Source organism: Kouleothrix sp., assembly GCF_046328425.1.
In the GTDB taxonomy this organism is placed as follows: Bacteria; Chloroflexota; Chloroflexia; order Chloroflexales; family Roseiflexaceae; genus Kouleothrix.
Window position 1 is genome coordinate 1 of record NZ_JAXLWP010000035.1, and the last position, 57671, is coordinate 57671.

The 57671-nt window shown below is 69.1% G+C and carries 46 protein-coding genes (1 of these 46 running past the window's edge); 23 read left to right on the forward strand and 23 right to left on the reverse strand.

Annotated features, from left to right (window positions below):
- On the forward strand, positions 1-3125 hold a 3125-nt coding region (locus tag U0177_RS25160; protein WP_409573425.1), incomplete at its 5' end, for a PAS domain S-box protein.
- 241 nt (positions 3126-3366) lie between these two features.
- Here the strand turns inward: U0177_RS25160 and U0177_RS25165 are convergent.
- The gene (locus tag U0177_RS25165; protein ID WP_409573426.1) at positions 3367-3882 is read right to left on the reverse strand and encodes a GNAT family N-acetyltransferase; all 516 of its coding nucleotides are present in this window, start codon (positions 3880-3882) and stop codon (positions 3367-3369) included.
- A 2-nt stretch (positions 3883-3884) separates the two neighbouring features.
- Positions 3885-4832, reverse strand: coding sequence for a glutathione S-transferase family protein (locus tag U0177_RS25170; protein ID WP_409573427.1), 948 nt, complete (start codon positions 4830-4832; stop codon positions 3885-3887).
- A 194-nt stretch (positions 4833-5026) separates the two neighbouring features.
- Here U0177_RS25170 and U0177_RS25175 point away from each other — a divergent pair, with 194 nt between their 5' ends.
- Positions 5027-5413: a cupredoxin domain-containing protein gene (locus U0177_RS25175; RefSeq protein WP_409573428.1), complete on the forward strand. Its 387-nt coding sequence runs from the start codon at positions 5027-5029 to the stop codon at positions 5411-5413.
- Between the two features lie 91 nt (positions 5414-5504).
- Here U0177_RS25175 and U0177_RS25180 read toward each other — a convergent pair whose 3' ends face one another.
- Positions 5505-5897: a MerR family transcriptional regulator gene (locus U0177_RS25180; protein ID WP_409573429.1), complete on the reverse strand. Its 393-nt coding sequence runs from the start codon at positions 5895-5897 to the stop codon at positions 5505-5507.
- A gap of 274 nt (positions 5898-6171) precedes the next feature.
- Here U0177_RS25180 and trxA point away from each other — a divergent pair, with 274 nt between their 5' ends.
- The 6 genes from trxA to U0177_RS25210 all read left to right on the forward strand — a co-directional run bounded on the left by trxA (position 6172) and on the right by U0177_RS25210 (position 12114).
- Entirely contained in the window at positions 6172-6516 is a 345-nt protein-coding gene (trxA, locus tag U0177_RS25185; RefSeq protein WP_409573430.1) for a thioredoxin, read from the forward strand.
- A gap of 319 nt (positions 6517-6835) precedes the next feature.
- Entirely contained in the window at positions 6836-7876 is a 1041-nt protein-coding gene (locus tag U0177_RS25190) for an alpha/beta fold hydrolase (RefSeq protein WP_409573431.1), read from the forward strand.
- A 168-nt stretch (positions 7877-8044) separates the two neighbouring features.
- Complete coding sequence (locus U0177_RS25195; RefSeq protein WP_409573432.1) at positions 8045-9163, forward strand: sensor histidine kinase; 1119 nt, start codon at positions 8045-8047, stop codon at positions 9161-9163.
- Positions 9160-9807 (forward strand): response regulator, encoded by a 648-nt coding sequence (locus tag U0177_RS25200; RefSeq protein WP_409573433.1) that lies wholly within the window; start codon positions 9160-9162, stop codon positions 9805-9807. Before U0177_RS25195 ends, U0177_RS25200 begins: the two co-directional genes overlap by 4 nt.
- A 314-nt stretch (positions 9808-10121) precedes the next feature.
- Positions 10122-10625: a hypothetical protein gene (locus U0177_RS25205; protein WP_409573434.1), complete on the forward strand. Its 504-nt coding sequence runs from the start codon at positions 10122-10124 to the stop codon at positions 10623-10625.
- 55 nt (positions 10626-10680) lie between these two features.
- Positions 10681-12114 carry a DJ-1/PfpI family protein gene (locus U0177_RS25210; RefSeq protein WP_409573435.1) on the forward strand — a complete coding sequence of 478 codons (1434 nt, stop codon included), beginning with the start codon at positions 10681-10683 and terminating at the stop codon, positions 12112-12114.
- A 57-nt stretch (positions 12115-12171) separates the two neighbouring features.
- Here U0177_RS25210 and U0177_RS25215 read toward each other — a convergent pair whose 3' ends face one another.
- Positions 12172-13296 (reverse strand): Gfo/Idh/MocA family protein, encoded by a 1125-nt coding sequence (locus U0177_RS25215; RefSeq protein WP_409573436.1) that lies wholly within the window; start codon positions 13294-13296, stop codon positions 12172-12174.
- 490 nt (positions 13297-13786) lie between these two features.
- Between U0177_RS25215 and U0177_RS25220 the strand changes: the two genes are divergently transcribed.
- A complete protein-coding gene (locus U0177_RS25220; RefSeq protein ID WP_409573437.1) occupies positions 13787-14176 on the forward strand; it encodes a response regulator in 390 nt (129 codons plus the stop codon).
- Between the two features lie 17 nt (positions 14177-14193).
- On the opposite strand, the gene U0177_RS25225 is transcribed toward U0177_RS25220, so the two are convergent.
- The 7 genes from U0177_RS25225 to U0177_RS25255 form a co-directional block, all read right to left on the reverse strand.
- A complete protein-coding gene (locus U0177_RS25225; protein WP_409573438.1) occupies positions 14194-14619 on the reverse strand; it encodes a hypothetical protein in 426 nt (141 codons plus the stop codon).
- Between the two features lie 76 nt (positions 14620-14695).
- Positions 14696-15679 (reverse strand): ATP-binding cassette domain-containing protein, encoded by a 984-nt coding sequence (locus U0177_RS25230; RefSeq protein ID WP_409573439.1) that lies wholly within the window; start codon positions 15677-15679, stop codon positions 14696-14698.
- The gene (locus U0177_RS25235) at positions 15676-16674 is read right to left on the reverse strand and encodes an ABC transporter ATP-binding protein (protein ID WP_409573440.1); all 999 of its coding nucleotides are present in this window, start codon (positions 16672-16674) and stop codon (positions 15676-15678) included. The genes U0177_RS25230 and U0177_RS25235 overlap by 4 nt, the downstream gene beginning before the upstream one ends.
- A gap of 33 nt (positions 16675-16707) precedes the next feature.
- The gene (locus tag U0177_RS25240; RefSeq protein WP_409573441.1) at positions 16708-17838 is read right to left on the reverse strand and encodes an ABC transporter permease; all 1131 of its coding nucleotides are present in this window, start codon (positions 17836-17838) and stop codon (positions 16708-16710) included.
- A gap of 13 nt (positions 17839-17851) precedes the next feature.
- Positions 17852-18952, reverse strand: coding sequence for an ABC transporter permease (locus tag U0177_RS25245; protein WP_409573442.1), 1101 nt, complete (start codon positions 18950-18952; stop codon positions 17852-17854).
- Between the two features lie 9 nt (positions 18953-18961).
- Positions 18962-20572 (reverse strand): efflux RND transporter periplasmic adaptor subunit, encoded by a 1611-nt coding sequence (locus tag U0177_RS25250; RefSeq protein WP_409573443.1) that lies wholly within the window; start codon positions 20570-20572, stop codon positions 18962-18964.
- 166 nt (positions 20573-20738) lie between these two features.
- Complete coding sequence (locus U0177_RS25255) at positions 20739-24587, reverse strand: LuxR C-terminal-related transcriptional regulator (protein ID WP_409573444.1); 3849 nt, start codon at positions 24585-24587, stop codon at positions 20739-20741.
- Between the two features lie 214 nt (positions 24588-24801).
- Between U0177_RS25255 and U0177_RS25260 the strand changes: the two genes are divergently transcribed.
- On the forward strand, positions 24802-26196 hold the full coding sequence (locus U0177_RS25260; RefSeq protein ID WP_409573445.1) for an MBL fold metallo-hydrolase: 1395 nt from the start codon (positions 24802-24804) through the stop codon (positions 26194-26196).
- A gap of 36 nt (positions 26197-26232) precedes the next feature.
- On the opposite strand, the gene U0177_RS25265 is transcribed toward U0177_RS25260, so the two are convergent.
- Entirely contained in the window at positions 26233-29580 is a 3348-nt protein-coding gene (locus U0177_RS25265) for a tetratricopeptide repeat protein (RefSeq protein ID WP_409573446.1), read from the reverse strand.
- 85 nt (positions 29581-29665) lie between these two features.
- Complete coding sequence (uxaC, locus tag U0177_RS25270) at positions 29666-31117, reverse strand: glucuronate isomerase (RefSeq protein ID WP_409573447.1); 1452 nt, start codon at positions 31115-31117, stop codon at positions 29666-29668.
- A 194-nt stretch (positions 31118-31311) separates the two neighbouring features.
- On the opposite strand from uxaC, the gene U0177_RS25275 reads away from it, so the two are divergent.
- Together U0177_RS25275 and U0177_RS25280 are read left to right on the forward strand one after the other, a co-directional pair.
- A complete protein-coding gene (locus U0177_RS25275; protein ID WP_409573448.1) occupies positions 31312-32025 on the forward strand; it encodes a PIG-L deacetylase family protein in 714 nt (237 codons plus the stop codon).
- Positions 32026-32466: 441 nt separating this feature from the next.
- The gene (locus U0177_RS25280; RefSeq protein WP_409573449.1) at positions 32467-33894 is read left to right on the forward strand and encodes an aspartate aminotransferase family protein; all 1428 of its coding nucleotides are present in this window, start codon (positions 32467-32469) and stop codon (positions 33892-33894) included.
- 109 nt (positions 33895-34003) lie between these two features.
- Here U0177_RS25280 and U0177_RS25285 read toward each other — a convergent pair whose 3' ends face one another.
- Entirely contained in the window at positions 34004-35263 is a 1260-nt protein-coding gene (locus U0177_RS25285; protein ID WP_409573450.1) for a hypothetical protein, read from the reverse strand.
- 257 nt (positions 35264-35520) lie between these two features.
- On the opposite strand from U0177_RS25285, the gene U0177_RS25290 reads away from it, so the two are divergent.
- Together U0177_RS25290 and U0177_RS25295 are read left to right on the forward strand one after the other, a co-directional pair.
- Positions 35521-36843, forward strand: a complete 1323-nt coding sequence (locus U0177_RS25290; protein WP_409573451.1) for an MFS transporter — start codon at positions 35521-35523, stop codon at positions 36841-36843.
- A 99-nt stretch (positions 36844-36942) separates the two neighbouring features.
- A complete protein-coding gene (locus U0177_RS25295) occupies positions 36943-37599 on the forward strand; it encodes a Crp/Fnr family transcriptional regulator (RefSeq protein WP_409573452.1) in 657 nt (218 codons plus the stop codon).
- Positions 37600-37711: 112 nt separating this feature from the next.
- On the opposite strand, the gene U0177_RS25300 is transcribed toward U0177_RS25295, so the two are convergent.
- Positions 37712-38116: a hypothetical protein gene (locus U0177_RS25300; protein ID WP_409573453.1), complete on the reverse strand. Its 405-nt coding sequence runs from the start codon at positions 38114-38116 to the stop codon at positions 37712-37714.
- 296 nt (positions 38117-38412) lie between these two features.
- On the opposite strand from U0177_RS25300, the gene selD reads away from it, so the two are divergent.
- Entirely contained in the window at positions 38413-39465 is a 1053-nt protein-coding gene (selD, locus tag U0177_RS25305; RefSeq protein ID WP_409573454.1) for a selenide, water dikinase SelD, read from the forward strand.
- A 63-nt stretch (positions 39466-39528) separates the two neighbouring features.
- On the opposite strand, the gene U0177_RS25310 is transcribed toward selD, so the two are convergent.
- From U0177_RS25310 to U0177_RS25325, 4 genes are all read right to left on the reverse strand, one after another.
- A complete protein-coding gene (locus tag U0177_RS25310) occupies positions 39529-39891 on the reverse strand; it encodes an STAS domain-containing protein (RefSeq protein WP_409573455.1) in 363 nt (120 codons plus the stop codon).
- A 12-nt stretch (positions 39892-39903) separates the two neighbouring features.
- A complete protein-coding gene (locus tag U0177_RS25315) occupies positions 39904-40356 on the reverse strand; it encodes an ATP-binding protein (RefSeq protein ID WP_409573456.1) in 453 nt (150 codons plus the stop codon).
- Positions 40357-40367: 11 nt separating this feature from the next.
- The gene (locus U0177_RS25320; RefSeq protein WP_409573457.1) at positions 40368-40826 is read right to left on the reverse strand and encodes an ATP-binding protein; all 459 of its coding nucleotides are present in this window, start codon (positions 40824-40826) and stop codon (positions 40368-40370) included.
- A 466-nt stretch (positions 40827-41292) separates the two neighbouring features.
- Positions 41293-42843, reverse strand: coding sequence for an acyl-CoA carboxylase subunit beta (locus U0177_RS25325; protein ID WP_409573458.1), 1551 nt, complete (start codon positions 42841-42843; stop codon positions 41293-41295).
- Between the two features lie 198 nt (positions 42844-43041).
- Here U0177_RS25325 and U0177_RS25330 point away from each other — a divergent pair, with 198 nt between their 5' ends.
- Complete coding sequence (locus U0177_RS25330; protein ID WP_409573459.1) at positions 43042-44133, forward strand: hypothetical protein; 1092 nt, start codon at positions 43042-43044, stop codon at positions 44131-44133.
- Here the strand turns inward: U0177_RS25330 and U0177_RS25335 are convergent.
- Together U0177_RS25335 and U0177_RS25340 are read right to left on the reverse strand one after the other, a co-directional pair.
- Positions 44102-45304: a class I SAM-dependent methyltransferase gene (locus tag U0177_RS25335; RefSeq protein ID WP_409573460.1), complete on the reverse strand. Its 1203-nt coding sequence runs from the start codon at positions 45302-45304 to the stop codon at positions 44102-44104. The genes U0177_RS25330 and U0177_RS25335 overlap by 32 nt on opposite strands.
- A gap of 294 nt (positions 45305-45598) precedes the next feature.
- A complete protein-coding gene (locus tag U0177_RS25340) occupies positions 45599-46966 on the reverse strand; it encodes a CCA tRNA nucleotidyltransferase (protein ID WP_409573461.1) in 1368 nt (455 codons plus the stop codon).
- Positions 46967-47204: 238 nt separating this feature from the next.
- On the opposite strand from U0177_RS25340, the gene U0177_RS25345 reads away from it, so the two are divergent.
- The 7 genes from U0177_RS25345 to U0177_RS25375 all read left to right on the forward strand — a co-directional run bounded on the left by U0177_RS25345 (position 47205) and on the right by U0177_RS25375 (position 56342).
- Positions 47205-47396, forward strand: a complete 192-nt coding sequence (locus tag U0177_RS25345) for a hypothetical protein (protein WP_409573462.1) — start codon at positions 47205-47207, stop codon at positions 47394-47396.
- 395 nt (positions 47397-47791) lie between these two features.
- On the forward strand, positions 47792-48022 hold the full coding sequence (locus tag U0177_RS25350; RefSeq protein WP_409573463.1) for a DUF2630 family protein: 231 nt from the start codon (positions 47792-47794) through the stop codon (positions 48020-48022).
- The gene (locus U0177_RS25355; protein ID WP_409573464.1) at positions 48019-49704 is read left to right on the forward strand and encodes an ABC transporter ATP-binding protein; all 1686 of its coding nucleotides are present in this window, start codon (positions 48019-48021) and stop codon (positions 49702-49704) included. Before U0177_RS25350 ends, U0177_RS25355 begins: the two co-directional genes overlap by 4 nt.
- Positions 49705-49772: 68 nt before the next feature.
- Positions 49773-51029, forward strand: a complete 1257-nt coding sequence (locus tag U0177_RS25360) for a cysteine desulfurase-like protein (RefSeq protein WP_409573465.1) — start codon at positions 49773-49775, stop codon at positions 51027-51029.
- A gap of 283 nt (positions 51030-51312) precedes the next feature.
- The gene (locus U0177_RS25365; RefSeq protein WP_409573466.1) at positions 51313-52878 is read left to right on the forward strand and encodes an alpha/beta fold hydrolase; all 1566 of its coding nucleotides are present in this window, start codon (positions 51313-51315) and stop codon (positions 52876-52878) included.
- A gap of 73 nt (positions 52879-52951) precedes the next feature.
- A complete protein-coding gene (locus U0177_RS25370) occupies positions 52952-55213 on the forward strand; it encodes a GMC family oxidoreductase (protein WP_409573467.1) in 2262 nt (753 codons plus the stop codon).
- Between the two features lie 46 nt (positions 55214-55259).
- Complete coding sequence (locus tag U0177_RS25375; protein WP_409573468.1) at positions 55260-56342, forward strand: mandelate racemase/muconate lactonizing enzyme family protein; 1083 nt, start codon at positions 55260-55262, stop codon at positions 56340-56342.
- A 192-nt stretch (positions 56343-56534) separates the two neighbouring features.
- Here U0177_RS25375 and U0177_RS25380 read toward each other — a convergent pair whose 3' ends face one another.
- Both U0177_RS25380 and U0177_RS25385 read right to left on the reverse strand, forming a co-directional pair.
- A complete protein-coding gene (locus U0177_RS25380) occupies positions 56535-57125 on the reverse strand; it encodes a hypothetical protein (protein ID WP_409573469.1) in 591 nt (196 codons plus the stop codon).
- Between the two features lie 14 nt (positions 57126-57139).
- A protein-coding gene (locus tag U0177_RS25385; RefSeq protein ID WP_409573470.1) for an NAD-dependent epimerase/dehydratase family protein crosses the window boundary here: on the reverse strand, positions 57140-57671 show its 3' portion. The gene runs 464 nt beyond the window's last position; 532 of the gene's 996 nt are visible here — the last part of the coding sequence; its start codon lies beyond the right edge, outside the window — the gene reads right to left on this strand; it ends in the stop codon at positions 57140-57142.

Below are 57671 nucleotides of genomic sequence, written 5' to 3' on the forward strand. Positions count from 1 at the left end.
ACGGGCTGGTGTACACCAACGCCAATCCGCCCCCCGGCGCATCGCAGGCGGCTGTGCTGGCAGGCACGCACTACACCGCCAGCTTCGACATCGGCGGCCACGAGTGGCAGCTGGTGGTGCGGCCAGCGCCGGCCTACGCCGGCACCAGGCGCACCTGGCTGCCGTGGATCGCGCTGATCGCCGGGCTGGGGCTCACCGCACTGGGCACGATCTCCCTGGCGGAGCGCCAGCAGTCCAGCATGGCGCTCGAGCGCAGCGAGCAGCGCTTTCGCGCGCTGATCGAAAAGAGCGCCAATGTGATCGCGCTGCTCAGCGCCGACGGGCACATCATCTACAACAGCCCGAACTACGAGCAGGCGCTGGGCTACCCACCAGGCTCGCGCCTGAACAGCAACGGCTTCGAGCTGGTTCACCCCGAGGATCTCGCGGGCACCATGGCGCTGTTCAGCGACGTAGCCCGGCAGCCAGGCGCCACGCGCAGCATCGAGCTGCGCGCGCTCCACAAAGACGGCTCGTGGCAATGGCTGGCCTGCAGCGCCACAAACCTGCTCGACGAACCGGCCGTCGGCGCGATCATCGCGAACTTCAACAATATCACCAAGCGCAAGCAGACTGAGCTGGCCCTGGCCGCCAGCGAGGCCAGGTTCCGATCGTACATCGAGCACGCCCCGATCGCCATATTCGTGGCCGATCGCAACGGGCGCTACACCGAGAGCAACCACGCCGCCGAGCTGCTGCTCGGCTACGGTGCCGAGGAGCTGCGGCAGATCGGCATCGCCGACGTGCTCCCCGACGAGGGCCGCGCCGCCGGCCTGCAGGCCTTCGCCACCGTCGTGGCGCGCGGCGCCGCCGAGGGCGAGTTCCAGTTCAAGCACCGCAACGGGCGGCTGGTGTGGGTGTCGCTGCGGGCGATCAAAATCGATAGCGACCACCTGCTGGCGTTCTGCCTCGATATCTCCGAGCACAAGCTGATCGAGCAGACGCTGCAGGAGAAGCTCGAGCTCGAAGAGCAGATCGCCAAGATCGCCGTCACCGCCCCCGGCGGCCTGTGCGCGCTGCGCCAGCGCCCCGACGGCACGATGTACATGTCGTATGCCAGCCCGGTCTGGGAGGCGATCTACGGCCTGCGATTCGAGGAGGTGAGCTCGGATGGATCGCGCATGTTCGAGGTGATCCACCCCGAAGATCGCGCGCACGTCCAGCACACGCTCGCCGAGTCGGCGCGCACCCTCGAGCCCTGGAGCGTCGAGTTCCGGCTGCAGCATCCCCAGCGCGGCGAAGTTTGGGTCGAGGGCAAATCCAACCCGCTGCGCGAGGCCGACGGCAGCACCCTCTGGCATGGCTTTATCACCGACACCACCGCCCACAAGCAGGCCCAGGCGCGCGACGCCGCGCACCGCGCCATGCTCGAGAAGGTGATCCAGCTCAGCAAGATCATCACGCCGATGGCCGGCCTCCAGCGCTGCCTGCTCCAGATCTACAGCAGCATCAGGCAGGGCCTGGGCTTCGACCGCGTCGGGCTGTTCTTGCACGACAAAGACACCGGCCAGGTGCTCGGCACGATCGGCACCACGCGCGAGGGCGCGCTCGAAGATATCAGCTGGATCGTGCAGCCCGACACCGCCAAGCCCTGGCAGCAGGTGCTCAACGGCCCGCAGGGCCTGTGCGTCTCCGAGGACTACACGCAGGACTACCAGCTGCCGCCCGAGCACCGGATGTATGGCGTAAAGCACCACCTGGTGCTAGCCGGCTGGGTTGGCAATCGCCCGGTGGCGCTGATCGCCGTCGACAACCTGATCAGCGGGCGGCCGATCAGCACCGAGAATGTCGAGGCGCTGATGCTGCTGGCCGGCTACGCCGCGCTGGCGATCGAGAACGCCCGCTGGAACGCCCAGCTCGAGCAGCTGGTGGCCGAGCGCACCACCGACCTCAGCCGCGCCAACCTGCAGCTCACCAAAGCGCTCAGCGCGAAAGACGAGTTTCTAGCGACCATGAGCCACGAGCTGCGCACGCCGCTCAACAGCATTCTGGCGCTGTCCGAGCTGCTGGGCGAGCAGGTACGCGGCGCGCTCAACGAGCGCCAGCTGAGCTGGGTGCACGCGATCGAGTCGAGCGGCAGGCACCTGCTCGCGCTGATCAACGATATCCTCGACCTTTCGAAGATCGAGGCGGGCCGGCTGGATATGCAGTTCGAGACGGTGCTGCTCGACGATATATGCCAGTCGAGCCTGCTGTTCATCAAGGAGCTGGCCTCGAAGAAGAACCTGCGCGTCGCCTTCAGCTGCAACGATACATCGGCCCAGCTCGAGGCCGACCCGCGCCGGCTCAAGCAGATCCTGGTGAACCTGCTCTCGAATGCGGTGAAGTTCACGGCGCCGGGCGGCTCGGTCGAGCTGCGCGTCAGCGCCGACGCCGAGGCGCAGGTGATCCGCTTCGCGGTGATGGACACCGGCATTGGCATCGCGCCCGCCGATATCGGCAGGCTGTTTCTGCCCTTCACCCAGCTCGACAGCGGGCTGGCGCGCCAGTTTGAGGGCACCGGGCTGGGCCTGGCGCTGGTGCACCGCCTGAGCGAGCGCCACGGCGGCAGCGTGAACGTGGCTAGCGCCGGCGTGCCGGGCCAGGGCAGCACCTTCACCGTGGCGATTCCTTGGCGCCGGCCGGCCGGCGGCGAGGCGCCGGCCAGCAGCGCAGGTGCCCCGCACGCCGACGACCCGGCGGCCGCGCTGCCGCACGCCTCGCGCGAGCTCGCGGCGCGAACCGTGCTGCTGGCCGAAGACAACGAGATCAGCGTCACGGCGCTGGGCGACTATATCGAGTTCCTGGGCTACCGGCTGCTGACGGCGCGCAATGGCGCCGAGGCGCTGCAGCGCGCGAGCGAGGCCCGGCCGGACGTGATTCTGATGGATATTCAGATGCCGGTGCTCGACGGCCTCGAGGCCATCCGCCGGCTGCGCGCGCAGCCACAGTTCGCGGCAACGCCGATCGTCGCGCTCACCGCGCTGGTGATGCCCGGCGACCGCGAGCGCTGCCTCGAGGCTGGGGCGAGCGCGTATATCAGCAAGCCGGTGAGCCTGAAGGAGCTTGGGGCCACCCTGAAGCAGCTGCTCGGCACGCAGCCCTAGCCGCAATCTCTTTCAAATACAGGGCTTACGCGGTCGCCTGCGATATCGGCTGGTTCTGCCTGCGGCAGTGCTGAGATGTTGGCGGCAAAGCGCCAACATCTCAGCACCATCCATGAACAAGTACCGCTCTGCCAGCAGTGGCCGCAGCTGGCCAAAAGGGAAGTTTTCGGGGGCGGAAAAGCCGCCCCCGAACCCCACCACGTAGCTCGTGTCAAATGTGGCTACCTGAAAAGCAGCGCTGCTAGGCGTACGGCCGGTAGTACGCCTTCACCAGCTCGGCGCCGCTCGGCTGGAAATCGTACTCCGGCGCGCGCCGAAAGCCCTTCTGCTCGTACAGCCGCATCGCCACGCGCATGCTATCCGAGGTATACAGCCCCAGCGCCGCCGCGCCGGATTGCTGCGCGCGCAGCAGGCAGGCATCCACCAGCGCGCCGCCAATGCCCCGGCCGCGCGCCGAGGGCGCAACCGCCAGCAGCCGAAGCTCGGGCCAGCGCATGCGCCCGCCCGACCGATCGGCCGTGTCGCCAGCCGGCGGAAACAGCAGCACGCTGCCCAGCAGCTCCCCATCCTGCTCGGCCACAATGCGCTCGGCCGGGCCGCCAGCATCCAGCGCCGCCGCCAGCGCCTGCCGCAGCGGCTCCCACGCCCCAGCCGGCATCGCCGTGGCATACTGGCCATACGCCGCGAACGTCAGCGCGCGGATCGCGTCGCGCTCGCTCGGCAGGGCGTCGCGAACCTGAAAAAGAGGCATCGCCATATCTACGCCTGTGTGTCGCGCCCGTGCGGCGCATCCCAGTCGGCCAGCGGCCCCTTCGGGACAATCCGCGACGGGTTAAGCTTCTCGTGGGTCATGTAGTAGTGCCGCTTGATGTGGTCGAAGTTCACCGTGTCGCCGAAGCCGGGGCGCGCATACAGGTCGCGCGCGTAGCCCCACAGGTTCGGGTAATCGACCAGCCGGCGCAGGTTGCACTTGAAGTGGCCGTAGTACACCGCGTCGAAGCGCACCAGCGTCGGGAACAATCGGATATCGGCTTCGGTGAGCTGATCGCCCACCAGGAAGCGCTGCCGCGCCAGCCGCTCCTCCAGCCAGTCGAGCCTGGCGAACAGCGCATCGACCGCGCGCTCGTAGGCGGCCTGGCTGGTGGCAAAGCCGGCTTTGTACACACCGTTGTTCACGTCGTCGTAGATCAGCGCGCTGACCGCGTCGATCTCGGCGCGCAGCGGCGCAGGGTAGAGCTCGGGCGCGCCGGCGCGCTGGAATGCGCCAAACTGCGTCTCGAGATCGATCGTGATGTCGGGGAAGTTGTTCGTCACCAGGCGTCCGCGCACGCGATCCCAGACGCACGGCACGGTGTAGCGGCCGGTGTAGTGCGGGTCGGTGATCAGGTATGCCTCGGAGAGAAACGCAAAGCCGTTGACCGAGTCGCGGCTGTGGCCATCGCCATCGCGAAACGCCCAGCCACGCTCGTCGCGGATCGGGTCGACGACCGAGAGCGAGATTGTGTCTTCGAGGCCGAGCAGCCGCCGGACAATGATCGTGCGGTGCGCCCACGGGCAGGCCAGCGAGACGTACAGGTGGTAGCGGCCCGGCTCGGCCCGAAAGCCCGTCGATCCGTCGGCGCTGATGCGATCGCGGATGGTGTAGGCCTGGCGCACAAACGCGCCATCGGCGCTGGTTTCGGCCGGAAGCTGCGCGGTAACGGTCATTCGGTGCTCCTCGGAAGTAGCGCGCAGCGGCTGCCGGCGCGTGCCAGTGTCGGCACGCATTCTATATGCAGTTCGCGCACATGTCAAAGAAACACGATTTACTTTTTGAAGATTGGCTGGCCGAGATGCGCGGCGTGCCCGCACGACGTATATACGGCAGACAACGCCGGATCGGAGCTACCGAGGAGAGAATCATGCGCTTACGAAACGCCGCCGCCCTGTTCGCCGCGCTCGCGCTCGCGGGGTATCTGCTGGGGGTTGCGCTGGCCGTACCAGCGACCGCGATCGACATTGTGGATTTCGCGTTTCAGCCGGCCACGGCCAGCGGGGCCACCGGCGCGCAGGTCAGCTGGACAAACCAGGGCTCGGTTGCACACACCGTCACGTTCGACACGCTCAGCATCAGCTCGGGGACGATCGCGCCCGGCAAAAGCTTCAGCACAGCGCTGGCGCAGGCCGGCACATACACCTATCACTGCTCGTTCCACCCGGCGATGACCGGAACAATCACTATCACGGACGCTTCGCCAACCCTCACGCCGCGCTTGTGGCTCCCGCTGAGCCTGTACAGCCCGGCCTAAGAGCCTGATTGAAAGGGGTGCGCGCGGGCATAGCCCTTCGCACTTCCCTTTTCAGACAGCTTCGAAGCCCGAGGTACACGCGCGTTGGGCGTTAGGCACAGTGCTTCAGTACGCAGTTGATGCACGCGTCGAGGGTTGGGCAATCGCAGCGCAGCCCGCCGAGCAGCGCATGCCGAACTTGGTGGGCGTGGCGAATCAGGCGATCGACGTCGGCGAGCTTCTCGCGCGCCAGCGCCTGCCAGCGATCCGCGAGCGGCGCCTCGCTGTCGCGCTGCCCGAACAGCAGCGCGATCTCGCTCAGCGTGAACCCCAGGCGCTGCGCAACCTGAATAAACGCCAGCCGATCGAGGATGCCGATGTCATAGCGGCGGCGCCCGTTGGCGCGGCGCGGCGCTGGCAGCAGGCTGATGCTCTCGTAGTAGCGGATGGTCGTGGCGCGCACCCCCGCGCGCCGCGCGACCTCGCTGATTGTCAGCTCTTCCATCGAAATTCCCGCTTGACTTCCAGTCGACTTGAACATGTAGAGTATATCAGGCTTCATTGGAAATAGGTGAGCCAGAGGGGCAAATGCGTTTGTCCTACTTCTACCTAGGGCTTTCGCTTGCGTGCATTTTGCCTGCGGCAGCATCGTGCTCTTGACTGTTATGTGCGGTTTTCCGCGCGGAAAAACCGCGCACAGCTGAAGATAGAGTGCCGCTCTGCCGAAGGCTCAGGATGGGAATAGCAAAAGCCCTACTACCAAAGAAAGGTTTCGCACAATGAGCACCGAAACAGCCGTGGGCACGCCGATCGCCGTGACGGATGCCAGCTTCGCCGCCGACGTGCTGGCCTCTGCCCTGCCGGTAGCAGTCGACTTCTGGGCCGATTGGTGCCCGCCCTGCCGGGCGATCGAGCCGATCCTGAAGCAGCTGGCGGCCGAGTACGCCGGCAGAATAACGATCGCCAAGCTGAACGTCGACGAGCAGCCGCGCACCATGGTTCAGTTTGGCGTGCAGGGCGCGCCGACGCTGATCATCTTCAAGAACGGCCACGAGGTCGGGCGGCTGGTCGGCGCACGCACGAAGCGCGCCTACCAGGAGCACTTCGACAGGCTGCTGGGCTGAAGTGGCAAGCTGGCATCCCGTTCGATACTTTTTGATCATCGTGTCCAATTTCCGCGCTCCGCGCGGAAATTGGACACATCCACAAGGAAAGCACCGCGCTGCCGAAGGCAGAGCACGCCAACTGCGCAAGTCCTATGTGTGATGCCATGCCTGGACTCGCCGGCCAAGGCTTCACACCAAGAAAGCGCTCAAACCGAGCTGGTATCACCCGGGCGCGGGCCGCGTATCACCCTGGCGGGGTGATGGCGGCGTGGCGCGCCTCTGCTACCCTGGGCTCAACGGCCACGAACGGACACGGCCGAAGCAAAGGAGTAGCGAGATGGCGACCAGTATGACGGAAAGCGTACCTGCGGCGCGGCGCACGCGCGTATGGCGGCACGGGGCGCGCAAGATACTGCTGTGGATTGCCGCAGGCGCGCTGGCGCTCACAAGCACGCTGCTGGTGGCTGGCGCGGCGGCCAAGAGCCGCATCCGGGCCCAATACCCACCGACCGGCCAGCTCGTAGACATCGGCGGCTACCGGCTGCACCTGAGCTGCCAGGGCAGCGGTGGCCCGACCGTGATCCTCGAAGCCGGCGGCGGCTCGATCGGCCTCGACTGGTCGCTGGTGCAGCCGGCGATCGCGCAGCAGGCGCGCGTGTGCGTCTACGATCGCGCCGGCCTGGGCTGGAGCGACGCTAGCCCGCAGCCGCGCACTGCGGCGGCCATGGCTGGCGAGCTGCACAGCCTGCTCGAGCGCGCCGGCGTCGCCGGGCCATATGTGCTGGTCGGCCACTCGCTCGGCGGGCCGATCATCCGGCAGTACGCCCTGGCGCACCCCAGCGACGTCGCCGGCATGGTGCTGGTGGACTCGGCCACCGAGCAGCAGAGCGCGCGCTTTCCCACGCCGATCAACGCCGCGATGGCGGGCGCGCCGCGCCTGCTGCGCCTGATGAGCCTGGCCGGCGATGCCGGGCTGCTGGCGCTGCTCCCGGCGATCGTTCCGGTGTCGGGGCAGCTGCCCGCCGACGCAGCGGCGGCGGCCCACGCGCTCACCATAGCTAGCGGCAAAACGTTCCGCACGTTTCTTGCTGAAATGCAGGCCAGCGACGCCGACCCAACCGCGCGGACGGACAGCCTGGGCGACATCCCGCTGGTGGTCGTGCGCCATGGCCGTGCGGTTGCGCCGATCAAGGGCGACGTAACGCCCGAAGTAGCGCGCGAATATGAGCAGGTCTGGGCGCAGATGCAGGCCGAGCTGGCCGCGCTCTCGCCGCGCGGGCGCGTGGTTGTGGCCGCCGAGAGCGGGCACGCCATCCATGCCGACCAGCCCGACGTGGTGATCGCGGCGATCCGCGAAGTGCTGGCCGCAGCCCGCTGAGCGCGCGTCGCTCCCGCGTACCAGCGCCGCGGTGCGACGCGTGTCGCACGGCGGCGCTGCACTGGCCGAATGCGAGCAGGCCGTGCGTTGACAGCTGCTCGGCATTGATACTACCATGGGGCTGCGTTTGCGCGCTTTGGCGCCCGATCTTGCTGCAAGGCCAGGCTTATGGATAGCGAACCAGCACACTCGCCGCCGAGCCAGGCGGATAACGCCAACCGCCTCTTCGCCGGGCTCTTCGCCGGCAGCTACGCGCTGGTGCTCGCCGACCTGGCGATCGCCGGCCGCCTGAGCCAGGGCTGGGCGACCATAGCGCTCGGCGGGCTGGTGGTGCTGCTCGGCACGCTGGCCTTCCCGGCAGTCGAGCGCGGCCGCCGCAGCTGGCTGAGCTGGGGCTACTTCGCGGTGCAGATCGCGCTTGGCGCTGCGGTATTCAGCGGCAGCATAGTCGGCGGCACCTTTCTGCTGCTGGTGATCGTCGGCCAGAGCGTGCGCGCGCTGCCGGCCTGGGGCACGCTGCTGATCGGCGCGCCGCTGCCGCTGCTGCATCTGGGCATGGCCTGGCCGGATGTGCTGCGCGAAAGCGCCACCTTTCTCGTCGCCATGCTCTTTATAATCAGGGCCGAGCGCGCCCGCGCCGCGCTTGGGCGCGCCAACCAGGCGCTGCGCGCCTACGCCTCACAGCGCGAGGAGCTAGCCACGGCGCACGAGCGTAACCGCATCGCGCGCGAGATCCACGATGGGCTCGGCCACTACCTCACCACCATCCACATGCAGATCCAGGCCGCGCGCGGCGTTTCGGCCACCGACAGCGCGCGCGCCGATCAGATCCTTGCGAAGGCGCAGCAGCTCGCCCACGAGGCGCTCGGCGATGTGCGTCGCTCGGTGGCTGCGCTGCGCGCCGAGCGCCAGCAGCCGCTGCCCGCCGCCCTGGCCGAGCTGGTCGATTCCTCGGGCGGCGACGGGCCGGCGGCAACCCTGGCCGTGCTGGGCGACGCGCGGCCACTGGAGCCGCGCGAAGAGCAGGCGCTGTACCGCGCCGCGCAAGAGGGGCTGACCAACGCGCGCAAGCACGCCCAGGCGGCCCACGTCGCGCTCACGCTCGATTTTAGCGACGCCGCGGTGGTGCGCCTGACAGTGGCCGACGATGGCCGCGGCGCCAGCGCCACCGATGGCGGCTTCGGGCTGATCGGGCTGCGCGAGCGCGTGCAGCTGGCCGGCGGGTCGCTGACGCTGCAAACCAAGCCCGGCGCCGGGCTCGCGCTGATCGTGGAGGTGCCGGGATGAGCACGCTAATCCGCATTCTGCTGGCCGACGACCAGGCGCTCTTCCGCGAAAGCCTCGCGCTGCTGCTCGCCACTCAGCCCGACATGCTGGTGGCCGGCGAGGCGGCCGATGGCGAGGCCGCCGTCGCGCTCGTGGCCACAGTGCGGCCGCAGGTTGTGCTGATGGATCTGCGCATGCCGATCCTCGACGGCGTCGCGGCCACCCGGCGCGTGCGCGCCACGCATCCGGACGTGCAGGTGATCGTGCTGACGACCTTCGACGACGACGCCGATGTGTTTGCGGCGCTGCGCGCGGGGGCGATCGGCTACCTGCTGAAGGATGTGTCAGGCGAGACGCTGTACGCGGCGGTGCGTGCGGCGGCGCGCGGCCAGTCGCTGCTGCCCCCGCCGATCGCCACCAAGGTCGTCGCCGAGCTGGCGCGCCTGGGCGGGCAACCAGCCGCGCCCCAGCCGCACCCGCTCTCGGAGCGCGAGGTTGAGATCGTGCGCCTGCTCGCCCGTGGCGCCACCAACCGCGAGATCGCCACAGCGCTGGTGTTGGCCGAGGGCACGGTCAAGAATCACCTCACCAGCATCCTCGGCAAGCTGGGCGCGCGCGACCGCGCGCAGGCCGCCCTGATCGCCAAAGACCTGGGCATTGTCTAGAGCCAGTATTTTAGGCTCTTATACCAACTCCGTTTGATTACTTGTGTTTTCAGGCGCGCCCGCGTGCCGGGCGCCGCACAAGAAAAGAAATAGGGCGGCGAAGCCGCCCCCAAACCCCACCAATTCGGCCGGTCACCCCCGGATCGTGACTACGCGTCGTGACCTCTGGATCATCCCCCGGATGGCTCTTCCCGGTATGCTTGTTTCGTCGCGCCGGCGGCTGCAAGAAACCCCGGCGCACGGCAAGCAGCCTGTGCTATACCGGCCGGATGCGCGGCAAGCTCGCACATTCCGGCCAGAAAAGGACGCAAACTATGGCAATGAATAGCGGGCCGCGCGCCCAGGCACTGCGCCTAGGCCCAAGCGCGGCGAGCGTAGGCCGCTTTCTGTGGCACCTGCTGCAGATGATTATGGCCATGGAGCTTGGGATGGCGGCCTACCACGCGCTGCTCCACACGGCTCTGGCGGGCAGCGGCTACGCCGCGCTGACGGAGGCCCGCCCGCTGTTTGGCTACTGGATGATGGTCGTGTCGATGACGCTGCCTATGATTGCGCTGATGCGCTACGCCCACAAGAGCAGCTGGCGCGCGTGCGGCGAGATGTCGGTCGCTATGGCTATGCCATCAGCCGCGCTTACGCTGCTGCTGCTGGGCGGGTTGATCGATCTGCCAGCCCTCCAGGCGCTCGGCGACCCGCTCATGATCCTGGCGATGGCGGCCGATATGCTTTATCGCCGCGATGCCCACACGCATGGGCACGCGAGCCATGCCCCCAGCCGCTCGCGCTGCGAACACGATGGCGCAGCAGAGCGCGATTGAGCGCCGCAGGAGCGCAAAACCGCACACAGAAAAGTTTCAACGAAAGGAACATTCCATGGATAATACTTCTATCGGGCAGGCGGCGGGCAAGCCAGCGCGGCGCCACGGCCTGGCCGGCCGGCTCGCCAGGGCGCTCGCATACGGCGCCGCATTTATACTGCCGATCCTCCTGGCCGGCGCGGTCGGATGCGCTATGTCGCTGCGCATCAGCCGTGCGGGCGCGCCGCCGTCGCGGCGTGCGGCGGCTGTTCCGCAGGCGCCGCCGGCCTACGACCCGCACAAGCCGACCGTGGCGGTGGTGCTGGGCGACCTGAACGACACCAACGATGTGCTTGGCCCCTACACGCTGTTCGCCGAATCGGCCGCCTATAATGTCTACACGGTCGCGGCCACGCGCGAGCTGCGCAGCCTCACAGACGGCCTGGATATTGTGCCGCACTACTCGTTTGGCGAGCTCGAAGCCAGGCTCGGCCACGGCCCGGATATCGTCGTCGTGCCCGCGATGCCGGCCATCCTCGCGCCCGAGAACCAGCCGGTGCGCAGCTGGATCCGCACACAGGCGAGCCAGGCCAAGCTGCTGTTTTCGTGGTGCACCGGCGCCGAGGTGCTTGCGGCCAGCGGCGTTCTGGATGGCAAGGCGGCCACCGCCCACTGGGGCGATATCGATCGGCTCGAGCGCGCATACCCGGCGGTGCGCTGGCAGCGCGGCGTGCGCTACACCGAAGACGGCCGGATCATGACCTCGGCCGGCCTGACCTCGGGGATCGACGCTACGCTGCACCTGCTGGCCAGGCTGCACGGCACAGCGCTGGCCGAGCGCGTCGCGCGCGCCATCCACTATTCCTCGCTCGATCTTGTCGAGAGGCCGGCCATGCCGCAGTACCGCTTTGGGCCTGCCGACAGCATCGCGCTGCTCCACGCGGCCTTCGCCTGGCCGAAGCCGCAGGCGGGGGTGTGGCTCTACGATGGCGTCGGCGAAATCGACCTGGCGGCCGTGTTTGAAGTCTACGGGGCTACCTGGGCATATCAGGTCGATACCATGGCCGCCAGCCCAGCGATCACCTCGCAGCATGGCCTGCAGCTGGTTCCGCGCTGGCAAGCCCCGCAGCTGCCCGCAGTCGAGCGGCTGCTGCTGCCCGGCGGCGCGGGCGTGGCGCGCGTGGCGGCGGCGCTGAATGGCGAGCGGGGGCCTGGCAGCGCGCCGATCGTGATGCTGGCCGACCCGGCCGCGCCGCGCTTTGCCTACGAGAGCGCGCTGGAAGATATTGCGTCGCAGCGCGGTGGTGCGCTCGCCCGCTTTGCCGCCAAGCGCCTGGAGTACCGCGCCGGAACGCCGCACCTGAGTGGCGCCGGCTGGCCGGCCGGGCTGCTGGCTATGCCGCTGCTGATCGGCGGGGCCGGCGTCGCGGCGCTGGGCTGGCTGCTCCGGCGCGGGCCGAAGGCTGCCCGCCAGGGCCGGCGCGCCAGCTTTCAGGCCAATTTCGGATGAAGGCTGCGCCGAGGCTGGCGGCCGGGGCGGCGAACCCGCCCCGGCCGCCAGCATCGGCTACAGCGCCACCGGCTGGCCGCCCTGCTCGGCCGACTGGCGTAGCGCCAGGATAAGCGCCTGGTCGAGCCGGGCCTGCGCCGCCCCGTAGCTGGGCGGCGTCTGGCTGCGCACCGCCTCGACCAGGCTCATCAGGCAGCCCGCCACGCCAATCTCGTCGTCGTGCCACTGCGGGGTGCTGCCCGGCGCCTCGCGCACGAATGGGTTGTCCCAGCGCACGATCGGCAGGTCGGCATCGCCGGTGTGGGCGATCAGCGCCGCCAGCGCGCCGCCGTCGACGCGCTCCCAGCGGCGCTCGACGGTGATAAAGCGCGGCGCCTCGCCGCCCGGCGCCAGCAGCGACAGGCGCTCCTCGACATCCAGGCCAACGCCGACGGTGACGCCCATGCCTTTCTCGGCCAGGAAGCGGCTGCTGCGCCACCAGCGCAGCGGCGAATCGTAGCCGACGTTGGTCCAGTGAAATACGCCCAGCCGGCCGTCGTCGTAGCGTATGATCCCGTGCTCCTGGGTTTCGTCGCGCGCCTCGGCGTTATTCGCCAGGCGCGAGTAGTACGGCGCCAGCGGGTAGCGCTGCACCGCGCCCGCGACGCTCACAGGCCGCGCGTCGAAGCCAAGGTAGCTGCGCATGACGCTGACGCCGTGGTAGCCGTGGCCTGCGAAATCGTTGAACGACGTGTACACCCGGCCGAACAAGCCTGCGGCGATCAGCTTGAGCTTGAGCTGCTCGAGCGGCCGCCGGTGAAACTGCTCGGCGACCTCGACCGCCAGCCCGCGCTGGGCTGCGGCGGCGATAATCGCGTCGGCCTCGCCCAGGTCGTGGGCAATCGGCGTTTCCAGCAGCACGTGCAGCCCATGCTCGACGGCCATCAGGCCAACCTGGCCATTCGCGCCGTAGGCCACGCTCACAACCCCAAGCTGCGGCGCGGTCTCGCGTATCAGCCGGTCGAGGTCGGTGTAGGCCGGCACGCCCAGGCTCGCGCCAAGCCGGCGCGCCGACTCCTCGCTGCGGCCCCACACCGCCACCAGCGCCACGTCGGGCAGCGCTTTCAGCAGCGGGGCATACAGGCCATACGAGCGCCGCGCCGTGCCGATCAGCGCGACGCGGAGCGGTTCGTGGTGGGGCATCATGGTTCCTTTCTGGCGCGCCTATGGCGGTAGTGTGGCGCGCGGCAGAGCTTATTATACCTGTACGGCCTACGCGCTCGCCGCTACGCCGCCGGCGCGCGGCCGGCAAGGCCGTTTCGCGGCCCGTTCGGGCGCTGGAGCCACGCCCGGATCACTGCGCTGCTGCGCGAGGCAGTGGCGCGCGGCAAGGCCCAGCCGCTCGATTTGGAGTTCGCCGCCGACGCGATCCTCGAGGCAATGTCGCCGCCGCTCTAGCGCCACCAGCGCCATACCTGCGGCTACAGCGTCGAGCGCATTCTCGCGGGCATGCGCCGCATGTTTGTCGGTGGGCCGCGCGCCGGGGCGGCGAAGGAGTAGCCTTGCCAGCGGCCGGCAAGTGCGCCGCGCCCCGTCGCCCCGTTCGGCGGGCGCTACAACGGCCTGGCTTTTTTCTGCTATACTCTACCTGTTCGCTCCCACAATCTCGATACTATGCTGTCGCGAGCCTTGTATGCTCGCCTCGGAGGGTGCCTTGAACTTGCGCCACTGCATTGTTGCCGACGATGATGCGGCCGTCCGCGCCGTACTGTGTTCGGTAGTTTCGCGTACCTACGGCGACCCGAAGGTGCTGGGGGTCGAGAACGGCCAGGAGGCGCTGAGCGCCTACCAAGCCGGCGGCGCCGACCTGATCATCACCGATGTCGAGATGCCGGCGATCGACGGGATTGCGCTGGTGCGCGCGCTGCGCGCCCAAGACGCGCGCCTCCCCATCGTGGTGATGTCGGGCAATATCGAGGCGGGATCGCACGCGCTTGCGGCCGGCGCCAACTGGTTTCTGCCCAAGCCGTTCGCCATCCGCGAGCTGACCACCGTTCTCGGCAGGCTGCTCGCCGAAACCTGATCGCCGAAAGCCCGCGCTCAGCGGTAGCTCATCACGGCAAGGCCGGCCACGCAGAGCAGCGCGCCCGCCGCCATCGTCCAGCTGAGCCGCTCGCCGAAGACGATCGCCCCAATCGCGGCGAGCGCGATGGTGGCGAGCACGTTGACCACCAGCGCGCCGGTGGCCAGCGTCCAGCCGCTGCGGTACATCCACAGAAAGCCGGCCTCGATCAGCACGACGGCCAAGCCGATACCAATGACCGAGCCGCCAAGCTGCGCGCGGATGCCGCCGCGCAGCGGGAAGATCGTCAGCATCAGCACGCCGCAGATCGCCGCGCCGACGAGGTAGGCCACGCACAGCACCAGCGCCGGGCTGGCGTCGGGCAGAACCTGGCGCTGCGCAAGGTGGTAGATAATTGTTCCGACCACGGCGGTGAGCAGGGCGAGCAGGGCAGTCTGGTTCACGCGGGTACCTCCAGCGAACACTCGGGCAGCGCCTGGGCAAGCAGCGCTCGGTCGCGTCGCGCGAGGCGGGCGTGCTTCAGGCGGCTGCGGTATCGGGCGGGCGTGGGCCGCGCACCGATGCGATAAACACATCCTCCAAAGTTGGCATGATCCATTCCAGCGCACGAACTTCAAGCTGCTCGGCCGCGAGCAGATCGCCGATCGCGGCTTTATACGCCCGCGCGTCGGGCACCACGGCGTGGATGCGCGCGCCGTAGAGCGCTACCTCTTCGAGCGGCAGCTGGCCGCGCTGCTGCGCGTCCTTCAGTACCCGCAGCGCCTGCTCGGGGTTGGAAACATCGACCTCCAGCACTTGGCCGCGCATCTGCGTCTGCTTGAGCCGCTCGGGCGTATCGAGCGCGACGAGGCGCCCCTGGCTGATGAAACCGATCCGCTGGCATAGCTCGGCCTCGTCCATGTAGTGGGTCGTCACCAGCACCGTCACGCCCTCGGCCGCCATCGCGTAGATCAGCTGCCAGAACTCGCGCCGGCTGATCGGGTCGACGCCCGCGGTGGGCTCGTCGAGAAACACCACCTTCGGCCGGTGCACGATCGCGCAGCCGAGCGCCAGCCGCTGCTTCCAGCCGCCCGACAGCGTGCTCGTCAGCGCGTGCGCGCGGTCTTCCAGCCCGGCCATGCGGATGATCTCGGGGATGCGCGCGCGCAGCTGCGCCGCCGGCATGCCGTAGACCCCGCCGTAGAAGCGGATGTTCTGCCAGGCCGTCAGGTCAGTATACAACGTGAACTGCTGGGTCATGTAGCCCACCTGGGCGTGCATGGCCTTGGTCTGCGTCGCCGAGTCCAGCCCGAGCACCGCAGTGCGCCCGGAGGTCGGCTTGAGCAGCCCAAGCAGCATACGGATCGTCGTGGTCTTGCCGGCGCCGTTCGGGCCAAGCCAGCCGAACACCTCGCCCGCGCCAACGCTGAAGCTGACGTCGTCGACCGCGACGAAATCGCCAAAGCGCTTGGTCAGGCGCTCGACGACGATTGGCGGCTGGCTCTGTGTCGTTGGATTGATCATACACCCTCCCCCGGCGCGCTCTCGCCGCGCCCTGCTGGCACGGCGGATCGCCTGCCGATCTGCCGGCGGATCAGGCTGATAAACGCTTGCTCAAGGCCCACGTCGGCCCGGCGGATCTCGTCGTGCGCAATGCCCTCGGCGTCCAGCGCGGCCGCGACCTCGCCGCGCCGCCGCGCCGCGTCGTCGACGACAACATGGAGCTTCAGGCCGTAGGTCTGCACCTCGCGCACGCCATCGAGCCCGGCGCAGCGCGCCAGCGCGCGGGCCAGCGGCGCGGGCGAAAATTCCAGCAGCTGCCCTGGCACCATGGCCTTGATCGCGGCGGGCGAGCCGCTGGCGATCAGCCGGCCGCCGTAGATCAGGCCGACCTGCGTGCAGCGCTCGGCTTCGTCCATGTACGGCGTGCAGACAAAGATCGTCAGCCCCTGGGCCGCGCGCAGATCGCCCAGCAGGCTCCAGAACTCGCGGCGGCTCACCGGGTCGACGCCGAGGGTCGGCTCGTCGAGCACGACCACGCGGGGCGCGTGAACCAGGCTGCACGCCAGCGCCAGCTTCTTCTTCATGCCGCCCGAGAGCCGCCCGGCCAGCCGGCTGGTGAAATTGCTCAGCCCGGCGAACGCCAGCAGCTCGGCGATGCGCCTGCTCTGCAGCGCGGGGCTCAGGCCCTGGATGCCGGCGAAAAAGCGCATGTTCTCGATCACCGTCAGGTCGGGCGGCAGCACATTCTGCTGCGCGATATAGCCGACGCGCTCGCGGATCGCGTAGGCGTCGCGCAGCGAGTCGAAGCCCATGATGCTGCTCTCGCCGGCCGTCCGGCTCAGCAGCCCCAGGATGAGCCGCGCCGTGGTAGTCTTGCCGGCGCCGTCGGGGCCGATCAGCCCGTACGTCTCGCCTGGCGCAACCTGCAGCGACAGGCGATCGACCGCGGTGGCCGCGCCCCGGCCGCTGTTGAATTGTTTTGTCAGCCCACTGGCCGAGATCGCCAGCTCGCTCATGGCGGCACCCTCCGTATAACGCCACGCCCGGCGCTAATCTAAGCGCGGCTTGAAGCTGCGGGCGGCGGCCACAACCACCACCAGGCTATAGAGCAGCAGGATCGCGGCATCGCTCCAGACAAAGCGCAAGCCCACGCCCTTCAGAAAGATCGCGCGCGAGATCCGAATAAAGTAGGTCACCGGGAACAGGCCGCCCAGCGCGCGCAGCCCGGCCGGCATGGCGCTCGGCGGGTACATAAACCCGCTCATCAGAATGCCCACGAGCATGAAAATCAGGCCGTACTGCGTCGCCTCGGCCTGCGTCGACGCCCGCGCCGAGAGCAGCAGCCCTAGCCCCAGGCTCGAGATGATGAACACCAGCGCCAGGCCGAAGTACAGCCACAGGCTGCCGTGGAACGGCACGCCAAACCAGAACACGCCGATCGCGACGACGCTGAGCATCGCGACCAGGCACAGCGCCAGCAGCGGAACGATCTTGCTCAGCATCAGCTCGAGCGGGCGCGTGGGCGTGATCAGGATCTGCTCGATCGTGCCAAGCTCGCGCTCGCGCACCACGATCAGCGCCGCCTGGGTGATCGCCAGCGTCTGCACGATCAGGCCGACCAGCCCCGGCAAGATGAACCAGATGTCGATCAGCGCCGGGTTGTACAGCACCCGCGGCGCGGCGTTGATCGGCAGGCTGCCAGCCGTGCCGCCGCGCGCCAGACGGCTGGCGGTGAGCTGCAGCGCGTACTGCTGCGCCACCAGCGCGGCGGCGCCGTACCCCGACTGCACGCTGGCGGTGTCGGAGCCGTCGAGAACGATCTGCACGCTGGCGCCGCCGCGGTCGGCAGCTGCCGCGAAGCCCGGCGGGATCAGCAGCCCGACCTTCGCCTGCCCGCGGTCGATCGCCTCGACGATCTGCGCCTGGCTCTCGAGCTGCAGCGTTGGGTCGAAGAACTGCGAGTTGGCCAGCGCGGCGACAAACGCGCGGCTCCTGGCGTCGCGGCTCTGGTCGGCCACCGCCAGCGGCAGGTGGTACACCGTCAGGTGCGCCGCGTAGCCGTACAAGATCAGCTGTATGACCGGCAGGCCCAGGATGAACAGCAGCAGGCGGCGGTCGCGCAGAAGCTGGGTCGTCTCCTTGCGGATGAGCACGCTCAGGCGCTGCAAGCGCTTGCGCATCGCGGTTCTCCTTTCAGTCGAGGCTTTGCCGAAACAGGCGCGCGGCGACAAGCAGCGTGGCGCCGAACAGTGCCAGCAGCGCCAGCGCCTCGCGCCACAGGCTGGCGATCCCCGCGCCCTTCAGCGCCATGCCGCGCACGATCGGGATAAAATACGTGGTCGGGAAGATCAGGCCCAGCAGGTGCAGCGCGCGCGGCAGGGCGTAGGTGGGGAAAAACACCCCGCCGACGAACAGCCCGACCATCATGATCATCGAGTGCATCTGCTGGGCCTGGTTCTGTGTCTGCGCTGCGCTCGAGATCATCAACCCCAGGCCGAGGCCGCAGCCGGCACCGATCAGCGAGAGCGCCAGAAACAGCGGCAGGCTGCCGCGAAATGGCACGCCCAGCCCCAGCGTGCCGACCGCCACCAGCAGCAGCCCGCTGGCGAAAGTCACAAGCAGGCTCGGGATCGTCTTGGCGACCATCAGCTCGAACGGCCGCACCGGCGTCACCAGCAGCGCCTCGATCGTGCCGCGCTCGCGCTCGCGCACAATCGCCAGCGAAGTCAGCGCCTCGGCAAGCGCGTACAGCAGCATAGCGATAAACGCCGGCGCGATGAACCAGGTGTCCTTCAGGTCGGGGTTGTACAGTATCTGCAGGTGCGCCGCGAGCGGGCCGCCGCCCTGCGGCCGCAGCAAGCCGACGGCGTACTGCTGCGAGATCGCCGCCGCGGCGTTGACGGCCGACTGCGAGATGAACGAGGTCGAGCCATCGACCAGCAGCAGCACGCTGGCCTGGCCGCGCGCGAGCTGCGCCGCGAAATCCGGCGGGATGGCGATGCCCATGCTGGCCTGGCCGCTGTCGATCGCGCGCTGCAGGGCCGCCTGGCTCGCAACCGTCGCGACGATATCGAAGCTCTGGCTCTCGGTGAAGGCCGCCAGATACGCGCGGCTCGCGGAGCTGAGGCTCTGGTCGGCCACCACAAGCGGAATATGGCGGATATCGGTATGGATGGCGGCGGCGAACAGCAGCAGCTCGATCGCCGGGCCGAGCAGCAGGGCAATCAGCGTGCGGTGGTCGCGCGCCAGCTGAACGCACTCTTTTTGCACCAGCGCCCAAATACGCCCTAGCATCACAGCACCTCACTCGGCGATCACGCCGTCGGCCGGCATGCCTGGCTTGAGCGCGTGGTCGGGGTTGCCCAGCTCGACGCGCACGGCGAACACGGTGCCAGCGCGCGCGTCTTTTGTCTGCACGTTGCGCGGCGTAAACTGGGCCTCCTGGCCGATCAGCGTCACGGCGCCGCTGAAGACGCGGCCGGGGAAGCTGTCGACCGAGACGCGCACGCGCTGGCCCTGGCGCACGCGCCCGATGTCCGTCTCGGGAATGTAGAGCGTCAGCCGCACGCTGTCGAGCGCGCCAATCGTCATGATCGCCGCGCCGGGGCTGGCCTGCTCGCCCTCGTGCAGCGACCGGCTCAGCACAATGCCGGCGCGCGGCGCGCTCAGCGTCGCCTTGCCGATCTGCACCTCGACCTGGCGCTGGGCGGCGCGCGCCTGGGCGAGCTGCGCCTCGGCCGCCTGGATCTGCTCGGGGCGCGCGCCATGCTTCACCAGATCGCGCCGGGCCTCGGCCTGGGCGAGCTGCGCCTCGGCAGCCGCCAGCTGGGCCCTGGCGGCCTCGGCGGCGGCCTGGAGCTGGAGCGGGTTCTGGCGGATCTGCTGCGCCAGGTCGAGCATCCGCTGGGCGTTGGCGAGCGCCGTCTGGGCGGCTGCCAGCGCCTCGCGGGTTGGCCCATTCAGCAGCTTGGCGCGCGCCGCCGCGCTGCCTTGGGCCTGCGCCTCGGCGGCCTGGATGCCGGCGACCTCGGCCTGGCGCGCCTGCGCGGCGGCGGCCACTGCCTGCTGAGCGGCGCTCTCGGCCTGGTGCATTGCCGCCTCGGCGCGCACAAACTGCGCGTAGTAGCCGGTGCGCTGGGCGTCGCTGAGCTTGTTGGGCTTGCAGCCGGTGGCCGCGCAGACCTTCGGCTGAACCGGGTCGTCGCCGGTGTCTTGCGCGTAGTGCCAGTTGCTCGCGGCGGCGGCATACGCCGCCTGCGCCTGGGTCAGCGCGTCGGCGGCCTGCTGCGCCTGGGCCTCGGCGCGAGTTTTGGCCAGCGAGAGGGCATCGCGCGTGGCCTGCACATTGATCTGGGCCTGCGCCAGCGCCGCATCGGCGGCCGCGATATCTTCGGCGCGGCTGCCGGCGCGCACCTGGTCGAGCGCGCGCTGGGCCGCGTCGCGGGCCGCGCGCGCCTGCGCAACTTGGGTATCGAGCTCCTGCGGGTTGGCGAGGATCTTTTGCGCGCTGGCGTACGCCGCGGCCGCGCCATCGCGCTGGGCGCGCGCCAGGTCGGCCTGGGCTTCGGCGGCCAGCACGTCTTCCTCGCGCGGGCCGGCCTGCAGCTGCGCCAGATTAGCCTCGGCCACCGCCACCGCCGCGCGCGCCTGGTCGAGCTGCACCTCGAGCAGCGCGGTGTCGATCACCACCAGCGGCGCGCCGGCCGCAACCTCGTGACCCTCGTCCGCCAGCAGCGCCTTGATCCGCCCGCTCACCTCGCTGCTGATCGCCACATCCTCGGCCTCGATCGTGCCCGAGCCGCTCAGCGCCGCGCCGCCCGAGGCCGCGGCCCGCCCAATCCACCACCACAGCCCCCCGGCGGCCAGAGCCACCCCCAGCGCCAGCACGATGGCGCCGCGCACTCGCATATTCATTGGCGGCCTTCTTTCGTTTGTCTCGAACATCGCTATTCAGCCAGGCCAAGTCTAGCGAGCTGGCGGCGCCAGGCCCATCTCCAAATGGGCAGGCTTGCGAGGTAGCGCGGCGGGGGTGCGGGAACCGGGCGGGGTATGTTGGGGAACTTAGGGCGCGGTGCGGCGGCTAGAGCAGGCCGAGGGTGCGCGCGCGGGCAAGCGCCTGGGTGCGGCTATGCGCGCCAAGCTTGCCGTAGATATTCTTGAGGTGCATCTTGACAGTGCTCTCGGCGATGATCAGGGTTCGCGCGATCGCCTGGTTGGATTGGCCGGCGGCGATCAGCCGCAGCACCTCAAGCTCGCGCGCGCTCAGCGCCTCAGGCGGCGTGCTGGCAGGCGGCCCAAAGTGCGAAGCCTGCCCGGTGGCGATGCGTCGCCCGTCGCCTGGCCGCGCGCCGCCAAATGCGCCCAGCACCTTATCGATATAGGGAAGCGCGTCGCCAGCCAGCTGGCTGCCCTCGTCGCGCGGCCGGTGCGCCAGCCGCGCGCGGCACTCGACGAGCAGCTGCTGCATGGGCGCGCCCAGATCGACGAAAAGGCGGATGTGGCCCTCTGGTGCGGTCAGCGCCAGCGCGCGGTATAAACTCTCGCGCGCGCCGGCCGCATCGCCGGCCGCCTGGTACGCCAGCGCCAGCAGCGCGTGCGCCTCGATCGTCTGGCCGTACTGGCCGTGCGCTTCGGTGTCGTGCGGGAGCTTTTCCAGCAGCCCGGCAGCCTGGGCGGCCACGCTGCCGCCCTGCGCCACATACACCCGCGCCAGCGCCAGCTGCTGTATCAGCCACAGGTGCACGTAGGCCGGCGCATAGTCGAGCAGCAGCCCGCCATCGCGCGCCCACGCGCCCGCCCGCGCCAGGTCGCCCTGCGCCAGCCACAGCCGGACCTGCGATCTGGCGATCAGCGCGCGCTCGCCCACCTGCTTGAGCGGCCGGGCGAGCTGGATGGCCAGGGCCATCGCCGCGCGCGCGCCGTCGGCGTCGCCCTGCGCCTGAAGCGCGAGCGCCAGCGCCGCCAAGTTCAGCGCCTGCTGCTCGATGTTGCCGACGCGCTGGCTCTGGGCGATGCCATCACGCGCGAAGCGGGCCGCCGCGTCCAGGTCGTTCCACTCGTACGAAACTTCGCTGAGCCACAGCGTCGCCCAGCCGACAAACGGCGACAGCGCGCCGAGGCGCTCGGCGGGCGGCTCGATCATCTGCCAGCACGTCTGGGTCGCCAGGCGCAGCTTGCCCTGCATGATCCGGATGTAGGCGATCTGCAGCTCGGCGGCGGCGTACAGCAGGGTGTTGCCGGTGGCGCCGCTGAGCGTCAGCTGGTCCTCGGTCGACTGGAACAGCTGGTTCAGGTCGCCGCGCATCCAGTGCGACGTGCTCAGGCACATGGTCGCCGCGAGCCGCCAGAACACGCGCTCCTGCGGCAGTTGGGCCAGCGCCAGCCGCGCGCTGCCGATCGCGGTTGGGAAGTCGTCGCGCCCTGCCGCCACGATCGCCTTGACTGTCGCCAGCTCGGCGGGCGACGGGCGCGCCGCGTCGCCTGGCGGATCGGCCGCCGCGCTCGCCTGCTCGGCGGCGCGCAGGTATGCGTCGGCCTCGTCGATCTGCCCGATGACGACGAGCGCGGCCGCGTAGAACAGGCTGAGGCGCGGCCGCGCGCTCAGGGCGTCGGCGGCCAGCATTCTGGCCCAGCCCAGGAACGTCTCGACCTCGCCGCGCATCAGCAGCGCCTCGGCGCTTTCCTCAATGATTGCTGCGGCCTCGGCCCAATCCTGGGCGGCGAGCGCGTGCTCGATCGCCTCGCCCGTCAGGCCGCCGCGCCGGTACCAGGCGGCCGCGCGCCGGTGGATCGGCGCGACCAGCTCGGGGTAGAGCTGGCGCACCCGCAGGCGCAGCACGTCGGCGAACAGCCGGTGGTAGCGATACCAGCGCCGCTCGGCGTCGAGCGGCACCACAAACAGGTTCGACGACTCCAGCCACTCGAGCATAGGCTGGGAAGCGTGCGGCGCCGCCGGCTGGGCATCGCCGGCCGCGAGCACGGCGTCGCATAGCTCGGCGCACATCCGCTCGAGCAGCGACGTGCGCAGCAAAAACTGGCGCACCGCCGGCGGCTGGCGCTCGAGCACTTCGTCTACAAGGTAATCCCAGATATAGCGGTTATCGCCGCGGATCGCCGCGATCAGGCCGGCGGCGTCGGCTTCGCCCTGGATCGAGAGCGCGGCCAGCTGCAGGCCGGCCATCCAGCCCTCGGTGCGCTCCAGCAGCGTCGCAATATCGCCGCGCGCGAGGTCGCGCCCCAGCAGCCGGCGCAGAAACGCGGCGGCCTCGTCGGGCGTGCAGCGCAGGTCGGCGGCGCGGATCTCGGCGACCTCGCCGCGCGCGCGCAGCCGCGCCAGCGGAAGCGCGATGTCGGCGCGGCTGGCGATCACCAGGTGAAAGTTTGGCGGCAGGTAGGCCAGCAGCGTGGCGAGCGCCTGGTGGATCGGCGCGGCGGTTATGGCGTGGTAGTCGTCCAGCACCAGCGCCAGCGTGCCCGGCGTGGCCGCGATTGCGTTCGACAGCACGGTGAGCACAGTGTCGATCGGCACGGCCTGCGGGGCGCGCAGCAGCGCGGCAGCGTCGGCGCCAATCCCCGGCGACTGCTGCTCAAGCGCCGCCACCAGGTAGGCCCAGAAGCGCACCGGGTCGTTGTCGGCCTCGTCGAGCGTGAGCCATGCCGCTCGGAAGGGCCGCGCGGCAAACGGCATCGGCGCGTCGTCGCGCGCGTGCGGCCGTCTGGCCGGTTTTGCCGCCGCGAGCCAGTCGGCCAGCAGGGTGGTTTTGCCAAAGCCGGGCGGCGCCACAATTAGCGTGAGCAGGTGCTCGGCCGCCTGGCTCAGCCGCGCGATCAGGCGCGGCCGCGGCGCCAGCCCTGGGCGCGGCGCGGCGAACTTTGTCGCCAGCAGCGGCCGCGCGTCGGTGGGCGCACGTTCGGCTGCGGCAGCTGGCGCGATCGGCGGCCGCACATCCGCCAACACGCCGGCGCTGGCGGCCAGGAACAGGCGCTCGGGCCGGCCGGCGCCGGTGCCGTGCAGGCCCCTGAGCTGGTAGGTGCCTAGGTCGCGCAGGCTCACGCCCTCGGGCAGCGCGTCGGCCACCAGCTCGCGTGCCGCCAGCGAGAGCAGAACCTGGCCGCCGTGGCCAGCCGATAGAATGCGCGCAGCCCGGTTGAGCGGCGGGCCTACGTAATCGCCGTGGCGCGGATCGGCCATGCCGGTGTGGATGGCCATGCGAACGCGCAGCGGGCGCTCGGGCGGCAGGCCAAACCGCCGCCAATCTTCGGCGCCAAGCGACTGCTGGATGGCGCAGGCTGCGGCCAGCGCGTCGGGGGCGCGCACAAACGCCGCGCACACGGCGTCGCCGAGCGTCTTGAACACCACGCCGCCGTATGCGCCGATCGCCGAGTGCACAAGCGCGTCGTGGTGCACCAGCGCCTGCGGCATCACCTGGGGGTAGCGCTCCCACAGCAGGGTGCTGTCGACGATGTCGGTGAACAGAAAGGTGACAGTGCCGCGCGGCCAGCCGGCGGCCTGGGCCGCGCCGCGCTGAGCGGCCATCGGCGCCGAGCGCAGCGCGGCGGCAAACGGCGCCGGCAGCTCGTCGGCGGCGCGCGCGCGCTGCCTGCCATCGGCGCGCGCCTCGGGCGCACCAGCGGCCGCCAGCGTGGCGGCGGCGGCGGCTAGGCGCTCGGGCGTCAGCTCGGCCGCCTTGCCCAGGTAGACGCGGTGGAGTTTGCCCGATAGCTTGCGGTATGCTTTCCAGTACCAGCCGCCGCGCTGCCGCGCCTCTTTCCGCGCGGTAAAGCTGCCGCCCGCGCCCTGGTAGGCAAAGCTGGCCGCGACCTCGAGCCACGCGAACCACTCCGGCGTGCCGACGGCGATCGCCTGCTCGGCGCCGGCCGCGCCCCAGCTGAGCATATCTTCTCGCACAATCGGCGTAGATCCGGCCATCGCGCTTCACCCTTGTGCGGTTCCCCAACGCGGGTTCCCCAACCTCGGCCTAGTATAGCCTCGCCAGGGCGGCAGCGCAACTCGCGGCCATGGGGCGGGCAGGGCCGGCGCGATACAGCAGGCCCTCGCAGATACGGTATCATACCGCCAGCGGCGAGCTGTAGCGCTCGCCGAGGTCAGCCGACGCATACCGCCAATCAGGGAGTAGCAAGCCATGCACACCACTGTCGCCACGCCAACCGCATTTCCCGCGCCGGGGGTCTTCGCCGTATCGCAGCGCGTCACGCTGCTGTGCGCCACGCCCGGCGCGAGCATCCACTACACCACCGACGGCAGCACCCCAACAGCCGCCAGCCCGGCCTTCGACCCGTACCAGCTGCCGGTGCTCGAGGCGATCAACGACGGCGACCTGGGCACGACCTCGGCCTACACGATCAAGGCGCTCGCGCTGAAGCCGGGGATGGGCGCGAGCGACGTGGCCACCTTCAGCTACACGATCGAGCGCCGCGCGAAAGACGCGTATGTCTCGCAGGAGATCGCCGCCGGCGTGCACATGATCCTCGACTACGACGACACCAAGATGTACCTGCTGCTCGGCAGCGAGCGCGCCATGCTGATCGACGCCGGCCTGGGCACCGGCAACCTGCGCGCGTATGTCGAGCCCTTGCTCGGCGGCCGGCCGCTGGACGTGGTCATCACCCACGGCCACCCCGACCATATCGCGGCCATGGGCCAGTTTCAAGACCGCTATAACGTGTACATGAACCACCGCGACCTGCCGCTGGTGCAGCGCTTCGTCGAGCACATGGGTTACCAGATCGACCTGGAGCAGATCGAGGATCTGCGCGAGGGCGCGCGCTTCGACCTGGGCGACCGCAGCTTCACGGTGTATGAAGTGCCCGGCCACTCGCCCGGCTGCGTCGTGCTGCTCGACGAGGCCAGCGGCCTGCTGATCGCCGGCGACGCGGTTGGCAGCAACCGGCCGACGATCACCGACTCGCTGTGGATGCAGATGCCGGGCATGTCGCCGATCGACGAGTTCCTTTCGGCGCTGCAGGTGTTCCGCGCAAAGGTCGGCGGCGCGATCAAGCAGATCGTCGGCGGCCACAACGACCTGCCGATCTACGGCGAGACCTACCTCGACAACCTGCAGCAGGCCGCGCAGCTGCTGGTAGACCACGGCGAGGATGTGCTGGTGCCGTCGCTGCGCCCGACCGACGCTTGGCAGGTGGTGGTGGGCGACCGGCTTACCGACCCGAACTGGGCGGCGATCAATGTCTCGAAGGGCCGCTGCCTGAGCGCGCCACCCCAGCAGATCGCCGCGCTGAGCAATCTTCAGCTGCGCCACGCCGCCCTGCAGCCTGGCTTCCATCCCAGCCAGCTGGCCTATACGGCCGAGGCCGACGCGGCCGCCACATCCGCCACGATCGTCGCGACCGTTATGTCGAGCCGCTACCACAGCCTGCTGGTGAACGGCGTGCCGGCGACGTCGGGGGCGGGCTACCAGGCGCCGCTGGTGGGGCCGCGCACCACCTTCGAAATCGCCGTCACCGCGCCCGACGCCAGCACAACCTGCGTCTACACGCTGGTTGTAGCAAAGCCGGGGTAGAAGAGCGCGGCGTGGGCGTGCCGGCGAGCTGCACGCTCACACCGGGCACACAGGCGCCACCTGCCACTCCTGCGCATAGCGCACCGCCTGGTCGAGGTTCATGCGCTCGCCGGCTTCCCAGGCAGCCTGGAAAGCCGGCGGGCCAAGCAGCGCCTGCGCCCCCGCGACGGCGACATCGAGCGTGCGCCGCATGTCGGGCGCCAGGGCGCCGCCGATCTCCTTCAGCAGCGCCTCGGTGGCGGCGGCCATGCGGGCGGCGCGCTCGGCCACACCCAGCACAATCGCCAGATCGGCCAGGCCCGAGAGGTTGTACGCGACGGCCTCTTTATCGCCGATCGCGACGCCCAGCGCCAGGCTTTCGAGGTAGTGCGCCCGCGCGGCAGCGTAATCGCCCTGGCCCTGCGCCACACCCCCCAGGTTGTTCAGCGTCGACACCACCCCATAGCCGTCGTTCAGCGCGCGCCGCAGCGCCAGGCTCTCCTCAAGCAGCGCGCGCGCCGTGGCGTAGTCGCCGTCGTCGAGCGCCAAGCTCCCCAGGTTGTTGAGCGCTATCGCGATGGCGCGGATGTTACCAAGCTCGCGCGCCAGCGTGAGGCTCTCGCCATAGTGCTCCCGCGCGGCGACATAGTCGCCCTGGTTTGCCGCGACATTTCCCAGGCCGTTCAGCGTCGCCGAGATGCCGTCCTTATGATCCAGCGCGCGCCATGCCACCATGCTGGCCTCGTACAGCTCGCGCGATGTCTCGTAGTCGCCCTGGTTCAGAGCGACGAGCCCTAGGGTGCCAAGGCAGCTTGCGGTGCCGTCGATATCGCCGAGGCCGCGGCGCAGCGCCAGGCTCTCCTCAATCAGCTCGCGCGCCAGCGCGTAGTCGTTTTGCCGCACTGCCACGCTCCCCAGGCCGAACAGGGTCAGGGCGATACTCGCCGTGTCGCCGGCGGCGCGCGAGAAAGCCAGCCCGGCCTCCATGCACTCGCGCGCCCGCGCATAGGCCCCCTGGCGATGCCAGACGATTCCCTCGGCGTTGAGCGCCTGGGCCATGCCAAGGCGATCGTTCAGCGCGCGGTAGCCGCTCTTGGCGCGGGCCAGCCACTCTAGGGCTAGGTCGCTCTCGCCGCGCTGCTCGCACAGCCGGCCGAGCGCGATCTGGGCGCCGGCGGCCTCCTCGGGGCTATATGCCAATGCCAGCGCGGCCCGGTAGCTGGCCTCGGCCTCGGCCCAATTGCCCAGCACCTCGCGCACGTCGCCCTGCTGAAGCTGAATATCGATCAGCGCGCGGCGGTCGGCGGCGGGCGTAATCTCGAGCGCGCGCGCGAGCAGGCGCGCGGCCTCGGCCATGCTGCCCTGCCGCCGGGCATAGCGCCCGGCCCGCAGGCACGCCCCGGCCTCGCGGTCGGTTCGCCCGGCCTGGCCCCAGTGGTACGCCAGCTGCGCGGCATAGGCGTCGTCGGCGCCGTATAGCCGCTCCATCACGGCGGCCATGTCGGCGTGCAGGTGGCGCAGCTGCTCGGGCGCCAGCCGGGCCAGCAAGCCGTCGCGCAGCTTGTCGTGGCTGAACAGCCAGCGCTCGCCGCGCACCTCCACCACTGCGGCCTCGGCGCACAGCGGCAGCCACCAGCCCGCAATGTCGATCTCCGGGGCGAGCGCCTGCAAGATCGCCGTGTCGATCTGCCGCCCGGCCACGGCGGCCTGCGCCAGCAGCTGCTGTGCGGCCGCCGGCAGGTGCGCCAGCCGCCGGTCAATCATGGCCTGGATGCCACGCGGCATCAGCCGCGCGGGCAGGCTGGCCCGCCCCACCGCCGCCAGGCGGCCGGCGTCCTCGGCCAGCGCGCGCACCACCTCGACCAGGAAAAAGGTATTGCCCTCGGTTTCCTGCTGGAGCCGGGCTAGCAGCTCGGGCCGCCGGCCGGCCTCGCCCAGCATCGCCACGCTCAGCGCCGCGACATGCTCGGGGCTCAGGCGCGGCAGGTCAAGCCGGCGCATCTCCGGCAGCTCGCTGCCAAGCTCGGGCCGCTCGTCGTTGCGGAAGGTGCCGACCAGCATAAGCGGCTGCTCCGCCGCCAGGCGCAGCAGATGCGGCAGCGGCAGCAGGCTTTCCTCGGCCCACTGCAGGTCTTCGAGCATCAGCAGCAGCGGCCGGCTATGCTGCTGAAACAGGCCGGCGATGGCGGTCAGCAGCCGGACCTGCGCGGCCCTGCCCTCCAGCGGCGGGGCCGGCCCCACCGGGCGGCCGATCAGCTCGCCGATGTCGCCGATCAGCGGCAGCAGCGCCGCCGCGCTGATGTCGTCGACATGCTCGCTCGCTACCACAAGCTGGCGCAGGGCGTCGCGCCAGAGCTGAAAGCTCGCGCCGCCCTCCTGCACGGCCTGCCCGCGCACCACGAGAACGCCGTCGACCAGCGCCTGGGTTTCGAGCTCGCGCAGCAGCCGCGATTTGCCAACGCCGCTCTCGCCGCCGATCAGCCAGGCGCTGCCGTGGCCGCGCCGGGCCTGCTCGAGCGCGCCGCCCAGCGTGGCCAGCTCGGCGTCGCGGCCGACAAAGGTCGCCGCCTGCAGGTAGCTCTCGCGGATGGCCGGGCTTTCTTCGGGCGGCAGCCCAACCGCCGCCCGCAGCAGGGTGATCGAGATCTGCGCGCTGGGCGGGCGGCTGGCCGGCTCCCTGGCAAGCAGCTGGCCAATCGCCCAGGTCAGCGCGGGCGGCGCGGCGATCGCTTTCAGGTTGGCCTTGTGCGCGAAGATCCGGTCGAGAAAGTCGTGGATGCTATCGGCGGGGAAAGGGTGCTGGCCGGCCAGCAGCTCGTAGGCCACCACGCCTATGCTATACAGGTCGCTGGCCTCGGTGTAGGGCTGGCCGTCGATGACCTCGGGCGCGAGGTACAGCAGCGTGCCGAAGACGTCGTCGGCGCGCTGCTGCTGCGCCAGCACCGAAAGGCCAAAGTCGAGCAGCCGCACGCGCCCGCCGGCCACCAGCAGGTTGGCCGGCTTGAGATCGTGGTGCAGCACGCCGCGCCGGTGCAGGTAGGCCAGCGCCTCGAGCGCCTGCGTCAGCAGCCCGACGCGCTGCTGAAGGCTCTGCCCGGCCCCAAACTCGAGGATCGTCTGCGCGCCCTCAAGCAGCTCCATGGTGAAGAACGGCTGGCGCGCGGCGTCGAAGCCGTAGTCGAGCACGCTGATGATGTGCGGATGGCGCAGGCCGGCCAGCGTACGAAACTCGTGCGCCAGCGCCAGGCGCAGTGCCTCGGAATTGGCGTCGATCTCAGGCGCCAGCCGGACGCGCTTCAGCGCGACATCCTGGCCGATCAGGCGGTCGTGCACGCGATAGACCGTGCCCATCGCTCCTTCGGCAAGCGTGGCGAGCAGGCGATACCGCGGGTTGATGTCGATCATAGTGTCACGCTGGCTAGCGGCCATTTCCTGCGTCAGTATGGTTCAGGCGGCCCCGAAAGTCAAGCGAAGCGCGCCTACGATGCAGCTACGCACCGCCTGCGCGCTCCCCGAGCCCCCCGCCGATGTTGTAGGCGCGTTTCGCCAGCCCGTAGGCGCACTCGTAGGCCATTGCGGTGGCCTCGTCTTCGGCCAGCAGCCCCTGCGCCACCAGCCCCGCCAGCCAGTCGCAGCTCACCCGCCGCCAGACGTCGTGGCGCGCGGGGATCGACACAAACGCGCGCGTGTCGTCGTTGAAGCCGGCGGTGTTGTACAGCCCCGCCGTCTCGACTACGCGCGCGAAGTAGCGCCGCATGCCGTTCACGCTGTCGAAGAACCACCACGGCGGGCCGAGCCGCAGCGCCGGGTAGTAGCCGGCCAGCGGCGCCAGCTCGCGGCTGTAGCTGCTCTCGTCGAGCGTGAACAGAATCAGGCGAAAGCGCGGGTCGGCGCCGTAGCCGCCCAGCAGCGGCCGCAGGTTGCGCGTCCACTCGGTGGCGAGCGGGATGTCGGCGCCTTTGTCGGGGCCGAAGCGCGCGAACAGCGCCTCGTGGTGGTCGCGCAGGCTGCCGATGTGCAGCTGCATCACCAGGCCGTCCTCGGCGCTCATACGCGCAAACTCGATCAGCATGTGCCCGGTGAAGCGCGCGGCGTCCTCGGCGCTGGCCTGGCCGCGCAGCGCACGGCCAAAGATCGCCTCGGCTTCGGCGCCGCTCAGCCGCGCGGTGTAGGGCGTCGCGGCGGCGTGGTCGGTCGCCAGCGCGCCCAGCTGCTTGAATGCGGCGCGCCGCGCCTCGAGCGCGCGGATGTAGCCGGCGTAGCCCGAGATATCGACCCCTGCGGCGGCGCCCAGTGCGGCGATCTGCGCGCCCCAGGCCGGGTGCGCCAGGTTCATCACCGCGTCGGGCCGGAAGGTCGGGCGAATGTGGCCCATGCCGGCGGCATGCATCCGCCGGTGCTCGTCAAGCGTGTCGCTCGCGGCGTCGGTGGTCGCCAGCAGCTCGATGTTGAAGCGCTCCAGCAGCGCGCGCGGCGCGAACTCAGGCCGCGCCAGCTGAGCCTCGATCTGGTCGTAGATCCGCTGAGCGCTCTGGCCATCCAGCCGCTCAGCGACGCCAAACACGCCGATCAGCTCGTCGGCCAGCCATAGCCCGGTGGGCGTGCCGCGAAACAGAAAAAAGTGCTCGGCGAAGCGCTGCCAGATGCGCCGGTGATCGGCCTCGACCGGCGTGCCGTCGCGCGTGGGCACGCCCAGGTCTTCGAGCGCGACGCCCTGGCTGTAGAGCATGCGAAAGACATAGTGGTCGGGGATGATGAACAGGTCGGCCGGGGTGCCGAAGCGCGCGGCCGGGTCGGCCAGCAGCGCCGGCGGCACGTGGCCGTGCGGGCTGATGATCGGCAGCTTCGCGACCGTGGCATACAGGTCGCGCGCCACCTGGCGCACCGCCGGGTCGGGGCTGAAGCAGCGGTCGGGCGCGAGCGCCCAGGGCAGTTGCGGCATCAAGATTGCTCCTCGTGCGTAGGCACCACACAGGCCGGCGCCCCGCGCGGGCGCGCTTGCCACCGTATACTAATACAACTCGGCGAACATCGCTCGCGCCGCTCGCCAGAGCACTTCTGGCAAACACGGCATCCCCTGGACAGAAGCGCGCGCGGTGTAGTACACTATCAGCATCCGCAGCATAGAAGGTAAGTATGACCGACACCCAAACAACCGGGCTTCGCGTCCTGGGCATCTTCGCACACCCCGACGACGCCGAGTTCACCTGTGGCGGCAGCGCGGCGCGCTGGGCCGCCGAGGGCGCCGACATCACCTATGTCGTGATCACCAACGGCGCCGCCGGCAGCAACGACCCGGCCCAGGACCTCGGCGAGCTGGTGCGCATCCGCGCGGCCGAGCAGCGCGCCGCCTGCGATGTGCTCGGCGTGCGCGAGCTGATCTTCCTCGGCTACCCCGACGGCACGCTCCAGCCGACGATCGAGCTGCGCCGCGAGCTTACACGCCTGATCCGCCGGCTCAAGCCCGACCGCGTCGTCACTGGCGACCCGACCGCGGTGTTTATCGGGAAGGACTATATCAACCATCCCGACCACCGCGCCGCCGCCGAGGCCGCGATCTACGCCGTGTTCCCGAGCGCCGTCACCCGCCCGATCTTTCCCGAGCTGCTGGCCGAGGGCTACGAGCCTCACCAGGTCAGGGAAGTGTATATCATGGGCGACGACGCCTCAGCCGATACGTTTGTCGATATCTCGTCCACGCTCGATCACAAGATCGAGGCGCTGCGCTGCCACAAAAGCCAGCTCGACCCCGGCGACGGCCAGTGGGTGCGCGAGTGGGCCGCCGAGGCCGGCAAGCGCGCCGGTGTGCCCTACGCCGAGGCCTTCCGCGTCATGAAGCTCGCCGAGTAGCCCCGGCGCTCCGAGCACAGCGCTCGCGATGGTGGTTGCCCAGGCCTGGGACGGAGGCAACGCCTTACACGAACACCCTGCTTCAATGGCGAAGTAAGCTCCCAGGTCGATCCGCCGGTGACGCCTTCCGGCGGAGCGTCCTTGAAACATGCCCTTTTCAATGTGCGGTTGCAGATTACGCCGCTTGCGTATTCCAACGCTGTACATTGAACATCCACGATTGCGGCATCTCCGAAAGGCTTCACGGAAGGAGGATCTCACCCGACCAGACAAACCGCAACTGAGCGCGCCCTGCCCCTCCGAGACGCTCGGTGGGGGGCAGCACGCAAGCGTACAGGGCCTAATGAACGGTCACACTGAGCATCCGAACCGATGAAGGCCGGCGTGGCTACGCGCCGCGTGCCACTCGCCGTCCAACACACAAGCCTGTAGGAGAATAACATGCTTCCCGTCGATCCGACGATGCAGCAAGCATTCGCCGAGAATGCCTGGCTGCACTTTTTCCAGATGGGCCACACCGCCAGTACCTCCGCGCGGCCCACGACGATCCTCGTTCGCGGGGAAGGGTCGCGCGTATGGGATCAGAACGGCAACGCGTACATCGACGCGCTTTCCGGTCTGTTCTGTGTGAATGCCGGCTACGGCCGCCGCGAGATTGTCGACGCGCTGGCCGCCCAACTGATGGATATCGCTTTTGTCTCGCCGTTTTCGTTCCCCAGCCTGCCACAGATCCAGCTTGCCGCCGAGCTGGCGCGCATCAGCCCGATCGGCCCCAAAACCCGCAGCTTCTTCGTCACCGGCGGCTCCGAGGCCGTCGAGACTGCGCTGAAGCTCGCCAAGGCCTACCAGCGCAAGCGCGGCTTCCACGACCGCTTCAAGACGATCTCGCGCCGGGTGGCCTACCACGGCACCACCATGGGCGCGCTCTCGGTGAATGGCCTCAGCGGCATCCGCAACGGCTTCGGCCCGCTGGTGCCCGGCGCGCGCCACGTGCCGCTGCCGCACCGCTACCGCTGCGATTACTGCGCCCTGCACAGCCAGTGCGCCGGAACATGCGCCGACGAGGTCGAGCGCCTGGTCGAGTTCGAAGGCCCCGAAACCATCGCCGCGATCATCATGGAGCCGGTGCAGAACAGCGGCGGGGCGATCGTGCCGCCGCCCGAGTACATGCGCCGCATCCGCCAGATCTGCGACCGCCACGGCATCCTGATGATCGCCGACGAGGTGATCTGCGGGTTCGGGCGCGTGGGCCACTGGTTCGGTGTGAATGCCTTCGATGTCGTGCCCGATATCATCACTTGCGCCAAGGGCATTACCTCGGGCTATGCCCCGCTCGGCGCGGTGCTGGTGCGCCCCGAGGTCGCCGACGAGTTTCTCGGCGGCGAGGCCGATAAGTTCATGCACGGCATTACGTTCGGCGGCCACCCGGCCAGCTGCGCGGCCGCCCTGGCGAACTTGGCTATTCTCGAGCGCGAGCAGCTGCCCGCCCGCGCCGCCACTATGGGCGATTACCTGATGCGCGAGCTGCGCGCCGCCGTCGGCGAGCACCCGAATGTCGGCGATATCCGCGGCATGGGCCTGTTCATTGCGCTCGAGCTGGTGCGCGACCGCGCCGGCCACCAGCCGCTCGACGAGCCTAACCTCATGGCCTGGCTCTCCGACCAGTTCAAGCGCCGCGGGCTGATCTGCCGCGCCGACGACCGGCTCGATCCGGTGATCCAGCTGGCGCCGCCGCTGAATATCCCGCACGAGGACGCCGACAAGCTGGTGGCGATTGTGGCCGACGTGATCCACGCGCTTGGCCGCAAGCTCGGCACCCAGCCGACCATGGCCGCCGTCAAGCTGGCCCAGGCGGTCGGCGCGGGCTAGCGCTGCCCGCTAGATCTTAGTGTGGCGGTTTCGGCAAAGCCGAAACCGCCACACGCTGTTGGGAGAAGGGCGAGGATGCGGGCGATAGGGCGCTATACCAGCCCGCATATCACAGCAGGGCCTCGATCCGGAAGATCGACCTCAGCCGAACCGCGCCACGCCTTGGCCGGGCGGCGCGCGGCGCGGCCGGCGCGCTCGAGGCGACCGGCACCAGCACGCTGCTCTCGGCGGCGGCGCCGGCCAGGCTCGTGGCATCGCGCACTACCAGGTAGCTATAGATCTCGTCCTCGGGCGCCATCCAGATCTCATCGCTGCCGCCCGGCCCGTAGCGGCTGTAAGCAGCGTCCAGCAGCACCTTCAGCCGCGCCTCGTTGTTGCCGTGCGTCATGGTGTTGAGCCAGAAGTGCCGGTCCGGCCCTGCGTTCGCCGCCATCCACGCCAGCACATCGGTGGCGCTGGTGTCGCTATCGAGCGAGGTATCGCGGCCAATCTGCGTCGACGCGCCGCTTACGGCGCTGGCGCTGCGGTCGCCGCTGGCGTAGTCCGGCCCGTCGACGCGCATCAGCGGGTTGCCGCCGGTCTCGTTCACCAGCAGCGTCGTCGTGCCGGCGCGCACGCTGTTGAAAGGCGCGTCGTAGCCGGTGTCGAAGCATGGCGCGGCAAACGAGATCTGCGTATGCTCGGGGTGCGCGCTCGCCGCCAGCACGCGCTGCACCACCGCGTAGCCATCGAGGATATTCTGGGCGTCGGTGGTGCTGCCGTAGCACGCGTGGTCGCGCGTGTGATCGCCCACATTCCAGCCCTGGTTCACCAGCGCCACCAGCCCCGGCTGATCAATAATCCAGCCCGGCTCCTGGCGCGTCGGGCTTACTTTCTCGCCGATCACAAACAGGCTCGCGCGCCAGCCCTTCGCGCTTATCGCGTCGATCTGCGCCTGCAGGTACACGTTGTCGTCCATCCCGTGCGACCACGCCCACTTCTTGTTGCCCAGCAGCGCCGCCTTTTCGGCCGAAACACGGCCCGGCGCCGCGCCCGGCACAAACGTGACCACCGCCAGCCCAGCTCTGTCGCTGCTGAAGACGAAATCGCCCGTGCCTGGGTCGAAGCTCACGCTCTGCACCGGCACGCCGCCCACCGTGGCGCTGGCCTGGCTGGCGCCCACGCCCAGGTGCGCAACATACGACACGGTTTGGTAGAACAGCCTGGGCAGCGCCGCGCGGCTGATCGTGAATGTGAAGCTGTAGGCTGTGCTGCCGGCCCGCGCAGCATCCGCCCCGTGGTTCATGCGCGCCGCGCCAAGGCAGAGCGCCAGGGCAAGCACGCCCGCCACGGCCCAGCTCGCGCGCTTCGTCCATACCATCGCCCGCATCGCATCGTTCCTTTGCACTCGGATCGCAAGCACAGCCACTCGCCCGGCGCTGCGCGCCCAGCGCCTGAGTGTGTGCCATAAAGAAAACGCAGCAGCCATGCCCCAGATACTGGAGCGGCGCCGAGCGATGCGCCCGTTTGGTGCCGGCACAGGCGCCATGTCAGTCGAATATCAGACGTAAGAGGGTTGACTTACCTTTTTTAAACGATATGATGGGCCTACACTAAGCTATCGCTTCTCGAGCACACGAGGCACGTATGAATGTGCTGGCACGGGTGCGGGCGCGAGCGCAGGCGCGCCGCCCCATCGAGCCACAGCTCACCCCGGACATCCCGCTCTCGCCAAGTGCAGTCAAGCGCGGGTTACGCCTTTCGATCTTCGAAGGCCTGCTCTCAAACATCCACATCACCGTCACCAGCGGCGCGTTCCTCACCGGCTTCGCGCTGCTGCTGGGCGCGCACGACTTCGAGCTTGGCCTGATCGCCGCGCTGCCGTTTGTCGGCCAGCTATTTCAGTTCGTTGGCGCCTACCTCGAGGCCCGCATGGGCAACCGGCGCATGCTCACCGCCGTCACCGCTGCGGGCAGCCGCATACTGTGGGCGCTGATCGCCGCGCTGCCGTTTGTGAGCGTGCTGGGCGCGGCCCGGCTGCCGGTGTTCCTGCTGGTGCTGGCGGTGTCGCAGGCGCTGATCGGCATCGCCGGCAACGCCTGGACCAGCTGGATGAGCGACCTGGTGCCGGCACGCCAGCGCGGGCGCTACTTCGGCATGCGCAACACGATCACCAGCATCACGGCGATGAGCGCGTCGTGGCTGGCCGGCCGCGGGCTCGACTACTACCGCGGCGCGCAGAACGAGGCCGCCGGCTATGCGCTGATCTTCACCACGGCGGTGGTGTGCGCGCTCGCCGGCGCGCTGCTGCTCACGCGCCAGCCCGAGCCGCCTACCCGCCGCAGCCAGCGCGTCGAGATCAAATCGCTGTTCACCGCCCCGCTGCGCCACCAGCGCTTCCGCACGCTCTCGCTGGCCTCGGCCGGCTGGGCGCTGCCGATCGGCATCTCGGCGCCATTCTTCAACGCCTACGGCATCCAGACACTGCACCTCTCGTTCGCGTCGCTGGCGATCTTCTCGATCGTCACCAGCGCGGTGGCCCTGGTGACCCAGCCGCTGATTGGCCGCCTGCAAGATCGCTACGGCGACAAGCGCGTCATGGTCGCCTCGGTGCTGGGCGCAGTGCTGCTGCCATGGGGCTGGGTGGTGGCGACGCCGACGTTTATGCTGCCGCTGTGGCTGAACGCGGCCGGCTCGGGGATCTTCTGGCCGGGGATCACGCAGGGCTGGATGAACCTGGTGATGGACCGCGCCCCGGCCGAGAACCGTGGGGCATACGTGGCGTCGTTCGGGGCAATTACCGGCCTTGGAACATTTATTGCAAGCTTGCTAGGCGGCGCGATCGCCACGGCGCTGGGCGGCACGCTGATCCAGGTTGGCCCGCTCGCGCTCAACCACTACGCCATCCTGTTCGTGCTTAGCAGCCTGGGCCGCGCGTGTATGGCGCTGGTGTTCGCCCGCAAACTTTGAGCGCAATTTTTAATGCAACGCCAACAATATTGGCCGTCGGAATCGCAGGTACTGTGTTACAATACTCGCAGGCAGCATAAGCTGGAATGCGGAGGTACTATGCGGCGCGACAATAGCCGCACGACTGAAGAGGTCGGCGCTTGGGAGCAGCTTGCACTGCGGCGCGACGCAGTGGCGTACGCGCGTGGCGCGCTGATCTACACGCCCAATCACCCAGCCGATGACTTGCTGCTGCTGTGCGGCGGCCAGGTCGCGCTCCACATGATCTCCGACGAAGGCCGCGCCCTGACGATCCGCGTGGTCGAGCCGGGCGAGCTTTTCGGCCAGATCGCGCTCGGCGAGCACGGCAACTACGACACATTCGCCGAAGCGCTTACGCCCGCGACGATCTACCGCATCTCGCGCGCCGACGTGCGCGCCATGATCGAGCGCGAGCCCTCGCTTGGCCTCGATCTGCTCGAAGATCTCACGCGCCACCGCCAGGCCGTCAGCCGGCTGTTCGACGAAGTGGCGTTCAAGTCGGTTCCGGCGCGCCTGGCCACGCTGCTGCTCGACCTGGCCGAGAGCGGCGGCGACGCACAGCCCTCGCGCGTGGCACGCCGCAGCCACCGCCAGCTGGCCGAGCGTATCAACGCCTACCGCGAGACGGTCACCAAGGTGATCAACCAGTTCCGCGCGGCCCGGCTGCTCGAGATCGACCGCTCGTTTATTACGCTGCTCAACCCGCGCGGCCTCGAAGAGCTGGCCCAGGGCTAGGGCGAACACCGAGCCGCGAAGCTGCTTCCTTTTCCCAACAACCGGCTGCACAAACATAGGGCGCGGAGCGAGGGTCAGCCTCTCCTCCGCGCCCTGATTGTGTATCGCCAATCTATTTCTCTTGCTCGTCGCGCGGCCGGCGCGGCGCCTCGCCGTAGCGGTCGCGGCGCTCGTCGACGCGGCGCGAAAGCTCGCCGCCGTAGCGCTCCTGGCGCGGCGGCGCGAGGCGCGGCTGCGTGGCGCGCGGGCGGGTGTCGCGGCGCTGGCGCCGGCCGCGCGTCGTAATGCGCTTGCCACGCCGCACCATTATCTGCCAGGCGTCCTCATCGCTGACCGGCTGCGTCAGAAAGTCGTCGCTGATCCGGTTGGCCTGCCGCTCGTTCAGCGCGGCCATGCGCTCGTCGTAGGCTTCTTCCTCGGGCGATACCCGCGCGAGGCCCATCCAGTAGCGCCACACCGCTACCAGCGCGGCGGCGATCAGCAGCACAAAGACGACAAAGAGCGCGATTGGCGGCATGGCAGCTTCCCCTTCGCGAGAACCTCGGCGGCAGTATACCATACTCGTGGCCGGATGGCCTGCGCCGCTTCTGTGCTCAATGCTCTGCGGTGTGGCGGTTTCGGCTGCGCCGAAACTGCCACACCGCACAACCATCGCCACTCCCGCGTGCGGGAAAAGAGCGCCGGGCGCTGATGGCGCGCGATATTTGCTATAATGCGCCCGGCAGCGCTGCCTGCGGCACAGCATATCCTACCCTGCCGAAGGCAACAACGCCGAGCGCGTAGCTCGGGCCACCAAGAGGAAGCGACCAAGCAATGCACAGCCGAGAAGAGATCAAGCGCCTGACCGAGCTGGCGTCGTGCGCCGGCTGAGCCGCCAAGATGGGCCCCGGCGCCCTGGCGCAGGTTCTGCGCTCGCTCACACTGCCCAATAGCCCCAACTTGCTGATCGGCCTCGACGTGAAAGACGACGCGGCGGTATACCAGATCGCGCCCGACACCGCGCTGGTGCAGACGGTCGATTTCTTCCCGCCGATCGTCGACGACCCCTACACCTTCGGCGCGATTGCCGCCGCCAACGCGCTCAGCGACGTGTACGCGATGGGCGGGCGGCCAATCATGGCGCTGGCGATCGCCGGCTTCCCCGAGGATCTGCCGGCCGCGACAATCAGCGCGATCTTGCAGGGCGGCGCCGACAAAGTTGCCGAGGCCGGGGCGGTGGTGGCCGGCGGCCACACCGTGATCGACGCCGAGCCCAAGTATGGCCTATGCGTCACCGGCCTGGTACACCCCGATCGCATCACCGCCAAGGCGCGCGCGCGCCCCGGCGACGTGCTGCTGCTCAGCAAGCCGCTCGGCACCGGCGTGATCACCACAGCGCACAAGCGCGGCCTTGCGCGCGACGCCGACTTGGCCGCCGCAGTCGCCAGCATGACCAGGCTGAACCGGCGCGCGGCCGAGCTGGCGGCTGAGTTCGCGCTGCGCAGCGCCACCGACATCACCGGCTACGGCCTGCTCGGCCACGCCGACGAGCTGGCGCGCAACAGCGGCGTGGGCCTGCGGATCGCGGCTGCGCAGGTGCCACTGCTGCCTGGCGCGCGCGACTATGCCCAGCAGGGCATCCTGCCGGGCGGGCTGGCGCGCAACCGCAGCTACCTCGAGGCGGAAGGGGTGGTTCGGCTGGGGGCAGGGGTTGACGCGGCGCTCGCCCAGCTGCTGTTCGACCCACAGACATCGGGGGGGCTACTGCTGGCCGTTCCGGCGGCGCAGGCCGCCACGCTATGCGAGCGCTTCGCCGCAGCAGGCGAGACGATCTGGGCAATCGGGGAAGTAGCCGAAGGGGCCGGAATTGACATCTACGAGCCGTGATCAGCGCAGGTCGCTGGGCCCAAGGCGAGGCGATCCGCCCGCCGCGCGCCGTAGGCGCGCAGATCAGGCTGCTGCGGCCGTGAAGCCGCTGATCGCCTCTTCCTCGTCCTGGTAGATATCGGCGTACTGCGCCAGGCCGACCATGCGGAAGATCTTCTGGAAGTGCTGCGAGAGCCCGCTGACCGCCAGCTTCTGGCTGTTGCGGTTCACCTCGGTGACAATCCCGATTAAGATCGCGATGCCAGCGCTGTTGATATAATCGTTCTGGCGGAAGTTCAGCAGAATATGCCGGGCGCCCTGGCCCGTCACCTGCGCGTAGGCGCTGTTAATCTTTTCTTCGGCAAATGTAGTGACATCGCCGACCAGATCGATAATTGCCACGCCGTCGCGCTCGCGCGTACTGACGTTCAGCTCATCTTCCAGCATAGAAACTCTCCCCTAAGCTTTGCGGAAGTATAACACGAGCCGGAACCGATTGCCACCCTCGTGGCTTTCGGTGAAGCCGGCCTCATCGACGAGCTGCGAGATCATCATCAGGCCCATGCCGCGCCGTGGCGCCAGCCCGCGCAGCTTGAGATCGATCCCGGCCGCTGGCAGATCGCCCGTATAGCGATTCAGGCCGCTGTCGCACACCTCGACGGTGAGCCGGTCGGCGGCGCCGGTGCAGTGAATATCGACACGCAGGCCGGGCCGGCGCGCATTGCCGTGCTCAATCGCGTTGATGCACGCCTCGCCCAGCGCGGTCTTCAGATCTTCGACACGCTCGCGGTCGCAGCCGAGGCGGCGGGCAAATGCAGCCACGGCATCACGAGCGACCTTTTCATAGCCTAGCTCGCTGGGAAACGAGAGCTCGATAAAAGGAGCCACAGAAGCGATCGGCGATGTCGTCATCGGAGTCAACTCTATCTTTCGAGGTGAATGACCATGCGAACCTGGTTGCCTCCGCTTGGCGCCGTTGTAAACTCAACCTCGTCCATCAGCTCGCGAATAAGCCAGATCCCCCAGCCACCTTTATCTTGCCGGTTGAGTGCGTCTTCGATACTGGGCGTCGGCGTGGTCTGCTCGTGATCGAGCTGCTTACGCCCCTGATCGGCCACGCGCACCACAAGCTCGTCTTCACGAGCCGTCAGCATCACCAGCACGCGCATTTCGGCGTCGTGCGCATTGCCATGTTCGATCGCGTTTGTCACCGCTTCGGCAATGGCGGTGCGCAGTGCCTCGACCCGGTCGGGGCCAAAACCCATGCGCCGCGCCAGCGACGAGGCGGTATCCATCGCGACTTTTTCATACCCCAGCTTGCTCGGCAGCCGGAGTTCGATGACGCGCTCAGCTGGGTCGTTGTCGCTTGTCGGAGCGCTCATGCTCGTTTCACCACCATACAGCGGGCCCTCGTGCGGCCAATGCCTGTGCATAACCCGGCGCCCGGAAATAATCTTAACACATTTGGCAAATTCCCCGCAATAGGTATTGAGACTGAGAAGCCCGATCCAGAGGCGAGCGCGTCCAGGCGCAGCGGCGTGCGCGCCTTCTACTACGGCAGGCCGGTGTGGCGGCTTCGGCGTTGCCGAAGCCGCCACACCGAACTTTAGGGGCTTGGAAATTGGTATAGGAGTTACGCACGTGCGTGATTCGGCTTCCTCAAGGCAGGAGATTGAGCCTGCGGCAGCATGGTACGTGTTGATCTTCTGTGTCCATTTTCCGCGCGGAGCACGGAAAATGGACACGATACCATGGTGCATAGCGGGGAGGTTTGGAGGGGCAGCAGCCCCTCCAAGAAAAATTCTATGCACACTTTTCTGGAAGAAATCATATAAGAGGTTCGGAGCGCTATAGCGGGATATTACCGTGCTTGCGGGCGGGCAGGCTTTGGCGCTTGCTGCGGGCCAGCCGCAGCGCGCGAATCAGCGCCGGCCGCGTTTCTTTCGGCTCGATCACGTCGTCGACATAGCCGCGCTCGGCCGCGACGTACGGGTTTGCGAAGCGACTCTGGTAATCTTCGACCAGCTCGGCCTGGCGCGCGGCCGGGCTCGCGGCATTCGAAAGCTCGCGCCGGAAGATGATCTTCACCGCTGCGTCGACGCCCATCACCGCGATCTCGGCGGTGGGCCAGGCGAAATTGAAGTCGGCGCGGATGTGCTTGCTCGACATCACGTCGTACGCGCCGCCGTAGGCTTTGCGCGTGATCACGGTGAGCTTGGGCACGGTAGCCTCGCAGTAGGCGTACAGCAGCTTGGCGCCGTGGCGGATGATCCCGCCGTACTCCTGCTGCGTGCCGGGCAAGAAGCCGGGCACATCGACGAACGTGACCAGCGGGATGTTGAAGGCATCGCAGAAGCGCACGAAGCGCGCGGCCTTCACCGACGAGTCGATATCGAGCACGCCGGCCAGGTGCGCGGGCTGGTTCGCCACAACTCCCACCGGGAAGCCGTCGAGCCGGGCGAAGCCGATGACGATATTGCGCGCCCAGAAGGGCTGAACCTCGAAGAAGAACCCGTCGTCGACAACCGCGTCGATCACCTGCTTGATATCGTAGGGCTTGCGCGGGTTGTCGGGGATGATCGACTGGAGCGCCTCGTCCATGCGCTCGGGGTCGTCGGCGGGCGGCTGGTAGGGCGGGTCGTCCAGGTTGTTCAGCGGCAGGAACGACAGCAGGGTGCGCAGCTGCTCGAACGCCTCGTCTTCGCCGTCGGCGGCGAAATGCGCCACGCCGCTCCGCGAGTTGTGGGCCATGGCGCCGCCCAGCTCTTCAAAGCCTACGTCCTCGTTCGTGACGGTTTTGATCACGTCGGGGCCGGTGATGAACATCTGCGACGAGCCCTTGACCATGAGGATGAAGTCGGTCATGGCCGGCGAGTAGACCGCGCCGCCGGCGCAGGGCCCGGCGATCACCGAGAGCTGCGGGATGACGCCCGAGGCCATGACGTTGCGGTAGAAGATCTCGGCGTAGCCGCCCAGGCTGACCACGCCCTCCTGGATGCGCGCGCCGCCCGAGTCGTTCAGGCCGATGCACGGCACGCCCATGCGCAGGGCCAGATCCATCACCTTGCAGATCTTCTCGGCGAACACCTCGCCGAGCGAGCCGCCGAAGACGGTAAAATCCTGAGCGAACACGCACACCGCGCGGCCGTCGATCGTGCCATGGCCGGTGATCACGCCGTCGCCAAGCGGCTTGCGGTGCGACATTCCAAAGGCCGAGGTGCGATGCACCGCAAAGGCATCGAGCTCGACAAACGAGCCGGGGTCGAGCAGCGCGTCGATGCGCTCGCGCGCGGTGAGCTTGCCGCGGGCATGTTGCTTCTCGGCCGCCTGCGGGTCGGTGGTGCGTGCCTCGGCGCGGCGGCGCCGCAGATCGTCGATGCGTTCCTGAGTGGTTTTCATGGGTAACTCCGGCATAGCGGCGGGCGAGGCCGCCGAGCGGCTCGGCAATCGCGCGCCTCGGGCGCGCTCCGGCGCAATCATACCACGGGCCGGTTCTGATCGAGTTCAGCTTGAGCGTGCTGCGGCGATTTTCCGAATCGCCGAAGTGGTGCTATTATGCCGCGCATCCAGACAGCACAAAATGAATAGGTAGGCCATATGCTTGAGATCGTTGGGCGTATTGTGGTCTTTGCGGTAGGCGTTGCGATTGTGGCTGGGACATTTCTTTCGGCGGTGCGGACATTTGTGCTGCCGCGCAGCGCGCCCGATCAGCTCACGCGGGTGATCTTTCTGCTGGTGCGGCGCTGTTTCGACATCGTGCTACGGCGCGCGCCAGCGTACGAGGATCGCGACCGCGTGATGGCGCTGTACGCGCCGCTGGCGCTGCTGGCCATGCCGCCAGTATGGCTGATCTGCGTGCTCAGCGGCTACATGGCGATGTACTGGGCGATTGGCGTGGCAAGCTGGCGCGCGGCATTCCGCGCCAGCGGCTCGTCGCTGCTGACGCTGGGCTTCGCGCCGCTCGATACCCTGGGCGAAACAATGCTAGGCTACAGCGAGGCCACGCTCGGGCTGATCCTGGTGGCGCTGCTGATCGCCTACCTGCCGACAATCTACGGCGCGTTTCAGAAGCGCGAGACCGCGGTGACGCTGCTGGAGGTGCGCGCTGGGTCGCCGCCCTCGGCGGTGGAGCTGTTTCTGCGCTTCCAGCGGCTGAAGCGCATGGACAAGCTGAACGAGCTGTGGACCAGCTGGGAAATCTGGTTCTCCGAGGTCGAGGAAAGCCACACTTCACTGCCGGCGCTGGCGTTCTTCCGCTCGCCGCAGGCCGATCACTCGTGGATCACCGCGGCCGGCGCGGTGCTCGACGCGGCGGCATTGTCGGCCTCGACGATCGACATCCCGCGCGATGTCCAGGCCGACCTGTGCATCCGCGCCGGCTACCTGGCGCTGCGCCGCATCGCCGATTTCTTCGACATCGCGCACGACACCAACCCCAGCGGCACAATCAGCATCTCGCGCGCCGAGTTCGACGGAGCCTGCAGCCAGCTGGAGGCCGGCGGCGTGGCGCTGAAGCCCGATCGCGACCAGGCCTGGCGCGACTTCGTGGGCTGGCGGGTGAACTACGACCGCGTGCTGCTGGCGCTGTGCGGCCTGACGATGGCGCCGTGGGCGCCGTGGTCGTCGGATCGCTCGCTGCGCATCGGGCGGGCGCCGCTCAAGCTGCGGAATCGCCGAGCAGCCGGGTGAGCTGCTCGCCGAGCAGGCCCTCGAGGTAGGGCGTGACGCCCCAGAGCTGCTTGAGCGCGCGGTACTCGGCGGCGAACTGCGGATCGCCGGGCGGGGCGGCCCTCACCGCGCGGATCATCAGGTTCTTGGCGGTGTGCTCGGCCGCGACGAACTCGATCACCTCGGCGCGGTAGCCCATGATCCGCAAGATCAGCGCGCGAAACGTGTCGGTGAGCATGTCGCCCAGGCGCTGCCTGAGTATGCCGTGGCGCAGCACCGGCCGGAACAGCTCGTTGTCGAAGCGGTCGTTCAGCTCGTGGTGGCAGCACGGCGCCACCACGAGCATGCGCGCGCCGTGGCGGATGCCCTGGGCGATCGCCTCGTCGGTGGCGGTGTCGCAGGCGTGCAGCGCCACCACCAGGTCGGGCGCGTGCTCGGGGCTGAATTCGATGATCGGCGTATGCGTGAAGCACAGGCCGGTGTAGCTCAGGCCGGCGGCCTGGTCGGCGCACCTGGCGATCAGCTCGGCGTTGGTATCGACGCCCACCAGCTGCGCGGGGATGCCGCGGATCTCGTTCAGGTAGTGGTAGAGCGCGAACGTCAGGTAGGCCGCGCCGCAGCCGCAGTCGAGCACATTGATCGGCGAATGCTCGAAGCGGCCCAGCTCGCCGCCGGCGTCGGCAAGCTTGATGAACTCGTTGATCTGCGCGAGCTTGCCCTGCATAGCCGGCCGCACCTGGCCGTGCTCGTTCACAATGCCGATCGCGTGCAGAAACGCGTCGGGCTGGCCTGGCGGCAGCGGCAGCGCCTTGGCGCGGTTATGCGCCAGATCCGGCGCGGCGGCCTGCTCGGGCGCGCGGCGGTGGCGGTGGATCAGCGCCTTGCCCTTCTTGGTGATCTGGACCTGAATGTCTTCGTCGCGCGTCTGCAGCACCAGCGAGCTATACCCGATGCCCAGCGCCTCGTCGAGCCGGGCGGCGGCCTCGGCGCCGGCATAGTTCTTCGACACGTCTTTCTTGGCGTCGAAGTACGAGAACTGCAGGTGCCGCCCGGCGCGCAGCTCGACCGGGCGGACGACGATCTGGCGCCACGGGGCCGCCGGCCCGCGCACGATCCCTCGCATTGTGAGCCGCACGAACGCCTGCTCGTCGAACACCGCGCGCGCTATCAGCGCCTTGTAATCTTCTGTCATTGCTCCGTGCCTAACGGGCGGATATGTCAATCCGCCCCATGGTCGGGATATGTCGATCCGCCCCTACATCTACATCGGTCGGGCGGATATGTCGATCCGCCCCTACATCCGTCGGGCTGATATGTCAATCCGCAGGGCGGTGTGTCGATCCGCCCCTACATCGATCGGGCGGATATGTCAATCCGCCCCTACATCGGTCGGGCGGATGTGTCGATCCCTGGGCGGGCGGATATGTCTATCCGCCCCCTATATCCTCGATCCGCCGCCACACCATGCCGGCGGCACCTCGCGCCGTCACTCGTCGCCGTGCCGCGCGGCCCAGTCGAGCGCGCCCTCGACGGTGTCGAACGCGCCTTCAACCTGGGCATGGTAGGCGCGCTTGAGCAGCGCGCCGAGGTGCGGCCCCGGCTGCACGCCCCGGTCGATCAGGTGGCGGCCGAGCAGCAGCGGCGCGGGCGGGCCGTGGACTACGCTCTGCCCCAGCGCGGCCTCGACGAACGGCGCGGCAGGGTTGCTGGGCGGCAGCGGCGGGCGCCCAGCGTGGTCGGCCGCCACCAGCCGGCCCCACTGCGCGATCGTGGCGGGGTCGAGCCGCACCGCCAGCCGCCGCACCGCCCGCTGCGACGCCGGCCCGGCCAGGTGGGCCATGTGCTCGCGCACCAGCGGCAGCACGCGCGCCACCAGCGCGCGCGGCGCGCCAATGCGCGCCAGCAGCGCCTCGCTGAGCGCCAGCCCGGCCTGGGCGTGGCCGGGGCTGCGGATGCGCCCATCCGCGCCGGCCGCCGTGGTCGAAGGCTTGCCCAGATCGTGGCACAGCGCCGCGAGTACCAGCAGCACGCGCTCGTCGCCGGCCAGGGACTCGTGCCCGGCGATCTCGGCCGCGGCGTCGCAGACGTACAGCGTATGCTGCCACACATCGCCCTCGGGATGCCAGGTCGCGTCCTGCGGGCAGCCGGCCAGCGCCGCGAGCTCGGGGTACAGACCGAGCCAGCCGGTCTCGGCGAGCGCGCGCAGGCCCGCGGCCGGTCGCGTGCTCTTGAGCGCCCACTTGTGCCACTCGGCCCACACGCGCTCGGCTGCCAGCGTGGCGGCCTCGGGCAGCAGCCGCCGGCACAGCTCGGCCGTGTCGGGCGCGAGCCGCATATCGAAGCGGCCGGCGAACTGCACCGCGCGCAGCACGCGCAGCGGATCTTCGGCGAAGGCGGCGCTGGTGTGGCGGATCAGGCCGGCCTCCAGGTCGGCCACGCCGCCGAAGAAGTCGAGCAGCTCGCCCACCGGCGTGAGCGCCAGCGCATTCCAGGTAAAGTCGCGCCGCGCCGCCGCTTCGCGCGGCGTCATGGTCGGGTCGGGCTCGGCCAGAAACCCGCGGTGGCCCGCGCCGATCTTGCTCTCGCGGCGCGGCAGCGCCACGTCGACCTCGTGGCCGCCGGGTAGGCGCAGCTTCAGCACGCCAAACGAGCGCCCGACCGCGTTGACGGGGCCGAATGACGCCAGCACCTCGACCAGCCGGTCGATCGGCAGGCCGTAGACCTCGACGTCGACGTCTTTGACCGGATCGCCGCGCAGCAGGTCGCGCACGGCGCCGCCGACGACATGCGGCCGCCCGCCGGCCTGGGCGATCGCCGCGAGCACTGGTTGGATGTACGCGATCTGGCTCAGCATAGCGCTGAGTATACGCCAGAACCCGCCGCCGCGCCAATCAACCATCGGCCGAATTGCCGATCCACACGGCCGCGCGCCTCTGGTATACTGGTGGCGCTATCGCGTATCGCGCAACCAGCCAATCAATGGAGGAAGCTATGAACCATACGCTATCGGAATGTGCCGCCGGGTGGGCCGCCCGGTAGGCAGGCTGCGTTCGATCTTACCAGCTTTACCATTGAAAGGAACACGCTCAGCCATGAGCAAATATTACTCGCACGAGGACGACGAGTACTCCAACGACGAGCCGCAGTTCCAGCGCCTGCGCAAGCAGACGGGCAAGCCGACGACGCTGAAAGACTCGCGCAAGCAGGAGTCGAAAGAGTTCGGCCGCGCGGTCAATAAGTACTTCAAGCAGCGCAAGCGCTACGAGGGCGAGGGCAAGCCCTAGCACCAATACGCTTCAAATAGCCACAAAGACGCAAAGAATATGTGGCTGTAGCGCGCCTTCGAGACTTTGTGTCTTTGTAGCAAACGTCTATGCCGACTGTATTTGAAGGGTATTAGCCCTAGCACCTCGGGCACACACGGCGCGGGCCGGCCAGCTTCAGCTGGCCGGCCTTTTTCGTTGGCCGGCCGCGCCGATTCTGCCTGGATCGAGGCAAGCCCGTGCCAGCCGCCTCGCCGTGCGCGCATGCCTCAGGGCGCCAAAACGCCGGCCGCGCTACCGCAGGGCATGGGCCACCGGCGCCGCACGCGCGGCGGCGCCTTTTTCGCGCAGCTTCCCAAGCGCCCGATCCTCGGCTATACTGTGCGCGAAGTCAGCCGCCACACAGCGAGGTACCTATGGAGATTGACGAAGTCGTCGCCAAGATCGTCGAGCTCGAGCGCGAGCGCGAGCAGATCTTCGAAGATTCGCACGTGACGCCCGAGGAGCACCCGCGCCTGGCGTTCATCGAGGCCGAGCTGCCCAAGCTGTGGGATCTGCGCCGCCGCATCGAGGCCGCCAAGGCCGCCGGGCTCAGCTCGGTGCCAGTGCTGCCGCCGGCTAACCCGAGCGAGCCCGACACGCCTTGATCGAGTTCGAGCGCGTCAGCTACAGCTACCCCGGCGCCGGCCGCCCGGCCCTGCGCGATCTCTCGCTGGCGATCGGCGAGGGCGAGTTTGTGCTGGTGTGCGGCCCCAGCGGCGCCGGCAAATCGACGCTGCTGCGCCTGATCAACGGCCTGGTGCCGCACTTCCACGGCGGCGCGCTGGCCGGCGACGTGCGCGCCTGGGGCAGGTCGATCCGCAGCCACCAGCCGCGCGACATGGCCGACCTGGTCGGGTTTGTGTTTCAGGATCCCGAGGCCCAGCTCGTGGTCGATATCGTCGAGGACGAGCTGGCCTTCGCCATGGAGAACCTCGGCCTGCCGCCGCGCCTGATGCGCCGGCGCGTCGAGGAGGTGCTCGACCAGCTCGGCATCGCGCACCTGCGCCACCGCCAGATCGCCCAGCTCTCGGGCGGCGAGCGCCAGCGCGTGGCGATCGCCTCGGTGCTGGCGGCCCAGCCGCGCGCCCTGGTGCTCGACGAGCCCACCAGCCAGCTCGACCCGCACGCCGCCGAGGAGGTGCTGACCGCGCTGCAGAAGCTCAACGCCGACCTCGGCCTGACGATCGTGCTTTCGGAGCACCGGCTCGAGCGCGTGGTGCAGTACGCCGACCGCGTGATCTCTATGCCCGGCGCGGGCGCCCAGCCGATCATCGGCGCGCCGCGCGAGGTGTTGGCGCGCGCCGAGCTGGTGCCGCCGCTGCTGGCGCTCGGCAAGGCGCTCGGCTGGCAGCCGCTGCCGCTGACGATCAAGGCGGCGCGGCCGCTCGCCGCCGCGAGCGCACCGCGCCGCCCAGCCGCGCCGTGGCCGCCCGAGCCGCCCGGCGACGCGCCCGCCGTGCCGCGCGACGCCAGCGTGGTCGTCCGGCGGGCGCACTTCGCCTACGGCGAAGACGAGGCGCTGTTCGACGTGAGCCTGAGCGCCCGGCCAGGCGAGGTGCTGGCGCTGATGGGCCGCAACGGCAGCGGCAAGACCACGCTGCTGAAGCTGCTGGTGGGGCTGCTGCGGCCCACGCGCGGCGCGCTGACGCTGCTGGGCCGCGACACGGCGCGCATGAGCGTGGAGGAGCTGGCCGGGCTGGCCGGCTACGTGCCGCAGGATCCGCGCGCGCTGCTGTTTCACGACACCGTGCGCGAGGAGCTTGAGTTTACGCTGCGGGAGCAAGCGAAGAGCGCCGAGCCACGAACGGCCAAAGCGCGGAGCCTTTCGCCCTCTGCCGCTGGCCCCTCGTCGGCGGTCGCGTCGACGCTCGACCAGCTTGGCCTGGCGCAGCTGGCCGAGGCGTACCCGCGCGATCTGAGCGGCGGCGAGGCCCAGCGCGCCGCGCTCGCCGCCATCCTGGTGGCCGGCCCGCCGGTGCTGCTGCTCGACGAGCCAACCCGCGGGCTCGACTACGCCGCCAAGGCCGGGCTCGGCCGGCTGCTGCGGCGGCTGGCCGCCGAGCAGCACACGATCATCCTGGCCACCCACGACGTCGAACTGGTGGCGGCCTACGCCGACCGCGTGGCGCTGCTCGGCGACGGCGAGCTGGTGGTCGAGGGGCCGGTGCGCGAGATCCTCAACGACAGCCTGATCTTCTCGTCGCAGATCGCCAAGCTCTACCCCGGCACCGGCTGGCTGACAGTGGACGACGTCGTCGCGGGCCAGGCGCCGAAGGCCGGCATATAGCCCGCGCTCGGCGCGCCTGGCCGCCGAGCAATCACTTCCGCCACTTCTGACTGCTGAAAGGAACACACATGCCCCCGCTCGACCTGGAGTGGATTCGCGCGCAGTTCCCGGCGCTGGCGCAGACCGTGAACGGCCAGCCGATGGTGTTTTTCGACGGCCCGGGCGGCACCCAGGTGCCGCAGCGCGTAATCGACGCCATCGCCGGCTACCTGGTTCGCGCCAACGCCAACACCCACGGCGCCTTCACCACCAGCCAGCGCACCGACGCGACGATCGCGGCGGCCCACGCAGCCATGGCCGACTTCCTGGGCTGCGACGCGGACGAGGTCGTCTTTGGCCCGAACATGACCACGCTGACCTTCGCGCTCTCCCGCAGCATCGGCCGCGAGATCGCGCCAGGCGACGAGATCGTCCTGACGCGGCTCGACCACGACGCGAATTTCTCGCCCTGGAAGGCGCTCGAGGAGCGCGGCGCAGTGATCAGGGTCGCCGACATCGACGCCGAAGACTGCACGCTGGACATGGACGACCTACGCAGGCAGATAACGCCCCGAACCAAGCTGGTTGCCGTCGGCTATGCCTCAAATGCCGTCGGCACGATCAACGACGTTGCCGAGGTGGTGCGGCTGGCGAAAGAGGCCGGCGCGTTGAGCTTTGTCGACGCCGTGCACTACGCGCCGCACGGCCCGATCGACGTGCGCGCGCTCGGCTGCGACTTCCTGGCCTGCTCGCCGTACAAGTTCTTCGCGCCGCACGCCGGCACGCTCTACGGCAAGCGCGAGCACCTTGCGCGCCTGCGCCCGTATAAGGTTCGCCCCGCCACCGAAGAGCTGCCCGCGCGCTGGATGACCGGCACCCAGAGCCACGAGGCCATGGCCGGCGTGGCCGCGGCGATCGACTACCTCGCCGAGCTGGGGCGCGCGGTGTCGGGCGAGGGCGCCACCTCCCGCCGCCAGCAGATCCTCGCCGCGATGGCCGCCATCCGCGCCTACGAGCGCGGCCTCTCCGAGCAGCTGGTTCGCGGCCTGCTGGAAATACCGCGCCTGGCATTCTACGGCATCCGCGAGCCCGAGCGCTTCGCCCTGCGCACGCCCACGGTGGCCGTGCGCATCGAGGGCTATACGCCGCGCGAGGTAGCCGAGGCGCTGGCCGAGCAAGCCATCTTCGTGTGGGACGGCAACTACTACGCGCTCAACCTCAGCGAGCGCCTGGGCGTGGAGGCCAGCGGCGGCATGGTGCGCATCGGCCTGGCGCACTACAACACGGCCGAAGAGGTCGAGCGGCTGCTGGCGGCCCTGCGCGAGCTGGCCGGCGCGGCCGCTTAGTGAAGTGTAGATGCTGAGTTTCGGTTGTAGTAACGTTGACTTTCGCTTGCAGTAAGCGCTGGGTTTCGCTTTCAGAGAGCTTCTGAGGGCCAGCTTTTCACAAGCCCTGCCGAATGTGCTATTAGTGGTATGATGCTTGCCGAACGGGTTGGCACTGCGGATTGTGCGCAGGCCGGTGCCTCTGTGGCGCTGGGTAATTTGCCCGATCCGATATATGTTCGCGCGTGGTACGGCATGGGCGGGCTGTTGAAGAGGCGGGCCTGTTGTAGAACACGGAGGCTCGATGAACAGTTCAACCCTTCGGCGAAGCATGCCGGCCTGGCGGCTCTTGATTGTGCTGCCGCTGCTTGCCCTGCTGCTTGCAAGCGCGCTGCCTGCCCAGGCTCAGGGCGCCGTACCGGGCTCGTTCGCGCCGGCGCCCTGCCCGATCCCCGCGCCGCAGGGCTACGCCCTCGACTGCGGGTTTCTTTCGGTTGCCGAGTCGCGGCAGGCGCCCGCCAGCCGCACGATCGACCTCGCCGTCGCGATCGTCCGCTCGCCAAACCGCGCGAAGCAGCCCGACCCGGTGCTGTTCCTGGCTGGCGGCCCTGGCCAGCCGGCACTGCCGCTGGTCGCGCTCGCCCCGGAGGTCTTCAGCGAGATCCTGGCAACCCGCGATATGATCTTCGTCGACCAGCGCGGCACCGGCTACTCGCGGCCGGCGCTCAACTGCGCGCCCCAGCCCGGCGCGCCCGCCCGCTTTATGCTGCCGTTTGGCACTGCGGTGGGCGAGCGCCCGGCTTTGCTACAGGCAAGTGTAGACGCACTCATGCGCTGCGGGGCGCAGTTCCGCGCCCAGGGCGTCGACCTGAGCGCGTATAACAGCGTGGAGAGCGCCGCCGACCTTGAAGATCTGCGCGTCGCCCTGGGGTACAATCAGTGGAACCTCTATGGCGGCTCGTATGGCACGCGCCTCGCACTCACCGCCATGAGCTACCGGCCGGCGACTATCCGCAGCGCGATCCTTGATTCGGCCTACCCGCTGCAGGCCAATTTCCAAACCGGTGTCTTTGGCACCTTCAATCGCGCGCTTGGCGAGCTCGACGCCGCCTGCGCCGCCGACACAACCTGCGCCAGCGCCTACCCCGACCTGCGCGGCGCCTTCGACCGCGTGGTGGCCAGGCTCAACGCCAAGGCGGTTGTGCTGCCGATCCTCAATCTCGAGACGGGCGAGCCGATCGACTACCAGCCGTTCAGCGGCGTGGATGTGACGGTGATCGTCTTCCAGCTGATGTATGCCACCGCGGCCATTCCGGTGCTGCCGGCAGTGATCGGCGAGGCCGACCGGGGCAATTACCGGCCGCTGGCGAGCCTGGCTTCGGTCTTCTTCGCGCAGCAAACATCAGGCGGAGTGCCGGCGATCTCGCAAGGCATGCAGGTGGCGGTGCAGTGCAACGAGGACGCGACATTCGCCAGCGCGAGGGATTTCGTCGCCGCGCGCGACCGCAATCGCAGCGTCGCCGGCCTGGCCTTCAGCCCGATCTTCAACGAGGCGATCCTGGAGATCTGCGCGGGGTGGGGGCTGCAGGCGGCCAATGCGGCCGAGAACCAGGCGGTGCGCAGCGATATACCGGCGCTGCTGGTTAGCGGCGAGTTCGACCCGATCCTCCCGCCCGAGAGCGCGCACGAGGTAGCCCAGACGCTGAGCCGCGCAACCGAGGTGGTGATCCCGCGCGGCGGGCATACGCCAAGCCTGCTCAGCGCGTGCGCCCGCGCGACGATTGTGCGCTTCCTCGGCGCTCCCGAGCGCCGGCCCGATGCGGCGTGCCTTGCGCAGGAGCCGCCCGCGCCGTTCGTGGTTGTGCCGTAGCGCGCCTGCCGGCAAGGAGGCTGTGCACGGCGCCGATCCTGGTTCAACGCATCCTGCACCCCTTGGAGGAACTATGGCAGAACTTTCCGAGGCGCTGCTCAGCCTCAACACCTACGAGGCGCGCACCGCCGCCGCGATCTTCGAGCGCCTGTTCCCAGCCGACAGCCATAGCCCCGGCGCGGCGGCCATCGGCGCCGTGGGCTACCTCGACCGCGCCCTGAGCAGCGCCTACCAGGGGCATAGTGCAACCTATCGCCTGGGCCTGGCAACCTTCGACCGCATTGCGCAACAGCGCTACCAGGCCCCGTTTGCCGACTGCGACGCCGGGCAGCAGGATGCGCTGCTGGCCGCGCTGGAGCAGGGCGCGCTGCCCGACTTCAGCGCGCCGCCCCAGCGTGCGTTCTTCGCGCTGCTGTGCGCGCACCTGCAAGAAGGGCTATTCGCCGACCCTGCCTACGGCGGCAATCGCGACAAGCTCGGTTGGCGCTTTCTCGGCCACCCCGGCATCTGGTTCGAGAATACGGCCGAGGAGAATCTTGCGACCGAGCCGGCCCTGAAGGGTGGCATCATCCAGTCGCTCGCCGATGTCGGCTATACGCTGGGCGGCGCTGCCCGCGAGCCTACTGCCATCCCCGGCTACGACCCGCAGCGCGGCGCCCAACCGCCCGCAGGCCCAGCCGATGTCGTGTTGATCGGCGTTGGCGCGGCCGGGGCGCTCGCGGCCACAATCCTCTGCCGCGCCGGCCTGCGCGTCGTCGGCCTGGAGGCCGGCCCCTGGCGCACCAGCCGCGACTTCGTGCCCGACGAGCTTGGCTCGGCGTACTACTGCCGGGGTGGCATGGGGCCGAAATACCTGAGCGAGACGCCGCGCTGGCGGCTCCACGAGCGCGCGCCTACGTCGGAGGCGACCTTTTCGCTCGGCCGCATGATGAACGGTGTCGGCGGCTCGGTGATCCACTGGGGCGGTGCGCTGCGCCGCAACCATCCGCACCACTTCAGGTACCGCAGCTATGTGCGCGAGCGCTGGGGCGAGCAGGCGCTGCCCGCCGGGCACACCCTTACCGATTGGCCCTTCGGCTACGACGAGCTGGAGCCATACTACACGCAGCTCGAGTACGAGATCGGCGTCACCAGCGACGACGGGCGCAATCCGTTCCTACAGCGCAGCCGGCCGCACCCACTGCCGGCCATGCGCCCGTTTCGCATGGGCGAGGTTTTCCGCCAGGCGGCCGAGTCGCTCGGCCTGCACCCGTACCCAACGCCGGTGGCCGTGCATAGCATGCCGTACAACGGCTTTCCGGCCACAACCTACTGTGCCTGGATGGGCGGGTTCGGGCCGTTCAACAACGAGCGCTGGCATCCTGGCCTGACATGGGTGCCTGCGGCGCTGGCGACCGGCAACTTTGACCTGCGGACGTACTGCAGGGCGGTGCGGATTGTGACCGACGGCGACGGGCGCGCCAGCGGCGTCGAGTATGTCGACGCCAACGGCAGCTGGCATGTGCAAACCGCAGCTGCGGTTATTCTCTGCGGCTATACCTTCGAAAACGTGCGCCTGCTGCTGCTCTCGGGCGATCGGCGGCACCCGAACGGCCTGGGCAACAACACCGGCCAGGTCGGCAAGCACGTGATGACCAAAATGTGGGTCGACGTTCACGGCTACTGCCCCGAGGTTGTCTTCAACGCCCACACCGGGCCGTCGGGCCAGATGTGGGGCCTGGACGACTTCGTATCGGTCGATTTCGACTCGGCCGCGCACGGCTTTGTCGGCGGGGCGACGCCCAATATCGAAAACCAGCGCCTGCCGATCCAGATCAGCCGCGAGGCTTTGCCGCCCGACGTGCCGCGCTGGGGCGCAGCCTACAAAGAGCACCTCCGCCGGTGGCAGCACATTGCCGCCGTGCGCATCCAGCCGGATACGCTGCCATACCACGCCAACTACCTTGACCTCGACCCGCGCCACCGCGACCGCAGCGGCCTGGGGCTGCCGGTCATCCGCGCGACCTACGATCAGCAGCCCAACGAGCAGCGCATGCTGGCATTCATGGAGGATCGGGCCGAAGAGATCTTGCGGGCCATGGGCGCAACTAAGACATGGCGCGGGCCGCGCTTCGGCGGCCTGATCAGCAGCCACGAGCAAGGTGGCGCGCGCATGGGCGAAGATCCTGCGGCCTCGGTTGTCGGCGCGGATTTAGAAGTCCACGACACGCCTGGGCTGTATGTGTTCGGCACGGCGGTGTTCCCAACCTGCCACGGCGTCAACCCGACGCTGACCATGTGGGCGGTGTGCTATCGCGCGGCCGAGCGCCTGGCCGCGCGCCTGCGCGGCGCATAAGGCCAGGTGCCGGGCCTGGTTTTTGGTTCCTCATCAAGGAGGCACGATGAACATTGAGCAGATCGAGACCGCCTACTACCGCTTGCCGCTTGAGCCGATGGGCGATGCCGGGCATGGCGCGATCGACTCCGAGGAGCTGATCACGCTGACCTTGCACGCCGAGGGGCTGGTCGGCCACGGCTACAGCTATACGATCGGCCGGGGCGGGCGCGCCGTCCAGGCGCTGATCGAGCACGACCTTGCGCCGCTGCTGCTTGGGCACGACGCGAGCGACATCCAGGGGCTGTGGCAGCTGATGTGGCAGCGCCTGCTGTATGTCGGCCGCGGCGGGCTGGCGGCGTTCGCGATCGCAGCGGTAGATATTGCGCTCTGGGATCTGTATGGCCTGCGCGAGCAGAAGCCGCTCTACGCGCTGTGCGGCGGGCAGGTGCGCGCCATCCCGGCCTATGGATCGGGCGTCGATCTGCCGAAGCCGCTTGATGCGCTGCTGGCTCAGATCGAAGGCTTCGTGGCACGCGGCTTTCCGGGAGTCAAGGTGAAGGTTGGCCGCAGCGACCCGCGCGAGGACGAGGCGCGCGTCGCGGCCGTGCGCGCGCTGATCGGCGATCGGGTCGACCTGATGATCGACGCGAACATGGCCTGGGGCGCCGACGAAGCGCTGGAGCGCGGGCGGCGGCTTGAGCAATTCGGGCTGTACTGGTACGAGGAGCCCACCATCCCTGAAAATGTCGCGGCCCACGCGCGCCTCGTGCGCGAGCTGGCGGTACCGATCGCGATCGGCGAGAGCTTGCACTCGCCGCATGAGTTTCAGCGCTACGTCGACGAGCGGGCGGTCGAGGTGCTGCAGATCGACCCGGTGACCAACGGCGGGATCACTGCGTCGCTCCGGGCGCTGCGCCTGGCCGACGCCGCTGGCCTCGCGACGAGCAGCCACTATACGGACGAGCTGAGCGCCCACGTGCTGTGCGCCTCCAGGAACCCAGTCTACCTAGAGAAGCATGCCTTCGCACTTGATCCATACCTCGAGGAGCCGCAGCAGGTCGTCGGCGGCCACGTGCGCCCGACCGAGGTACCCGGCACGGGTATGCGCTTCGACCAGGCGGCGCTGGCGCGCTACCGCGCGCCGTAGGCATGGCGCGGCGCCAAGCCCGAAGGGATTATATCACCCGCTTGATGACTTACACTTTGGTGGTTTGCGGCTTCGCCGCCCCCCAAATTTCTTTGCAGCATGGTGCCTCGGCTTTGCCGGGCGCTTTACCGCTGCCGCACAAGAAAACACAAGTAATCAAACGGAGTTGGTATAAATCGCCCGCCAGCCGCGCTACGAGGCCGGCTCAGCGGCTGGGCCTGGCACAACCCTACTGCCGCGCAGCATCCAGGCGAGCGCCAAGCCGCTCAGCAGCTGAAACGCCAGCGCGCCGGATGACCCGAACACCGACCACTGCAGCGAAAGATCGACACCGGCCGCCTGCGTAATCAGCCAGCCCAGCGCCCACCCCAGCGCAACGGCCAGCGGCCAGATCGGCGCGCGGCTGCCGACGCCGCGCAGCAGCAGGAATTGGCCGATCCCGATGCCCAAGCCGGCGATCAGGCCGCGCAACGGCAGCGCCGCGCCGTCTACGCTCGCCCCCAGCAGCGCAATACCAAGCGCGAGGCCGGCACCCATCCCCAGCGCCGTGGCGGCGATCCACCAGGGCGAGAGCGACAGCCGGCGACGCAGCGCCAGCCACTCGGCTGCGCCAACCACCGCGCCGGTCAATGCGCCGCCAATCGCGCCGGCTAGCGGTGTTGTGATCGGGCCAACCAGCGCCGCAGCTGCAACCCCGCCCAGCGGAAACCCAACGAATGCCAACGCCCAGCCGCCCCAAAAGCTCCACCCACCAGCCGATCTCGTCGTGCTCGCTGCTTTCATCACCATCCTCCTTACTAGCTGTTGGATGCGGCCGGCGTGTGCTGTTCGGCTGCGGCGTGCGCTCGGTACCACTGCACAGTCGCGCGGATCGCCTCGTGCAGCGGCGTGGCATGGTCGCCGAAGGCATGCGCGTAGGCGCTATGATCGACGATGTACGGCTCGTAGCCGATGTACAGGTTCTCGCTCAGCCCGCGCAGCGGCGGCATAAACACGCCGAGCAGCGGCAGCAGCGCGCGCGTGACCGGGCGTGGCAGCGCCGAGAGCTTCGGCGCAACTTCCGCCTCGTCGCCGAGGAGGCGCACAAACTCGCGGAGCGTGGTGGCCGGCGCGTTCGGCGCGTGCCAGGCGCGGCCGAGCGCTGCGTCGTGCGCGCCGACTGTGACAAGCGCCCGGCCGACGTCGCGAATGTAGCTCACACTATGCGGTAGATCCGGGTTCGCGAACATTTGCGCTGGCTTGCCCGCGAGCAGCGGTTCAAACAGGCGCTCGCCGACCAGCGACTCGGTGACGTGAGGGCCGAATAGATCCGAGGCGCGCACGCTGGCG

What these genes read in the sequence shown, in the direction of transcription:
- U0177_RS25320 (WP_409573457.1), bottom strand. Translation starts at nt 40,826, where the DNA reads ATGAGCGCTCCGACAAGCGACAACGACCCAGCTGAGCGCGTCATCGAA.
- uxaC (WP_409573447.1), bottom strand. Translation starts at nt 31,117, where the DNA reads ATGCCGCAACTGCCCTGGGCGCTCGCGCCCGACCGCTGCTTCAGCCCC.
- U0177_RS25215 (WP_409573436.1), bottom strand. Translation starts at nt 13,296, where the DNA reads ATGCCCCACCACGAACCGCTCCGCGTCGCGCTGATCGGCACGGCGCGG.
- U0177_RS25280 (WP_409573449.1), top strand. Translation starts at nt 32,467, where the DNA reads ATGCTTCCCGTCGATCCGACGATGCAGCAAGCATTCGCCGAGAATGCC.
- U0177_RS25300 (WP_409573453.1), bottom strand. Translation starts at nt 38,116, where the DNA reads ATGCCGCCAATCGCGCTCTTTGTCGTCTTTGTGCTGCTGATCGCCGCC.
- U0177_RS25340 (WP_409573461.1), bottom strand. Translation starts at nt 46,966, where the DNA reads ATGCTGAGCCAGATCGCGTACATCCAACCAGTGCTCGCGGCGATCGCC.
- U0177_RS25285 (WP_409573450.1), bottom strand. Translation starts at nt 35,263, where the DNA reads ATGCGGGCGATGGTATGGACGAAGCGCGCGAGCTGGGCCGTGGCGGGC.
- U0177_RS25335 (WP_409573460.1), bottom strand. Translation starts at nt 45,304, where the DNA reads ATGACAGAAGATTACAAGGCGCTGATAGCGCGCGCGGTGTTCGACGAG.
- U0177_RS25205 (WP_409573434.1), top strand. Translation starts at nt 10,122, where the DNA reads ATGGCAATGAATAGCGGGCCGCGCGCCCAGGCACTGCGCCTAGGCCCA.
- U0177_RS25240 (WP_409573441.1), bottom strand. Translation starts at nt 17,838, where the DNA reads ATGCGCAAGCGCTTGCAGCGCCTGAGCGTGCTCATCCGCAAGGAGACG.
- U0177_RS25210 (WP_409573435.1), top strand. Translation starts at nt 10,681, where the DNA reads ATGGATAATACTTCTATCGGGCAGGCGGCGGGCAAGCCAGCGCGGCGC.
- U0177_RS25265 (WP_409573446.1), bottom strand. Translation starts at nt 29,580, where the DNA reads ATGATCGACATCAACCCGCGGTATCGCCTGCTCGCCACGCTTGCCGAA.
- U0177_RS25295 (WP_409573452.1), top strand. Translation starts at nt 36,943, where the DNA reads ATGCGGCGCGACAATAGCCGCACGACTGAAGAGGTCGGCGCTTGGGAG.
- U0177_RS25360 (WP_409573465.1), top strand. Translation starts at nt 49,773, where the DNA reads ATGCCCCCGCTCGACCTGGAGTGGATTCGCGCGCAGTTCCCGGCGCTG.
- U0177_RS25330 (WP_409573459.1), top strand. Translation starts at nt 43,042, where the DNA reads ATGCTTGAGATCGTTGGGCGTATTGTGGTCTTTGCGGTAGGCGTTGCG.
- U0177_RS25275 (WP_409573448.1), top strand. Translation starts at nt 31,312, where the DNA reads ATGACCGACACCCAAACAACCGGGCTTCGCGTCCTGGGCATCTTCGCA.
- U0177_RS25180 (WP_409573429.1), bottom strand. Translation starts at nt 5,897, where the DNA reads ATGGAAGAGCTGACAATCAGCGAGGTCGCGCGGCGCGCGGGGGTGCGC.
- U0177_RS25245 (WP_409573442.1), bottom strand. Translation starts at nt 18,952, where the DNA reads ATGCTAGGGCGTATTTGGGCGCTGGTGCAAAAAGAGTGCGTTCAGCTG.
- U0177_RS25255 (WP_409573444.1), bottom strand. Translation starts at nt 24,587, where the DNA reads ATGGCCGGATCTACGCCGATTGTGCGAGAAGATATGCTCAGCTGGGGC.
- U0177_RS25200 (WP_409573433.1), top strand. Translation starts at nt 9,160, where the DNA reads ATGAGCACGCTAATCCGCATTCTGCTGGCCGACGACCAGGCGCTCTTC.
- U0177_RS25260 (WP_409573445.1), top strand. Translation starts at nt 24,802, where the DNA reads ATGCACACCACTGTCGCCACGCCAACCGCATTTCCCGCGCCGGGGGTC.
- U0177_RS25350 (WP_409573463.1), top strand. Translation starts at nt 47,792, where the DNA reads ATGGAGATTGACGAAGTCGTCGCCAAGATCGTCGAGCTCGAGCGCGAG.
- U0177_RS25375 (WP_409573468.1), top strand. Translation starts at nt 55,260, where the DNA reads ATGAACATTGAGCAGATCGAGACCGCCTACTACCGCTTGCCGCTTGAG.
- U0177_RS25365 (WP_409573466.1), top strand. Translation starts at nt 51,313, where the DNA reads ATGAACAGTTCAACCCTTCGGCGAAGCATGCCGGCCTGGCGGCTCTTG.
- U0177_RS25220 (WP_409573437.1), top strand. Translation starts at nt 13,787, where the DNA reads ATGCTCGCCTCGGAGGGTGCCTTGAACTTGCGCCACTGCATTGTTGCC.
- U0177_RS25235 (WP_409573440.1), bottom strand. Translation starts at nt 16,674, where the DNA reads ATGAGCGAGCTGGCGATCTCGGCCAGTGGGCTGACAAAACAATTCAAC.
- U0177_RS25325 (WP_409573458.1), bottom strand. Translation starts at nt 42,843, where the DNA reads ATGAAAACCACTCAGGAACGCATCGACGATCTGCGGCGCCGCCGCGCC.
- U0177_RS25230 (WP_409573439.1), bottom strand. Translation starts at nt 15,679, where the DNA reads ATGATCAATCCAACGACACAGAGCCAGCCGCCAATCGTCGTCGAGCGC.
- U0177_RS25380 (WP_409573469.1), bottom strand. Translation starts at nt 57,125, where the DNA reads ATGAAAGCAGCGAGCACGACGAGATCGGCTGGTGGGTGGAGCTTTTGG.
- U0177_RS25250 (WP_409573443.1), bottom strand. Translation starts at nt 20,572, where the DNA reads ATGAATATGCGAGTGCGCGGCGCCATCGTGCTGGCGCTGGGGGTGGCT.
- U0177_RS25195 (WP_409573432.1), top strand. Translation starts at nt 8,045, where the DNA reads ATGGATAGCGAACCAGCACACTCGCCGCCGAGCCAGGCGGATAACGCC.
- U0177_RS25310 (WP_409573455.1), bottom strand. Translation starts at nt 39,891, where the DNA reads ATGCTGGAAGATGAGCTGAACGTCAGTACGCGCGAGCGCGACGGCGTG.
- U0177_RS25315 (WP_409573456.1), bottom strand. Translation starts at nt 40,356, where the DNA reads ATGACGACATCGCCGATCGCTTCTGTGGCTCCTTTTATCGAGCTCTCG.
- U0177_RS25170 (WP_409573427.1), bottom strand. Translation starts at nt 4,832, where the DNA reads ATGACCGTTACCGCGCAGCTTCCGGCCGAAACCAGCGCCGATGGCGCG.
- U0177_RS25345 (WP_409573462.1), top strand. Translation starts at nt 47,205, where the DNA reads ATGAGCAAATATTACTCGCACGAGGACGACGAGTACTCCAACGACGAG.
- U0177_RS25370 (WP_409573467.1), top strand. Translation starts at nt 52,952, where the DNA reads ATGGCAGAACTTTCCGAGGCGCTGCTCAGCCTCAACACCTACGAGGCG.
- U0177_RS25190 (WP_409573431.1), top strand. Translation starts at nt 6,836, where the DNA reads ATGGCGACCAGTATGACGGAAAGCGTACCTGCGGCGCGGCGCACGCGC.
- trxA (WP_409573430.1), top strand. Translation starts at nt 6,172, where the DNA reads ATGAGCACCGAAACAGCCGTGGGCACGCCGATCGCCGTGACGGATGCC.
- U0177_RS25175 (WP_409573428.1), top strand. Translation starts at nt 5,027, where the DNA reads ATGCGCTTACGAAACGCCGCCGCCCTGTTCGCCGCGCTCGCGCTCGCG.
- U0177_RS25290 (WP_409573451.1), top strand. Translation starts at nt 35,521, where the DNA reads ATGAATGTGCTGGCACGGGTGCGGGCGCGAGCGCAGGCGCGCCGCCCC.
- U0177_RS25165 (WP_409573426.1), bottom strand. Translation starts at nt 3,882, where the DNA reads ATGGCGATGCCTCTTTTTCAGGTTCGCGACGCCCTGCCGAGCGAGCGC.